The 56898-nt window shown below is 68.0% G+C and carries 55 protein-coding genes (1 of these 55 only partly in view); 25 read left to right on the top strand and 30 right to left on the bottom strand.

Annotation, left to right across the window (positions count from 1 at the left end; translation table 11 throughout):
* A protein-coding gene (locus tag QH195_RS17415) for a nuclear transport factor 2 family protein (RefSeq protein ID WP_280436169.1) crosses the window boundary here: on the bottom strand, positions 1-115 show its 5' end (the start). The gene continues 257 nt to the left of window position 1, outside the view; 115 of the gene's 372 nt are visible here — the first part of the coding sequence; the start codon lies at positions 113-115; the stop codon falls past the left edge of the window.
* Positions 116-145: 30 nt separating this feature from the next.
* Positions 146-1681 carry an FAD-binding protein gene (locus tag QH195_RS17410; RefSeq protein ID WP_280436168.1) on the bottom strand — a complete coding sequence of 512 codons (1536 nt, stop codon included), beginning with the start codon at positions 1679-1681 and terminating at the stop codon, positions 146-148.
* A gap of 232 nt (positions 1682-1913) precedes the next feature.
* Between QH195_RS17410 and QH195_RS17405 the strand changes: the two genes are divergently transcribed.
* Positions 1914-2531 (top strand): PadR family transcriptional regulator, encoded by a 618-nt coding sequence (locus QH195_RS17405; RefSeq protein WP_280436176.1) that lies wholly within the window; start codon positions 1914-1916, stop codon positions 2529-2531.
* Positions 2532-3012: 481 nt separating this feature from the next.
* Here the strand turns inward: QH195_RS17405 and QH195_RS17400 are convergent, their stop codons facing one another.
* The 3 genes from QH195_RS17400 to QH195_RS17390 form a co-directional block, all read right to left on the bottom strand.
* Positions 3013-3855 carry an IclR family transcriptional regulator gene (locus tag QH195_RS17400; RefSeq protein WP_280436167.1) on the bottom strand — a complete coding sequence of 281 codons (843 nt, stop codon included), beginning with the start codon at positions 3853-3855 and terminating at the stop codon, positions 3013-3015.
* Between the two features lie 202 nt (positions 3856-4057).
* The gene (locus QH195_RS17395; protein ID WP_280436166.1) at positions 4058-5236 is read right to left on the bottom strand and encodes an acyl-CoA dehydrogenase family protein; all 1179 of its coding nucleotides are present in this window, start codon (positions 5234-5236) and stop codon (positions 4058-4060) included.
* Positions 5237-5281: 45 nt separating this feature from the next.
* Positions 5282-6460, bottom strand: a complete 1179-nt coding sequence (locus QH195_RS17390) for a Rieske 2Fe-2S domain-containing protein (RefSeq protein ID WP_432278466.1) — start codon at positions 6458-6460, stop codon at positions 5282-5284.
* A gap of 322 nt (positions 6461-6782) precedes the next feature.
* Here QH195_RS17390 and QH195_RS17385 point away from each other — a divergent pair, with 322 nt between their 5' ends.
* Positions 6783-7703, top strand: a complete 921-nt coding sequence (locus QH195_RS17385) for a universal stress protein (RefSeq protein WP_280421775.1) — start codon at positions 6783-6785, stop codon at positions 7701-7703.
* Positions 7704-7836: 133 nt separating this feature from the next.
* Here the strand turns inward: QH195_RS17385 and QH195_RS17380 are convergent, their stop codons facing one another.
* On the bottom strand, positions 7837-9144 hold the full coding sequence (locus tag QH195_RS17380) for a ferredoxin reductase family protein (RefSeq protein WP_280421810.1): 1308 nt from the start codon (positions 9142-9144) through the stop codon (positions 7837-7839).
* Between the two features lie 152 nt (positions 9145-9296).
* Between QH195_RS17380 and QH195_RS17375 the strand changes: the two genes are divergently transcribed.
* Entirely contained in the window at positions 9297-10448 is a 1152-nt protein-coding gene (locus tag QH195_RS17375; protein WP_280436165.1) for a serine hydrolase domain-containing protein, read from the top strand.
* 857 nt (positions 10449-11305) lie between these two features.
* On the opposite strand, the gene QH195_RS17370 is transcribed toward QH195_RS17375, so the two are convergent.
* From QH195_RS17370 to QH195_RS17355, 4 genes are all read right to left on the bottom strand, one after another.
* Positions 11306-12385, bottom strand: a complete 1080-nt coding sequence (locus QH195_RS17370; protein ID WP_280436164.1) for a saccharopine dehydrogenase family protein — start codon at positions 12383-12385, stop codon at positions 11306-11308.
* Positions 12386-12502: 117 nt separating this feature from the next.
* The gene (locus QH195_RS17365) at positions 12503-12838 is read right to left on the bottom strand and encodes a rhodanese-like domain-containing protein (RefSeq protein WP_280421778.1); all 336 of its coding nucleotides are present in this window, start codon (positions 12836-12838) and stop codon (positions 12503-12505) included.
* Positions 12839-12909: 71 nt separating this feature from the next.
* The gene (locus QH195_RS17360) at positions 12910-13356 is read right to left on the bottom strand and encodes a hypothetical protein (protein ID WP_280436163.1); all 447 of its coding nucleotides are present in this window, start codon (positions 13354-13356) and stop codon (positions 12910-12912) included.
* 96 nt (positions 13357-13452) lie between these two features.
* Entirely contained in the window at positions 13453-13893 is a 441-nt protein-coding gene (locus QH195_RS17355) for a MarR family winged helix-turn-helix transcriptional regulator (RefSeq protein ID WP_280421780.1), read from the bottom strand.
* Between the two features lie 182 nt (positions 13894-14075).
* Between QH195_RS17355 and QH195_RS17350 the strand changes: the two genes are divergently transcribed.
* The gene (locus QH195_RS17350; RefSeq protein ID WP_280436162.1) at positions 14076-15146 is read left to right on the top strand and encodes an enoyl-CoA hydratase/isomerase family protein; all 1071 of its coding nucleotides are present in this window, start codon (positions 14076-14078) and stop codon (positions 15144-15146) included.
* A 55-nt stretch (positions 15147-15201) separates the two neighbouring features.
* Here the strand turns inward: QH195_RS17350 and QH195_RS17345 are convergent, their stop codons facing one another.
* Both QH195_RS17345 and QH195_RS17340 read right to left on the bottom strand, forming a co-directional pair.
* Positions 15202-16602 (bottom strand): amidohydrolase family protein, encoded by a 1401-nt coding sequence (locus QH195_RS17345; protein ID WP_280436161.1) that lies wholly within the window; start codon positions 16600-16602, stop codon positions 15202-15204.
* Complete coding sequence (locus QH195_RS17340; protein WP_280436160.1) at positions 16599-17792, bottom strand: CoA transferase; 1194 nt, start codon at positions 17790-17792, stop codon at positions 16599-16601. Before QH195_RS17340 ends, QH195_RS17345 begins: the two co-directional genes overlap by 4 nt.
* A 229-nt stretch (positions 17793-18021) precedes the next feature.
* Here QH195_RS17340 and QH195_RS17335 point away from each other — a divergent pair, with 229 nt between their 5' ends.
* From QH195_RS17335 to QH195_RS17310, 6 genes are all read left to right on the top strand, one after another.
* Positions 18022-19176, top strand: a complete 1155-nt coding sequence (locus QH195_RS17335; protein WP_280421784.1) for an acyl-CoA dehydrogenase family protein — start codon at positions 18022-18024, stop codon at positions 19174-19176.
* A 203-nt stretch (positions 19177-19379) separates the two neighbouring features.
* On the top strand, positions 19380-20090 hold the full coding sequence (locus QH195_RS17330; RefSeq protein ID WP_280421785.1) for a TenA family protein: 711 nt from the start codon (positions 19380-19382) through the stop codon (positions 20088-20090).
* A complete protein-coding gene (locus tag QH195_RS17325) occupies positions 20087-21109 on the top strand; it encodes an ABC transporter substrate-binding protein (RefSeq protein WP_280436159.1) in 1023 nt (340 codons plus the stop codon). Before QH195_RS17330 ends, QH195_RS17325 begins: the two co-directional genes overlap by 4 nt.
* A complete protein-coding gene (locus QH195_RS17320; protein ID WP_280421787.1) occupies positions 21087-21938 on the top strand; it encodes an ABC transporter permease in 852 nt (283 codons plus the stop codon). Before QH195_RS17325 ends, QH195_RS17320 begins: the two co-directional genes overlap by 23 nt.
* The gene (locus QH195_RS17315; RefSeq protein WP_280421788.1) at positions 21931-22749 is read left to right on the top strand and encodes an ABC transporter ATP-binding protein; all 819 of its coding nucleotides are present in this window, start codon (positions 21931-21933) and stop codon (positions 22747-22749) included. The genes QH195_RS17320 and QH195_RS17315 overlap by 8 nt, the downstream gene beginning before the upstream one ends.
* 99 nt (positions 22750-22848) lie before the next feature.
* Positions 22849-23601 carry a hypothetical protein gene (locus tag QH195_RS17310; protein WP_280436158.1) on the top strand — a complete coding sequence of 251 codons (753 nt, stop codon included), beginning with the start codon at positions 22849-22851 and terminating at the stop codon, positions 23599-23601.
* Between the two features lie 88 nt (positions 23602-23689).
* Here QH195_RS17310 and QH195_RS17305 read toward each other — a convergent pair whose 3' ends face one another.
* The 3 genes from QH195_RS17305 to QH195_RS17295 form a co-directional block, all read right to left on the bottom strand.
* On the bottom strand, positions 23690-24664 hold the full coding sequence (locus tag QH195_RS17305) for an alpha/beta hydrolase family esterase (RefSeq protein ID WP_280436157.1): 975 nt from the start codon (positions 24662-24664) through the stop codon (positions 23690-23692).
* Positions 24665-24957: 293 nt separating this feature from the next.
* Positions 24958-25515: a G/U mismatch-specific DNA glycosylase gene (mug, locus tag QH195_RS17300; RefSeq protein ID WP_280436156.1), complete on the bottom strand. Its 558-nt coding sequence runs from the start codon at positions 25513-25515 to the stop codon at positions 24958-24960.
* Positions 25516-25620: 105 nt separating this feature from the next.
* A complete protein-coding gene (locus QH195_RS17295; protein WP_280436155.1) occupies positions 25621-26613 on the bottom strand; it encodes a LysR family transcriptional regulator in 993 nt (330 codons plus the stop codon).
* A 200-nt stretch (positions 26614-26813) separates the two neighbouring features.
* Between QH195_RS17295 and QH195_RS17290 the strand changes: the two genes are divergently transcribed.
* The 7 genes from QH195_RS17290 (at position 26814) to QH195_RS17260 (ending at position 33821) form a co-directional block, all read left to right on the top strand.
* Entirely contained in the window at positions 26814-28079 is a 1266-nt protein-coding gene (locus tag QH195_RS17290) for a Glu/Leu/Phe/Val dehydrogenase dimerization domain-containing protein (RefSeq protein ID WP_432278276.1), read from the top strand.
* A 166-nt stretch (positions 28080-28245) separates the two neighbouring features.
* Positions 28246-29343 carry a WD40/YVTN/BNR-like repeat-containing protein gene (locus tag QH195_RS17285; RefSeq protein ID WP_280436154.1) on the top strand — a complete coding sequence of 366 codons (1098 nt, stop codon included), beginning with the start codon at positions 28246-28248 and terminating at the stop codon, positions 29341-29343.
* Between the two features lie 4 nt (positions 29344-29347).
* A complete protein-coding gene (locus QH195_RS17280) occupies positions 29348-29620 on the top strand; it encodes a MoaD/ThiS family protein (RefSeq protein WP_280436153.1) in 273 nt (90 codons plus the stop codon).
* Positions 29621-29721: 101 nt separating this feature from the next.
* Positions 29722-30852, top strand: coding sequence for an alanine dehydrogenase (gene ald / locus QH195_RS17275; RefSeq protein ID WP_280436152.1), 1131 nt, complete (start codon positions 29722-29724; stop codon positions 30850-30852).
* A 184-nt stretch (positions 30853-31036) separates the two neighbouring features.
* Positions 31037-31438: a nitroreductase family deazaflavin-dependent oxidoreductase gene (locus QH195_RS17270; RefSeq protein WP_280421796.1), complete on the top strand. Its 402-nt coding sequence runs from the start codon at positions 31037-31039 to the stop codon at positions 31436-31438.
* A 180-nt stretch (positions 31439-31618) separates the two neighbouring features.
* Positions 31619-32578, top strand: coding sequence for an NAD(P)H-dependent flavin oxidoreductase (locus QH195_RS17265; protein WP_280436151.1), 960 nt, complete (start codon positions 31619-31621; stop codon positions 32576-32578).
* A 100-nt stretch (positions 32579-32678) separates the two neighbouring features.
* Positions 32679-33821 carry a N(5)-(carboxyethyl)ornithine synthase gene (locus tag QH195_RS17260; RefSeq protein ID WP_280436150.1) on the top strand — a complete coding sequence of 381 codons (1143 nt, stop codon included), beginning with the start codon at positions 32679-32681 and terminating at the stop codon, positions 33819-33821.
* A gap of 106 nt (positions 33822-33927) precedes the next feature.
* On the opposite strand, the gene QH195_RS35085 is transcribed toward QH195_RS17260, so the two are convergent.
* On the bottom strand, positions 33928-34485 hold the full coding sequence (locus QH195_RS35085) for a hypothetical protein (RefSeq protein WP_432278275.1): 558 nt from the start codon (positions 34483-34485) through the stop codon (positions 33928-33930).
* A 429-nt stretch (positions 34486-34914) separates the two neighbouring features.
* On the opposite strand from QH195_RS35085, the gene QH195_RS17250 reads away from it, so the two are divergent.
* The gene (locus tag QH195_RS17250; RefSeq protein WP_280436149.1) at positions 34915-36468 is read left to right on the top strand and encodes an AMP-binding protein; all 1554 of its coding nucleotides are present in this window, start codon (positions 34915-34917) and stop codon (positions 36466-36468) included.
* A gap of 92 nt (positions 36469-36560) precedes the next feature.
* Here the strand turns inward: QH195_RS17250 and QH195_RS17245 are convergent, their stop codons facing one another.
* The 5 genes from QH195_RS17245 to QH195_RS17225 all read right to left on the bottom strand — a co-directional run bounded on the left by QH195_RS17245 (position 36561) and on the right by QH195_RS17225 (position 41117).
* Positions 36561-36923, bottom strand: a complete 363-nt coding sequence (locus tag QH195_RS17245) for a cupin domain-containing protein (RefSeq protein WP_280436148.1) — start codon at positions 36921-36923, stop codon at positions 36561-36563.
* 279 nt (positions 36924-37202) lie between these two features.
* On the bottom strand, positions 37203-38495 hold the full coding sequence (locus tag QH195_RS17240; RefSeq protein ID WP_280436147.1) for an FAD-dependent oxidoreductase: 1293 nt from the start codon (positions 38493-38495) through the stop codon (positions 37203-37205).
* Positions 38496-38509: 14 nt separating this feature from the next.
* The gene (locus tag QH195_RS17235; RefSeq protein ID WP_280436146.1) at positions 38510-39136 is read right to left on the bottom strand and encodes a maleylpyruvate isomerase N-terminal domain-containing protein; all 627 of its coding nucleotides are present in this window, start codon (positions 39134-39136) and stop codon (positions 38510-38512) included.
* The gene (locus QH195_RS17230) at positions 39133-39963 is read right to left on the bottom strand and encodes a fumarylacetoacetate hydrolase family protein (RefSeq protein ID WP_280436145.1); all 831 of its coding nucleotides are present in this window, start codon (positions 39961-39963) and stop codon (positions 39133-39135) included. Before QH195_RS17230 ends, QH195_RS17235 begins: the two co-directional genes overlap by 4 nt.
* Complete coding sequence (locus QH195_RS17225) at positions 39960-41117, bottom strand: cupin domain-containing protein (RefSeq protein WP_280436144.1); 1158 nt, start codon at positions 41115-41117, stop codon at positions 39960-39962. Before QH195_RS17225 ends, QH195_RS17230 begins: the two co-directional genes overlap by 4 nt.
* Positions 41118-41180: 63 nt before the next feature.
* Between QH195_RS17225 and QH195_RS17220 the strand changes: the two genes are divergently transcribed.
* Both QH195_RS17220 and QH195_RS17215 read left to right on the top strand, forming a co-directional pair.
* Complete coding sequence (locus QH195_RS17220; RefSeq protein ID WP_280436143.1) at positions 41181-41996, top strand: IclR family transcriptional regulator; 816 nt, start codon at positions 41181-41183, stop codon at positions 41994-41996.
* Between the two features lie 390 nt (positions 41997-42386).
* Positions 42387-42560, top strand: coding sequence for a hypothetical protein (locus QH195_RS17215; RefSeq protein ID WP_280436142.1), 174 nt, complete (start codon positions 42387-42389; stop codon positions 42558-42560).
* Here QH195_RS17215 and QH195_RS17210 read toward each other — a convergent pair.
* The 4 genes from QH195_RS17210 to QH195_RS17195 form a co-directional block, all read right to left on the bottom strand.
* Positions 42518-43345, bottom strand: coding sequence for a Mut7-C RNAse domain-containing protein (locus tag QH195_RS17210; RefSeq protein WP_280436141.1), 828 nt, complete (start codon positions 43343-43345; stop codon positions 42518-42520). The genes QH195_RS17215 and QH195_RS17210 overlap by 43 nt on opposite strands.
* Positions 43346-43499: 154 nt before the next feature.
* Entirely contained in the window at positions 43500-44924 is a 1425-nt protein-coding gene (eat, locus tag QH195_RS17205; protein WP_280436140.1) for an ethanolamine permease, read from the bottom strand.
* Positions 44925-45192: 268 nt separating this feature from the next.
* Complete coding sequence (locus tag QH195_RS17200; protein ID WP_280436139.1) at positions 45193-46548, bottom strand: LLM class flavin-dependent oxidoreductase; 1356 nt, start codon at positions 46546-46548, stop codon at positions 45193-45195.
* Positions 46548-47792 carry an MFS transporter gene (locus QH195_RS17195; protein WP_280436174.1) on the bottom strand — a complete coding sequence of 415 codons (1245 nt, stop codon included), beginning with the start codon at positions 47790-47792 and terminating at the stop codon, positions 46548-46550. The genes QH195_RS17200 and QH195_RS17195 overlap by 1 nt, the downstream gene beginning before the upstream one ends.
* Positions 47793-48127: 335 nt before the next feature.
* Here QH195_RS17195 and QH195_RS17190 point away from each other — a divergent pair, with 335 nt between their 5' ends.
* The gene (locus QH195_RS17190; RefSeq protein WP_280436138.1) at positions 48128-49306 is read left to right on the top strand and encodes a damage-control phosphatase ARMT1 family protein; all 1179 of its coding nucleotides are present in this window, start codon (positions 48128-48130) and stop codon (positions 49304-49306) included.
* 27 nt (positions 49307-49333) lie between these two features.
* Here the strand turns inward: QH195_RS17190 and QH195_RS17185 are convergent, their stop codons facing one another.
* Positions 49334-49888, bottom strand: coding sequence for a CGNR zinc finger domain-containing protein (locus QH195_RS17185; protein ID WP_280436137.1), 555 nt, complete (start codon positions 49886-49888; stop codon positions 49334-49336).
* A gap of 101 nt (positions 49889-49989) precedes the next feature.
* Here QH195_RS17185 and QH195_RS17180 point away from each other — a divergent pair, with 101 nt between their 5' ends.
* The 4 genes from QH195_RS17180 to QH195_RS17165 all read left to right on the top strand — a co-directional run bounded on the left by QH195_RS17180 (position 49990) and on the right by QH195_RS17165 (position 53508).
* On the top strand, positions 49990-51162 hold the full coding sequence (locus QH195_RS17180; RefSeq protein ID WP_280436136.1) for an epoxide hydrolase family protein: 1173 nt from the start codon (positions 49990-49992) through the stop codon (positions 51160-51162).
* Between the two features lie 63 nt (positions 51163-51225).
* Entirely contained in the window at positions 51226-51558 is a 333-nt protein-coding gene (locus QH195_RS17175; protein WP_280436135.1) for an ArsR/SmtB family transcription factor, read from the top strand.
* Between the two features lie 106 nt (positions 51559-51664).
* Positions 51665-51865 (top strand): hypothetical protein, encoded by a 201-nt coding sequence (locus QH195_RS17170; protein ID WP_280436134.1) that lies wholly within the window; start codon positions 51665-51667, stop codon positions 51863-51865.
* On the top strand, positions 51862-53508 hold the full coding sequence (locus QH195_RS17165) for a SulP family inorganic anion transporter (RefSeq protein ID WP_280436133.1): 1647 nt from the start codon (positions 51862-51864) through the stop codon (positions 53506-53508). The genes QH195_RS17170 and QH195_RS17165 overlap by 4 nt, the downstream gene beginning before the upstream one ends.
* Positions 53509-53649: 141 nt before the next feature.
* Here QH195_RS17165 and QH195_RS17160 read toward each other — a convergent pair whose 3' ends face one another.
* From QH195_RS17160 to QH195_RS17145, 4 genes are all read right to left on the bottom strand, one after another.
* Positions 53650-54984 carry a vWA domain-containing protein gene (locus tag QH195_RS17160; RefSeq protein ID WP_280436132.1) on the bottom strand — a complete coding sequence of 445 codons (1335 nt, stop codon included), beginning with the start codon at positions 54982-54984 and terminating at the stop codon, positions 53650-53652.
* 95 nt (positions 54985-55079) lie between these two features.
* Positions 55080-55616 (bottom strand): excalibur calcium-binding domain-containing protein, encoded by a 537-nt coding sequence (locus tag QH195_RS17155; RefSeq protein ID WP_280436131.1) that lies wholly within the window; start codon positions 55614-55616, stop codon positions 55080-55082.
* A gap of 180 nt (positions 55617-55796) precedes the next feature.
* On the bottom strand, positions 55797-56312 hold the full coding sequence (locus QH195_RS17150) for a hypothetical protein (protein WP_280436130.1): 516 nt from the start codon (positions 56310-56312) through the stop codon (positions 55797-55799).
* Positions 56309-56788, bottom strand: coding sequence for a GreA/GreB family elongation factor (locus QH195_RS17145; RefSeq protein WP_280436129.1), 480 nt, complete (start codon positions 56786-56788; stop codon positions 56309-56311). Before QH195_RS17145 ends, QH195_RS17150 begins: the two co-directional genes overlap by 4 nt.
* Positions 56789-56898 lie beyond the last annotated feature (110 nt).

Genomic DNA, 56898 nt, shown 5'->3' with positions numbered 1-56898 from the left:
GGTCTTCCAGCGTGGCGTCCGGGTGATAGAGCGCGGCGATCTCGGCCGCGGTCCCGGTGGCGACGGTATCGAGGTAGCGGCGTACGGCCGCACGGATCCGGTCGGGTTCCGGCATGGTGTACTTCCTGTTCTGGTGGGGCGGGTGTCAGCGGCCGAGCATGTCGCGGACGGCGAGGTGGCTGAACAGCATCGAGGCGCCGATCGGATTGCCGCCGCCGGGATACACGGTGCCGCTCACGGCGGCCATGGTGTTGCCCGCGGCATAGAGCCCGGGAATCGCGGCGCCGTCACGGTCGAGGACCCGGGCACCGGTATCGGTGCGCAGACCACCTTTCGTGCCCAGATCGGACAGGCCGAACGCCGCTGCGTGGAACGGCGGCCGGTCGATCGGCACCAGCGGCGATTCACCCTGGGAGAACGCACGATCGTAGGCCTCGTCGCCGCGGCCGAAATCGGTATCGGCGCCGGCCGCGACCATCGCGTTGAAGCGTTCGACGGTCGCCACCAGGTTGGCGGCGGGCACCCCGATCGCTTCGGCCAGACCCTCGAGGGTGTCGGCGGTGCGCCACAGTCCGGCGGCCACATACTTCTCGGTCGCGTCGAACGACACATTCGGAGCCTGCACCGGGGGTGTGGCACCGTCCCGGTCGTCGTAGACCATCCAGTAGGGGAGGGTGAGGTCACCCGAGCGCAGGCGGTCGAGGGCGGCGCGCCCGAGCCGGTCGTACGGCGCGGACTCGTTGACGAACCGCCGGCCGTCCTGATCGACGAAGATTCCCCCGGTGAACCACAGCGCGAAAGCCGACCGGCCGTCCGGGTGGGTGAGCCCGGGCGACCACCAGGCCTGATCCATCAGGTCGGTATCGGCGCCGGCCGCGATCCCGGCCTCGTGCGCCCACCCCTGGTTCCCGGGCGGTCCCATGGTGTCGCGTGCGCTGCCGGGCACACCGTAGCGCCGGCGCAATTCGTCGTTGCCCTCGAAGCCGCCGGCGGCCAGGATGACGCCGCGCCGAGCGCGGATCGCCAGGGTTCCGGCCGGCCGTTCGATCAGCGCGCCGACGACCGCTCCGTCCTCCACCACGAGTTCGGTCAGCGCGGCGTTGCGGTGCAGGCGCACCTGCGGATAGGTGGTCAGTGCGCGCAGGAACCGGCCGATCAGGGCTTGTCCGCCGATCAGCACATCCGGCAGCGGGGCGCCGAGCCGGTCGGTGTCCAGGGGCCCGCGCAGGTGTTCGCGCAGTTCCCCGAGCTCGGCCGCCGGTAGCGGGACCGGCACGATATGGCGTTGCCCGTCCACCCGGGCCTTCGGTGCGGTGCCGAAGTAGTCTGGCCACGGGTACATCTGGAACGCGAAGTGGTCGTCGGCTTCCAGGTACTCGATGAGATCGCGGCCGCGGCGCACATAGGTTTCCTGCAGGTCGCGCGGTGTCCGGTCACCGACGACGGCCCGGTAATAGGTGAGCGCGTCGTCGAGGGTGTCATCGGTACCGGCCCGCTCCAGCACCGGATTACACGGGAACCAGACTCCGCTGCCACCCGAATACGCGGTGGTGCCGCCGAACTTGTCGGTCGCCTCCACCACCGCGACCGACAGCCCTTCCCGGGCCGCGGTGTAGGCGCCGGCGAGACCCCCACCGGAACCTGCCACCAGCACATCGACTTCGTCGTCGAAGTTCACCACTGCTCTACCGCCTTCTCGCGCTCCCGGAACGTGCCGAGGCCGACGCTAGATCGGCCGCCTCGCGGTGCGGGGCCACCTTCCCGGTGACCGGGACGCCCCTTTCGGCGTCCGCGCCGCCCCATGGTGGCGTATCCGACCGGTATACCGGCGTTGATAGCATTCGGCGGTGACGACGAGCGAACCCGATCCGGCGCAAGTGAACCTGCCGCCGACCAGCTGGGCGGTGCTCGCCATGCTCTCCTACGAGGAGGAGATCTCCGGGTACGACCTGAAGAAATGGGCCGACTGGAGTATCCGGTACTTCTACTGGAGCCCGTCCTACAGCCAGATCTACTCGGAGCTGAAGAAGCTCGAACGGCACGGGTTCGCACAGTCCCGGGTGGACAGCGACAATGCCATGCGCGGTCGCCGGCTGTACCGCATCACGTCGACGGGGCGGGCCGCTGTCACCGCGTGGAGCAACAACGCGCCCGTCGACCCGCCGATGCTGAAACACCACGTGATGCTGCGGGTGATGTTCGGGCATCTCAGTTCCCCGGACCGGCTCAAAGAGATCCTGCGCGACCATATCGCCGATGTCGAGCGCCTCGAACACAGCGCCGCCGTCGACTCCGAAGCCGCGAAATCCGAACCCGGGTGGGCATATTCGCAGATCGTGCTGCAATGGGCGCAACGCTACTACGCGGCCGAACGTGATCTCGCCCGGCAGTTGATCGACGATATCGATGCGGCCGAGACCGCGCTGGTGACGGCCGAACACGACGAACAATCCGACTATCCGCATCCCATCCCGGGGCGTTGGCGAGAAGTCGAGCAGCGGGTCCGGCAGGAGGATCCCGAACGGCGCTGACGGCCCGAAAAGCTCGGGCCGGGTTGCCCGGCGCATCGGCCGTGTCCGGCGCCGACCCCAGGCGCCGGAACCGGCGCGCGGTGTGCCCGGATTCGAATCCGCGCGCACCCGCCGAGACCGAACGTCTGCGGAGCGATGTGGCGCTGCGAATACTTCTCGCCACCGTTATCGATCTTCCGCGGCAATCCGGGGGTCCCGCGCTCCTCGGCAGGCGCCCGTGTCGGATGAAGTCCTGCACCTCACCTCGATATCCGGTGCGGTTGGACGGCATCGCCCCGATTGTCGTGGTGCTGATCGAAGTGATCGTGGCGACAGCCGCGAGTCGCCGATCGCGTCGGCGTGGACCGGACGGGAATGGACATGCCGGTCCGGGTGCGCCGGTGGAACCCCGGATCACCACAGCTCACACCGGTCCGCCGGACGGCCCCGTCGGTGGGGGTCCAGCCGGCCGCACACCACCCGGGCGGTGGTCCGATCGGGTTCAGGTGAGGGCCGGCTCGGCGTGGACGTCCGGCCGGAGCTTCGGTGCCGGAGTCAGGGGACGGAGTTGCTGCAGCGTGGGATGCACGCGCACCTCGCCGTCCTCGACATTGCGCCAGATCCCGAGGGCGGTCATCCGCACCGGTGCTGCCAGCCGACGGTCGAAGGTCATCCGCTGGATCGGGCCGCAGATCGAGACCGCCGCCACCGCTCGGCCCATTTCGCCGATCGGCGCCGCCACGCAGCCGAATCCCGGCAGCGACTCTTCCCGTTCGAATGCCACGCCGTGGGCCCGAACCTTGGCCAGCTCGGCCCGTAACTGCGCCGCGGTGGCGATCGAGTAGCGCGTTTTCGGCCGGACGGTGCCGGCACCGAAGAAATCGGCGGATTCGGTATCGGCGAGCAGCACCTTTCCGACGGCCGTACAGTGTGCGGGCTGGCGGCCGCCGACGCGGGTGGGGACCGCGTTGCCGAGCCGGCCACCGACCTTGTCCAGGTAGACCACGTCCGTCCCGTCGAGCACGGCCAGATGGACGACGTAGCCGGTAGTGCGGTGGAGTTCGTGCAGGAAGGGGACGGCGGCGCGGTGTAGCCGGTCCTGGTGCACCGCGAGTGAGCCGAGTTCCATCAGTCGCAGCCCGAGTTCGTAGTCGCGTCCGTCGCGGCGCAGCCAGCGCAACCGCACCAGCTGTTCGAGGATGCGGTGTACCGAGGACCGGGGTAGTCCGGTCCGCCGGACGACCTGTGCATGCGTCAGTCGGCCGTGCCCTTCGAACGCGTCGAGGACGAGCGAGACGCGGTCGATCACGGCGCTCGGGGTCGCGGTGTCGGCATGGATAGTCATGGAGCCCTCCATCGGGGTCTGCGAGCTGGTGCCCAACGGAATATGCCGATTAGGCATATTCCTATTTGTAACATCTCGTTGTGCTCGCTGTCACATGAATCCCCGAAAACGGCCGAAAATGACGAACGGCCCCCCGGAGCCGGGCGAAATGCCCGACCCCGGAGGGCCGTATCCGGCGCCCGCAGGCGCCGTTCTGTAACGCTCAGATCATCGAACGCAGCGGGTCGGCCGGATCGAAACCCATCGAGCTCAGCGCCGACGCGTGGTAGACGGTGCTGGGCACGTGGATGGCGTGATTGAGTCCGGCGTGGCAGTCCCGCCAGTAACGCTGCAGCGGTTTGTCCATCCGCAGGGCATTACCGCCCGACCGGGCGAAGATCTGATCCACGGCGGTGACAGCCCGCCACGCCGCCCGCACCTGGGTGCGCCGCCCGGCCGCGCGGTCGGCGAAACCGACCTCGGCACCGGATTCGACAATGTTCCAGATCCGGTCGACATTGGCGAGCAGTTCCTGGCGTGCCGCATTGATATCGGCGGCAGCCTCGCTGATGGCGAACAACACATACGGGTCGTCCTTGATCGCCGTGCCCTGCGCACCCACCCGGTCGCGCTGGTAGTCCAGATGCGCGGCGAGCGCGCCCTCGGCGATTCCGATCACCGCCGCGGTGATACCCAGCGGGAACATTGTCGACCACGGCATCTTGTACAGCGTCTCGGTGACACCGTACTCGCGCTGCGCGGTGCCGTCGATGACGTGATCACCGTTCATCACGCGGTAGGAGGGGACGAACGCGTCCCGCACGATGATGTCCTTGGAGCCGGTTCCCTTCAGGCCCACCACGTTCCACGAGTCCTCGACGATTTCGTAGTCGGCGCGGGGCAGGATCATGTGCAGCATGGTCGGCGGCTCGGCGATACCGCCCTGGGCGTCGCCGAGCATCGCACCGAGGAAGATCCAGTCGCAGTGGTCGGTGCCCGAGCTGAACTGCCAGCGGCCGTTGAAGATATAGCCGCCGTCCACCGGGCGGGCGATACCGGTGGGCGCATACGGTGAAGCCATCCAGGTGTCGTTGTCGGAGCCCCACACCTCGGCCTGCACCCGGGGGTCGGCGAAGGCGAGTTGCCACGGGTGGACTCCGACGATGCCGCACACCCATCCGGTGGCGGGGTCGAGGGCCGCCGCCGCCATGACCGATTCGGCGAATTCCCGCGGGTGCGCCTCGAAACCGCCGTACTTCCTCGGTTGCAACAGCCGGACGGGCCCGGCCTTCTTCAGTAGTTTCGCGGTGGAATCGGGTAACCGGCCCAGGCGTTCGGCTTCCGGCCCTTGCTCCCGCAGCTGATCGGCGATTGCCGCGAGATTGTCGAGAACTTCGGTCATCGGGATTTCCTTGATCGGTGCACGCGGCGGTAGCGGCGGTATCGGTTATCGGGTGGTGGTGTCGACGACGGCGCCGCGGGCGATATTGTCGGCGACCTCGGCCTCCCAGCTGGTGACCGCGCGTTCGGTATCGATCTCGAACTCGAACCGTTTGGTCATATCCTCGGTGATGTCCTCGACATCCACATAGAACTGCTTGTACCAGCGCCGCAGCTGGTAGACCGGGCCGTCCTCCTCCGACAGCAGCGGATTGTCGATGGGGGCCTTGTTCTTCCAGATCTCGACGTCCTGTTCGAAACCCACCTCGACGCCGTGGGCGAACTGCGCCGCCATCGCGTCGGCGTCCGCGTCCGACATGCCCTCCGGCTTCTTCACCATGGCCCCGTACTGCAGGACGAAGGAGTTCGAACTGACCGGGTAGTGACAGTTGATCAGCACCGTCTCGATCGTCCTGCCGCCGGCCTCGTTCCACAACCAGTCGATCATGTAGGACGGGCCGAAATAGGAGGCATCCGACCGCAGCGTCGAGTTCGGGTCGTCGTAGTTGGTGCCGACATTGATATCGCCGCGCGGTGTGGACCGCATGTACTGCGTGGCCACATGACCTTCGAAAACGTTCTTGAAGTAGCGCGGGAAGGAATAGTGGACGTAGAAGAAGTGGGCCATATCCACCACGTTGTCCACGATCTCGCGGCAGTGTGACCCTTCCACCAGCAAGGTGTTCCAGGTCCAATCGGTCCACTCGGGCGTGCCGTAGCCCTCGATCTGCGGAATCGTCACCTCATCGGTGGGTTTGCTGCCCTGCGGATCGTTCCAGACGAAAAGCTGGCCGTTGCGCTCCAGTGTCGGCCAGGCGCGGGTCTTCGCCAGCGGGGGCACCCGGCGCGCATACGGGATCCCGGTGCATTTCCCGTTGCCGCCCCAGCGCCAGTCGTGGAACGGACAGGCGATGGAATCGCCTTTGACCGTGCCCTGCGCCAGATTTCCGCCCATATGGCGGCAGTAGGCGTCGATCACGTGCAATGTGTCGTCGGATTCGGACCGGAACACCACCAGGGTGGTGCCGAAGGCCTTCACCTCGTGCGGTCGGCCGTCGCGGAACGATTTCGCCAGGCCCAGGCAGTGCCAGCCGCGGGCGAACCGGGTCGGGGCCGCGGCCGCTTCGATCTGCCTGTATTCCTCGTCGCCGTGCTGAGTTTGCCCGTTCGGTACGTGAGCCGGCATCGGAACCTCCATGTTCCCACCAGAGTTGTGTGTCTGCGCCCGATGGTGACGCGGGCCGGGGCACAGTGCGGGCCGAGGTCCCAGTCAGTGGGCTGATTTCGTCGCGGGTTGCCGTATCCGGTGGCATCCCCCGGCCCCGGGCCGCAGCGACGGCCGGACCTGGCGCATGTTCACCGGCGTCCGCGCAGCGTGTCGGCCCCTCGTCGGGCATGCGGCGGCTCCTATCCTGGGATCGGGGATCGGCCTGCTGGTCGTCGGGAGCGTTCGACCGGGAACCGCAATCGGAGAGTGATCGCACCACACTGAACGGAAGGTAGGACGGATGCAGCCAATCCCTGCGGGAAACCACATCGTGGTAGGTGTCGACGGATCCGAGACCTCGCTGGCCGCGGCGGAATGGGCCACCGCATTCGCCGGGAAGCTCGCGCTACCGCTGCACCTGGTGCACTCGTCCCCGGCTCCGGGCCCGATGCCCGAGATCGCGATGACCCCCGACGAACTGGCCGAACGGTACCGCGCGTATCGCTCGGAACTGCTGACCGCCGCCGAAACCGCGGTGCGCCGGTCGGCGCCCGGTATCGACCTGAGCTCGATCGCCGACAGTGAGCCGCCCGCCGCGGGCCTGCTGAAAGCGGCCCGGGGCGCCGCGATGATCGTTATCGGTGCGACCGGCGCCGGGGCGGTCGAACGGTGGATCCTGGGATCGACCGCATTGCGGGTGGTCGATCGGGCGCATTGCCCGGTGGTGGTGTGGCGGGGCGACCCCGGCGATCCGGCCCCGGACGATCGGCCGATCGTGGTGGGTTCGGACGGCAGTCCGCTCTCGGCCGGGGCCACCGAACTCGCGTTCGCCTGGGCCCAGCTGTTCTCCGTACCGGTTGTGCCCGTGCGCACCTGGACCGACAGTACGGCGGCCGGGGATTCCGTCCCCACGGCGATGCAGGTGTTCGGGCCCACCGCGATGGCCGTCGATTGGGAGACCGTCGCCCGGGCGGAGGCCGGGACACTGTCGACGATCGTCGCGCCGTACCGGAAGAAATTCCCCGGCGTCACCGTGGAGGAACGGTCCCGGCGTGGTTCGGCCGTCCGGGAACTGCTGCGGGCGCTCGACGAGGGGCAGATGCTGATCGTCGGCCACAAGGGCAGGGGGCGTCTGCGCGGCGCCCTCCTCGGTTCCACCACGCAGAACCTGCTGCACCGGGCCCAGCGGCCGCTCATCGTCTATCGCGGACCCGACAACTGACGATCACCGGTGCAGCCGTTGCGACGCGGTGCTCAGCCGGTCGCGAGGGCGAACCACGCGCAGGCGGCCAGCAGGAGCACGGTGATCGCGAGAACAGCGCGGGTGGTGTAGATGTGTCGCATGACGGCCCCGTTCAGACGAAGTCGAATCGTTCGGTGTGCAGGTGTTCGGCGGGTACGTCGAGATCGGCCAAGGCATCTTCGACGGCGGTGACCAGGGGGCCCGGCCCACAGGCGAAGTACTGCCTCCGGGGGTACCCGGCCGGCAGATGCCGGGCCAGCATCGCCCGGTCGAGGTACCCGTGTTCGCCGGACCAGCCGGCGGGCGGTCGCTCCGGAATCCGGACCACGGTGAGGTCCAGCCGGTGTTCCAGTGTGCGGATCTCGTCGTCCAAGGTGGCGTCGGACAGAGACCGGAAGGCATACATCAGCAATACCGGGCGGCGGTCCTGACGGTCCGCCATGGTCCGCAGGATGCTCACCATGGGGGTGATCCCGATACCGCCCGCGATCAGCACGAAACCGGGGCCCTCGTTGCGGTCCGGAGTGAACACGCCGTGCGGGCCGGAGATGTAGGCGCGGGTGCCGACCGGGATATCGCCGACGGTGGAGGTGAAATCGCCCAGCGCCTTGATCGTCATCTCGACCTCCCGGTGTTCCTCGGCGCTGGAGGAGAAGGAGAACGGGTGCGCGGTGATCGAGAACGGCGCGCGGTTCACCACCAGCCACCCGAACTGACCCGGCTGGAACCGGAATCCCTCGTGGCCGACCGGTGCCATGCCGAGCGTATGCGCGTTGCCCCGTTCGGCGGTGACCCGTTCGATCCGCCAGGGCCGGCGCAGCCGGAGCAGGGGTTCCACGACGCGTACCCACACCAGCAGCAGCACCAGTGCCAGCGTCATCACCGCCCACAACCATTTCTTCCACACGGCGTCGAGGTAGTAGTCCACGAGGAACATATGGGCGAGCGCGAACGCGACCACCAACACGGACAGCACACCGTGGCAGATCTGCCAGATCTCGTAGCGGATGCGCAGGCGTTTGCGCCAGACGGAGGTGGCGATCAGGATCAACAGCAGGACGGTCGAGGCGACCGCGAACCGCGCTCGTGGCGGAGCCTGCGCCAGGTTCAGCAATCCGATGATGTCGGTGCCCGCGATCTGCAGCAGCACCGGATGCGCGAGGATGAACGCCAGCGCCACATAGGACACCTGCCGGTGGAATTGCACGAGCGCGTCCTCCCCGAACGGCGCCGCGACAGCCCGGAACCGGGCGACCAGCGCGAATTGCAGGCCCAGCATCGACATTCCGACGAAACCCAGGGCGACCGAGAATTCTGTCAGGAACCCGCGCCGTGCGTCGGCGACACCGATCGCGGCGAAGATCAGCGGGACGATCGCCGCCGCCAGGTACAGCCCGAACCAGGCCATACCGCGAGCCATCAGCGACAACTCATCCTCCTGGGGTCCGACTCGACGATGTCTGCGAAACCGGGATCAGCCTGGCGAATTCTAGGTGCGCCGGTGCGTATCAGCGGTCACGCCACGCATGGACAACCCAGTGGTTCGGAGTGAAACGTGTTCTAATTCTGGTCGTGAGCGTTGCTGTACACGGTTGGGTCGACCCGGCCTTCCGTGCAGTTCGCGACCACTTCGCCGCGAATCTGGCGGACGGACGCGACCTCGGCGCAGCAGTGGCGGCGTTCGTGCGTGGTCGTCCCGGCGGGCCCCTCTGGGGCGGTATCGCCGACGACCGGACCGCGCGACCGTGGGAACGCGACACCCCGTGCCCGGTGTTCTCGTGCACGAAAGCCGTCACCGCGACCGCGGTTCTCCTCGCCGCCCGGGAAGCCGGCGTCGACTGGACCGGGCGGGTGACGACATGGTGGCCGGAGTACGGCGCGGCGGGCAAGGAATACACCACCTTGGCGGACCTGCTGAGCCATCGCGGCGGGCTGCCGGCTTTCGACCGGCCCGTCACCGTCGCCGAAGCCGCCGATCCCGCGGCGATGGCCGCCCAGCTGGCAGGCCAGCCGCCGATCTGGCCGCCCGGTACCGTCCACGGCTATCACGCGTTGACCTTCGGCTGGCTGGTGGGTGAATTCGTCCGCCGCCGGACCGGCGGTACGGTCGGCCGATTCGTCCGCAATCGCCTGAACGAGGAATTGTGGCTGGACGTCCCCCAGGCGGTGGCCGCGCGCGCCGCCCGCGTCGGGTTCCCGCCGGTCGAAGAGCGGCGCTGGGACGATCCCGGTTCCGTCGACGCCGCCACCGTCGCCGAGATGGCGCGGGCGTATTCGGATCCCGGATCATTGGCATTGCGGGCCTCGACCAATCCCGCCGGTTCGCCCAACAGGCCGGAGGTGCTTGCCGGTGGCTGGCCGGGTTCGGGCCTGGTCACCACGGCTCGCGCGCTCGCGGGTTTCTACCGCGACCTGACCTCGGGGCGGCTGCTGCCCTTCGAGATCGTCCGCGCGGCGACCGCGGAACAGGTTCGCGGTCGCGATGCGGTTTTGCTTCTGGAGAGCGCGTTCGGTCTCGGCTTCATGCTGCCCTCCGAGAATTTCGCCTTGCCCGACGTGGCCCGGTGCACCGCCTTCGGGCATCCCGGCGCCGGTGGCGCGGTCGGGCTGGGCGACCTCGAGAACCAGGTGGCGTTCGCCTTCACGCCGAATCTCCGCCGGGATCGGCTGGCCGGCGACCGTCGCGCCCACGACCTCATCGCGCAGATCTACGCCGCGCTGTGAGTGGCCGGATGCGCAGCTCGAGCGACGGGCTCGTCTCGGCGTCCTCGCATCCGCTGTCGACGGTGAGGGCACGGCTGCCGCGGCGAGGTGAATTGCGGAATCGTGTACGCGGGGGTTTCTGCGCGACTTCGGAAAAGGTGAGGATACGGGAATTCCGGTTGATTACACCAGGGGTCACGATTCGGCGGTCGATATCGAGAAACCGATCGGAGGTCGATGACGATTCGATTCGCAGACAGGACGTATCGCCCTCTTCGTAATGTGCTTCCGGTCGCCGTCTAACAGTTCTGATAATTCCATCCGCACAGGGCATACCAAATGTGAGCTCATTGCAAAGAACTGCAGAATCGACCGCATATTCCCCTCGTTGGGGCGGGTATGCGTCGGGGTGTGCGAAAATCTTTTCGCGCGAGTGTTGTTCGGCGAAACGAGGTGCTGACGCCGTCTTTACGAGGTGCTAATCTGCACACGGGACTTTCCCGGGAACGGGATCCCAATCGGACGATAGCCCTGCCGGGCACGGTGTTCCGAATATTGCCGCCGAAGGTTTCGCGGGCATCGTCGTTTCGAGCGATTTCTTTGCCGGAGAACCATCCGAGTGTTTCCTCGGAGGAAGAGAGGAACGTCATGAGTGCGGTTATCGGCCTCGGCTCCGCGGTTGTCGGCCTCGGCTCCGCGGCCGCGGGCGCGGCCCTGAGCCTGGCTTGGGGTCTGCTGGGCATCATCCTCTGACGAAAGGAGGCGCCGTCCACCCGAACAGCGAAAATACTGCCGCCCGAGTAGCGAGGACGCTGTCACCGGCCGTGGCGCGCCGCACGAAAGCGGGCCAGGGCCGGTGTGGCGTGTGCGTTGCCGGGCTATCGCCTCAGCCCGGACTCCGCGGCGCCGGCGGTCAGCGCGTCGAGGCCGAACGCCTCGACGGGGCCGAGGGCGCCGGTGCCGAGCAGACCACCGGCGAGCGCTGTTCGGGCGCCCCAGGCGAGGATCGCCGCGGTGAAGTCGTAGGGGTCCACACCGGTGAGTGTTACGGAGATCGAACTACGGCCCGCGGCATCGGAGACATCCGCGACCGCCCAGGTGCGGGTGCGGGCCCGGGCGGTGGGTGCCGGGCCGCCGGTCGATCCTTTGACGACGCGGGTCAACGCCGTTTCGGCCAATCGCCGCACCGGCTCCACGCGGGAAACAGCGGCGGTGAGCAGCGAGGTCGCCTGTAGACCGCGGGCCGCCGGACCGGGAAGGCCGAGGTAGACATCCACGTCGCGGAGCCGCGGATACGAGCGGGTCAGGGCGAAATGCTCCGAACCCGGAACAGATGCTCCGGTTCGGGTGCGGCCCGCGACCTCGAAATCACGTGTGCGGGCGGCTGTTCGCTGGGTGATGACCCGGCCGCCGCGCAGGGCGAAACCGTCTTCGAACAGCATGCCCGCCATGGACGCGCGGGTACCGCCGCTGGTGCCGGGGTCGGCGATGAAGTATCCGATCTCGGCGCGAACGGCGTCCGGTGCCTCGGCCAGCGCGAGAGCGGCGGCCAGATTGCCGGGTACATAATCGAATCCGAAGGCGGTGAGCAAGGCGACACCCGCCCGGCGGGCCTCGTCGTCGTGGTCGAACACCGTCCGGATGAACGGGCCTTCTCCGGTGGAGTCGAAATAGTGCGCGCCGGCCGCGAGAGCCGCTGCCAGTGCGGGCTTTCCGTAGCGCAGGAACGGTCCCACCGTCGTGATCAGCACATCGCCTCGGGCCAGTAGCGCACGGACCGACCCGGGGTCGGTCACCTCGGCGACCGCGGTATCCGCGCCGCCGATCTCGGTGGCCAGTTCCGCGAGCGAATCGGCGTTGCGCCCGGCGAGTACGGGTGCGGCGCCGTGGGCGGTCAGAGCCTGCGCGATCAGGCGGCCGGTGTATCCGGTGGCTCCGAACAGCACGATCTTCGGCATTGCTGGTACTCCCGTTCTGTCCATCGGTCCGGTGGTGCGATATCACCGTGGCGTAGACGACACTACGTCGCTGGGCGCGGTCCGCACTGGATCAGCTCGGATGAACGGGCGGCTACCTCACCGTCCCGATTCCAGTGCTCCGCCGGCGGCGCGCCAGTCGATCAGCCCACCCGACATGTTCTTGGCTTCGAAACCGTATTCGAGCAGGAGGTTGGCGGCCCCATAGGACCGCAGGCCGCCGGTGCAGAAGGTGATCAGCAGTCGATCCTCGGGCAGTTCGCCGCACTTTTCCGTCAACTGTTCCAGTGGAAGGTGGACCGCGCCGGGAATACGGTTGCGATTCCATTCGAATCCGCGCCGTACATCGACGATGAGGGCGCCGGCTCGGACGGCCTCGATCGCTTCCGCCGCCGATAGGGAGGGTGCGCGATACAGGTAATGGCGGATGCTCATGGAACCGGTCCTTGTTTCGTGGGAGAGAAGTGTTTCGGCCGAACGGCTTTCACGGACGCCGGCCGTGAGGGTCAGGGGTGGGCGCCGGGGCGCACGATCATGAGGACGACGACGATCAGCCAGAGCATGTTGTAGAGACCGGCGAGCATGCCCAGGGTCCGCAGCCGGGTGTCGTCGCCCGGTGCGTCCATGGCCTCGCGCTGTATCGGATGAATGATCACTGTGATGATCGCGGCGGCGCACCCGGTGAGGATGATGGCCGCGGTGATCCAGATTTCACCCATCCGTCCCTGGAGGACGGCGAGAACTATGCCGATGACCGGGACGATCAGGCCCAGTCGTGCGTAGGTGCCGGTGATCCGGTGCAGGACTGCGGCGACGGCAGGGGAGCGCTCCGATACCGGGCCGGCGGTCGCGGCCAGCGGTGCGTAGCGGGGGAACAGGCTGGTGGCGACGGCGGAACCGCCGACGAAAACGATGGCTGCCAGAACGTGGACCGACAGCAGCAGATGGTGCATGGACAGCTCCCTCTCAACCTTCAGATCGACTGAAGCTTAACAGGAGTTTCAGATGGACTGAAGGTTACCTGTGTCGCACCTCTGGACGGAACGCCGTCAGTTCCCCGTCCCGCGGAAAGCGTCCACAACGGCCGTACCGATCCGGCGCTGAACCGGATCGGCCGCAGCACCGAACAACCGCTCGTCCACCTCCGTGACCACGTCCTGGGCAGTCCGCAGCAACCGCTCACCGTCCTCGGTGAGTTCGATCGCCGACGCCGAGCCGGCGCGGGCGGTGCGGTCACGGACGAGCCCGGCGCCGGCGAGCGCCTTCACCGCGGTGTGCGCGCTCTGCACGCTGATCCCCGACATCCGCGCCAGCTCGCTGAACGAGGCCCCCGGAACACCGGAGATATGGCCGAGCAGACCCAGGCGCCCGACCGTGAGGTCCAAGGCCGCCAGTCCCGCGTTGAGTTCGGTCTCCACCCGCCGCGCCAGCGTCAGCACGATGATCGAAGCGCTGGTCACCGGCGGTGTCCGGTCGTTGTCGGTACTCACCACGTCAGTTTCCCGCACACCACCCGGCGCACCGCCCGGTGGGCAGGTGCCTCGGCCCCGGATGGCGGTGCGGGCTCGTAGGCGACAAATGGTTGTGGGTGCGTCCGATAAGTTCGATGCGGCCGGACGCGCGGGCGGCCCAGGCGCGGCCGGGCCCGGAACACGCAACCAGGAGGGTAGGTATGGGGATCGAAGTACGCACCCTCGGCGCGGCGGAGTTGGCCGAGGGCGCGGCCGATGAATTCGCCCTGGACGCGACCACCTTGCTCGAGCCGCTGCTGCTGGTCGACCTCACCGGTATCGACGCGGCGACCGCGGCGGCCGCCGCCGCGCGGATACCGGAACTGGGCGGGCCGGCAGTCGGACTCTGTTCCGGCGGTATCGCTGCCGAACTCGCGCCGTTGACCGCTGCGCTGGACCTGACCTACGCGGCGGCGGCGGATCCGGCGGACCGGGCGGTTGTCGTGACCGGCGATCCCCAGCGCGCGGTCGCCGAGTTCGCCGACTGTGTGCGGCGAAATCCGCAGGCAGCGAGTTTCGCCGCGCAGGTGGTCCGCGCTTCGGCAGGTCTCCCGGTGCCGGCGGCCATCGATATGGAGTCCTTCGCCTACTCCACACTCCAGGGCGGCCCGGAATTCGGCCGCTGGCTCGAGGAACGACGCCGGCTGGGCCGTCCCCTACCGCCACCGCCCGAAACCGACCCGGTCCTGCTCGCCGCGGACGGCGATACGTTCCGGATCACGCTGAACCGGCCGGAACGGCGCAATGCCTACGGCACCGCGCTCCGTGATGCCCTGGTCGACGCGTTGCGCACCGCGTTGCTCGCCGATACCTTCGGCAGGATCGTGCTCGACGGTGCCGGTGCGTCGTTCTGCTCCGGCGGGGATCTCGACGAATTCGGCCATACCCCCGATACCGCGACCGCTCATCTGATCCGGACCCGCGGCGGAGCGGCGCGGTTGATGGCCCGGCTGGCGGAGCGCATCGAGGTCCGGTTGCACGGCCACTGCGTGGGGGCCGGGATCGAGATCTCCGCGTTCGCCGGACGTGTCGTCGCCGCCCCGGAGACCGTGATCCGGTTGCCGGAGGTGGCGATGGGGTTGATCCCGGGCGCGGGTGGCACCGTGAGCGTGCCCCGCCGGATCGGCCGATGGCGGGCGCTGCACTTGTTCGTCACCGGTGTCGCGCTCGGCCCGCAGGACGCACTCGAGTGGGGTCTGGTCGACGAAATCGCCGCTGCGCACGACCGGTAGGCACCGGCGCGCCGGAACTCGCCGCCGCCATGCACTCGGCCTCGCGTGACTGCCCTCAGGGTTTCCGGCGTTCGAACACCACCGCTCCGCCGATGAGAGTGGCGCGCACTGCCTCGGCCGTGGGCTGCGCGAGTATGCGCTCGAGCGGCCGGTCCAGCAAGACGAGGTCGGCCGGCGAGCCTGCTGTGACTGCGCGGGCCGGGCCCCCGGGGTCGTGCAGAGGTGCGAGGTAACGGCCGAGAGCCGTCGCCGCCGGGAGCGTTTCGGCCGCACCGACCACGGAACCGTCCGGCGCGTGCCGAGAAACGGCCGCGGTGATCACCTGCCAGGGATCGAGCGGTCCGTACGGGGCGTCGCTGGACAGGGCCAGCCCGACGCCACCTTCCGACAGGCTCCGGCAGCGATAGAGGTCGGGCAGGTCACGGGGCTCGATACGGCGCCGGTAGTCGTCGCCGCGGTCGGCGAGGAAACCCGGCTGGGTCACCACGGTGACTCCGAGGCGCCGCAATGCGGCGATGGATTCGGCCGGAACCATCGCGGCGTGTTCGATCCGGTCGCCCGGCACCGTACCGGTTTCGTCGAAGACCGCGAGCAGTATCAGCAGCGCCTCCCGGCTCACGCAGTGCACGGCGACCGCCCGGCCCCGCTCGTGTGCGCGCGCGACGGTGGCTGCCAGGGAGTCGATATCGGGTAGTCCGGAATCCGCGAGCACGATCTTGTACGCGCCGGTGGTGACGCCGGATCCACCGGTGTGGCCGAGTGGAACGCCCAGGAGGTTCAGTCGCTGGGGTAGCGCACCGGAGCTCGCCGCACCGATCAGTCCCGCGAGGGTGTCCCGGGGGAGATCGGGTGTGGCATCGGTGATTCCGGTGATCCCGTACCCGGCCAGCCGGGTACCCACCTCCGTCAGGTCAGGTGGGCCGGTATGCGGCAGTTGTGACCGCAGCCAGGTATCCGCGCGCCAGACGCGGCCCGTGGCGCGACCCTTCGCATCGCGTTCCACACCGGGCTCGGTGGCGGTGTCGAGTCCGGCGAGGCGGGCCGCGGCGGAGTTGAGAATCCACATCGCACCGCTGCGATGCTGGATCCGGGCCGGTCGGTCACGGCACAATGCGTCGAGCGCCGCCGAATCGAGCAGCCCGGCCACCGTTTCGACGTACCCGACCCCGCGGATCCATCCGTCCCCCGGCGCTGCGGCGAGCGAGCGGGCGAGATCGACGGCGGTGCGCACCTGCGGGGGTCCGCATCGGACCGAATACGCGTCCGCCGCCAGAGCGTGCAGATGCAGGTGGTGGTCGTGCAATCCCGGCAGCAGTGCGCCGCCGCCGGCGTCGAGAACCGCGCGGCCGGGCGCCGGGCGGCCGGTCCCGACCGCGGCGATGATCGAATCGCGTATCAGGACATCGGCCCGGGTTCCCGCGGATACCTCGGCGTCGCGAATCAGCAGCTCGGTCATCCGGGCCGCACACCCAGTTCGGTGAGCACGGCGAAGGTATCCCGGCCGCTCTCCGGCGCCGTGCCGATCGGTGTGCGCCGGCGCGGAACAGCCACTGTCGATTCGTCGACGGGCACGGTCGCCGAGCCGGGACCGAGGGTCGCGGCGACGACCCCGGACATGGCGATATCCCACAGGTGGCCGGCGCCGTCGGCGGGTGCCGACATGGCCAGCACCGCTGCTGTCAGTCCCGTCAGCGGGTCGGCGATCGCATCACCCACGAACAGCGGCGTGTTCCCATCGGGACAGGCGACGAGACCCGCGGTGGCCGCGATATCGTCACCGAACCCGATCCGGTTCGAATCCCGGCCGTGCGCGGTGATCGATACCCAGGTACCGCCGGAGGCGACGAATTCCTCTGCGTCCAGCCCGAAACCGAGAAGAGCACGCGGCCGGGACGCCTCGATCACGATATCGGCGGAAGCGACGAGTTCGCGTAACGCGCGCCGCTGGCCGCCGTCGCCGGGGTCGAGGACGACGGATTCGTGGCCGCCGTGCAGCAGCCGATAGAACTCGGGAGATCCGGCGCGGGCGCCGTCGGGCCGGGTCGGTGTCTCGACCTTGATGACGCGGGCACCGGCCAGGCCCAGCAGATGGGCGCACAGCGGGCCCGCCCACAGGGCACTGAAGTCGATCACGCGCAGTCCGGCTACTGGGCGCACGTCCAGCGGTTGCGGAACCTCGGCCGGAGCGGAATCGACCGGGCCGGCGGCGAGTCCCAGCAGTTCGGCGCGTTCGGCGAGTTCGGCGCCGGTATGGGTGCGCAACCAGTCCGTCACGGCGGGCCACGGATCGTCGCCGACGTCACCGCATACGAGGGCACCCAGCAGGACGGGGTCGTCCGGTCGCGCACAGCTGACGGCGGCCCAGCCGTCGGCGGTGGGAAGCAGGCGGCAGTGCCCGCCGGCCGATAGGGTCCCGCCGCGGCGGGACCCGGTGAAGGCGGCGCGTTCGGACAGCAGCCGCGCACCGTCCAGGCGAACCCGTCCGCCGGTGATCGCCGCGATCCGTTCCGTCTGCCGCCGGGCCATCGATGCCGCCGACCCCGGAGGGATCAGCGGCGGTCCGTCGGAATACCCGGTGAGTGCCGGAACGCCGCTGTCGAGCCAGTCGTGTACCCGGCGCGCGATTTCTCCCGAGGCGTCGGACACCGCCCGATGCTACCCACCGACAAGCCTGCGTATGAACGATGTGCCGGGCATCGATGTGCGGGACGAGTGCGAGCCGACCGGTGAGCGGACTGGTGCGAGCCGACCGGTGAGCGAATGGGCCGACCGGGCCGGCAACCCGGACCGGCTATACGTTCGTCACGATCGGTATCTCTGTGAACCGTACGGATCTCCGCGGGCCCGGGCCCGCCACACGGTGAGGACATCGGGCGTGAGCTACTACCTGAACGACGAAGAAGCGCTGCTGGTACGAACGGTGCGCGAGTTCATCGATCGTGAGGTGAAACCGTCGGTACGGGAAGTCGAGCACGCCGACCGGTACCCGGAGGCGTGGATCGACCAGATGAAGCGGATCGGCATCTACGGGCTTGCCGTACCGGAGGAATTCGGCGGTACACCGGTCTCGATGCCCTGCTACGTGCAGGTCACCGAGGAATTGGCCCGCGGCTGGATGTCGCTGGCCGGTGCGATGGGCGGCCATACGGTCGTCGCGAAACTCATCGCCCTGTTCGGCACCGAGGAGCAGCGGAAGCAGTACCTGCCCCGGCTGGCCACCGGCGAGATCCGGGCGACCATGGCGCTGACCGAGCCCGGCGGCGGCTCGGATCTGCAGGCCATGACCACCCACGCCGAACGTGACGGCGACGATCTGGTGATCGACGGGGCCAAGACCTGGATCACCAACGCGCGGCGGTCGGGGGTTATCGCCCTGCTCTGCAAAACCGACCCGGCCGCCACCCCGCGGCACCGGGGTATGTCGATCGTGCTCGTCGAACACGGCCCCGGGCTCACGGTTTCGCGGGACCTGCCCAAACTCGGATACAAGGGGGTCGAGAGCTGTGAGCTGTCGTTCGACGGCTACCGGATCGGCGCGAACGCGATCCTCGGCGGCCTGCCCGGAAAAGGATTCGCGCAGATGATGAAGGGGCTCGAAACCGGCCGGATCCAGGTGGCGTCGCGGGCGCTGGGAGTCGGTGCGGCCGCCCTGGAGGATTCGCTCGCCTACGCACAGCAGCGGGAGAGCTTCGGCGAACCCATCTGGAAGCACCAGTCGGTGGGCAACTACCTGGCCGATATGGCCACCAAACTCACCGCCGCCCGCCAGCTCACCCGGTATGCGGCCGAAATGTACGACCGCGGGGAGCGCTGCGATATGGAGGCCGGGATGGCCAAGCTGTACGCTTCCGAGGTCGCGATGGAGATCGCTCTGAACGCGGTCCGCATCCACGGCGGGTACGGATACTCCACCGAATACGACGTCGAACGTTACTTCCGGGACGCCCCGCTGATGATCGTCGGCGAGGGCACCAACGAGATCCAGCGCAATGTGATCGCGGCCCAGCTCGTCGCCCGTGGCGGTCTGTGAATCAGCGGGTTTTCCTCGGAGTCGGGAAAGTAGCGGCCGCGGTCGGCGCGGACCGGGGTACGCATTATCCGGGGCACCGGACCACTTGTCATGCGACGCGCCACTGGTATGGTCGAATTCGTTCTGACACGGGGTGCTCCGTACGACGCGGGGCTGAGATCACACCCGGGAACCTGTCCAGGTAATGCTGACGAAGGGATGTCTTGGCGTTGCTCGCGCACACCACGGAAACCGGCCGATTCACCGATCACCTCTGGGACCGGACGAAGGCGCTGCGCGGCGCCATCGACGATCTCGAATTCCTTCGGTTACTCGGTGCCGGTACCCTGCCGCCCGAGGTTTTCCGCACCTATATCGAGCAGGATTCGCTCTATCTGGCGGGTTATTCGAAGGTGCTGGCCATCCTCTCGTCCAAGGCTCCCGATGCCGGGGCCGCGCGGTTCTGGGCGAATTCGGCCGCCTCGGCGGTATCGGTCGAGTCGGCCTTGCACGACGAACTGCTCGGCGGCGGGAAGCTACCCGCCCGGGACGGCGAGCCGGAACATTCGGCGGCCTGCCTCGGCTACGTCTCCTATCTGATCGCGACCGCCGCCACCGAGTCCTACGCCGTGGGCGCGGCGGCGGCGTTACCGTGCTTCTGGATATACGCCGAGGTCGGGCGCGATCTGGCCGCCCGCGCGGCCGCCGTCCTCGCCGCCGATCCCGATCATCCGTACGCGCAATGGGTGGCGACCTACGGCGCCGAGGAGTTCCAGGAGTCGGCGGCCGCGGCCCGGACGATGGTCGACGCGGCGGCGGAGGCCGCGAGCGCCCGGGAGCGCGACGCGATGGCGGCGGCGTTCACCGTCGCGACCCGGTACGAGCTGATGTTCTGGGATACCGCCCTGCATCCGCAGCCCTGGCCCGCGCCGTGAACGCCCGCCTACGCCGGGCCCTGGCGACGGCTGCCGCCGCGCTGGTGGCGCTGTCCGCGCTCACCGCCTGTACGGCGGGGACCGGCGGCGACGAGACCATCCGCTTCGCCCTGGACTGGACGCCGAACACCAACCACACCGGCCTGTTCGTGGCGCAGCAACGCGGCTGGTTCGCCGAGGCCGGCCTGGACGTGGAGATCCTGCCGTACAACAACACCGCGGTCGATACGGTCGTCGACGCCGGTAACGCCGAATTCGGTATCAGTACTCATAATTCGTCGACCTTCTCCCGCGCCTCCGGCGGCCACACGATATCGGTACTCGCGCCCCTGCAACACTGGGCGACCGGGATCGGCGTGAAAGCCGACCGCGCCGATATCAGGTCCCCCAAGGACCTGGACGGCGAGACCTATGCCGGTTTCGGCGATCCCGGCGAGGTGGAAGCGCTGCAGCAGGTGATCCGCAACGACGGTGGTAAGGGCGAGTTCGAATCGGTCACCCTGGGCACTTCGGCGTACGAGGCCGTCTACTCCGGACAGGCGGATTTCACCGTCTCCTACCTCGCGTGGGAGGGGATCGAGGCCGAACACCACGGCACCCCCATGAAATACTTCCGCTACACCGATTTCGGTTTCCCCGACGCCTACGCCATCGTGATCGACGCCAATCAGGACTGGCTGGCCGCGAATCCCGATCGCGCGGCGAAGTTCGTGCAGGCGCTGCAACGCGGATACCAGTTCGCCGCCGACGAACCGGCCGCCGCCGCCCAGGACCTTCTCGACGCGAATCCCGGTGCGTTCCCCGACGAATCGCTGGTCTTCGAGAGCCAGCGCATGCTGGCCGAGCAGTTCATGAAGGACTCCGAGGGCCGGGTGGGCACCCAGACCCAGGAGCAGTGGGCGGCGAATTCCGGATTCCTGTACGACAAGGGCCTGCTCACCGGGCCGGACGGTGCGCGCTTGGCCGAGGAACCCGACTGGTCGACGTATTTCACCGATGACTATCTCGCCTCCCCGTAGCGAACCCGCGCCCGGCAATCCGTCACAGCCCGACCCGTCCTCGGCGGCGGGCACCGGATTCTCGGCGATCGGCCGGCTGGTGCCTGCGGTCGTTACCGTCGCGGTCCTGGTCGCTGCCTGGCAGGCCTACGTGCAGATCAGCGGCATCCGTCCGCAACTCCTCCCGTCACCGATCCGTGTGCTGGAACAGGGTTGGGCGCACCGCGACGAGATAACCGTCCACGCGGCCGCCACCCTGCAGGTCACCGCGACCGGTTTCGCCCTGTCGCTGAGCTTGGCCTGGCTGCTGGCCGTCGTGGTCGACTTCTCGCCCTGGTTGCGCCGCGCGTTCGTCCCGCTCTTCGTTGCCTCCCAGACCTTGCCGATCATCGCGATAGCGCCGCTGATGATCATCTGGTTCGGGTTCGGACTGCTGCCGAAGGTCCTCGTCGTCGCGCTGGTCACTTTCTTCCCGATGGCGATCGGCCTGATCGAGGGCTTTGCCGCTGCCGATCGTGAGGCGGGCGCGCTGTTGCGCAGTATGGGTGCCTCCCGCGGCCAGGTCTTCCGCTATGTGCGCCTGCCCTCGGCGATACCCCGGTTCTTCACGGCGCTGCGGATCGGGATCACCTATGCCGTCGTCGGTGCCGTGTTCGCCGAATACGTCGGCGCGCGCCAGGGGCTCGGTATCTATATGAGCCTGCAGAAGAATTCGTTCCGCACCGACCTGGTGCTGGCGGCCGTGTTCGTGACAGCGCTGATCAGTATCGCGTTGTATCTGCTGACGTTCGCGGTCGAGCGGGTCGTCGCGCCGTGGTCGCGCGCGGAGAACCGGAGTCGCCGTGGCTGACCCGATCGGTAACCGGCTCGTCGTCGACTCCCTCGCCAAGTCCTTTCCACAGCCGGGCCGACGGCAGGGGCGCCGGCCGGTACTGGCCGGCCTGTCGTTCACCGCCGAGCCCGGCGAGTTCGTCTCCGTCATCGGTCCGAGCGGGTGCGGGAAGAGCACCCTGTTCAATACGCTGGCCGGGCTGGAAAGCGCCGATTCGGGTCGTGTCCGTTTCGGTGACGACACCCGGACGGCGGCCGCGCATTGCGCCTATATGCCGCAGAAGGATCTGTTGTTCCCATGGCGCACCGTCCTCGACAACACCATCCTCGGGTTGCAGGTACACGGTGTCCCGAAAGCCGAAGCCCGGCGGCGCGCCCGCGAACTGTTCGGTGCGTTCGGGCTGTCCGGATTCGAGGACGCCCGCCCGTCCCAGCTGTCCGGCGGTATGCGGCAGCGTGCCGCACTGCTGCGCACCGTCGTCCAGGAACGTGAATTGCTGCTCCTCGACGAACCTTTCGGCGCACTCGACTCGCTGACCCGCACCGAGATGCAGGCCTGGTTACAGGACGTCTGGCAGCGCTACCGATGGATGGTGCTGATGATCACCCACGATATCCGCGAGGCCGTGTACCTGTCGGACCGCGTCGTCGTCCTGTCCGCCCGCCCGGCCACGGTGCGCCGCGAAGTGCGGGTCGATCTCCCACGCCCGCGCACCCTGTCCATGATCACGGCTCCCGAGTTCGCCGCCCTGGAGCAGGAACTGCTCGACGTACTGACCGAGGAGTCGCGTTCCGCGCCGGCCGAGCCGGGTCGAGTGGTCAGCGGTTGACGGCATCGGCCGGCCCGTCGTGCGCTGGTTTCAGGAGCCCGGCGACCCGGGCGACATCGACTCCGAGCACCGAATCGGGCAGACAGGGAGATGTCGGCCGTGTCCACCCGCTACCGCGAAGGGGTCGACGCACATCTCACCGCGGCGATCGGCGCCGAGACCGGCTCGGATGGGCCGACCATGCCGAATCGGATCACGGTGATTCGACGACCGGCCGGCTCGGGCACTGGTGTCGGTGCGCTGTGTCAGGATGCGGGTGTGGGTGACTTCTTCGAACGACTTGTCGACCTCGAGGTGGCTGCGGCCGACGCGAGTGAGCTGGCCGAGCACATGATCGACTGGATGGTGTCGCGGCGCTGGCTGCTCCGGGAGACCTCGCGCGACGCGATGTACAGCCTCCAAGTCGACGAAGGCTATCTGCCGGGCCCCGATTGGCCGCAGATCACCGAGGATTGGGGCGCCGACTGGATTCCCGCCCCGGTCGCCGTCGTCGTCGGCCGCCACGACCACTACGCCGGACAGGGTGGCATAGCACCGGCGTCCGCGGTATGCCCACGATGTGGGGCCACCACCGTGATCATCGACTATCCGCGAGAATGGGATGCCGATCCCGTGGTATGGCAACCCTTCTCGGACGCGATCGATGCCTGGAAACAAACGGGCACCGGCGCCGCGACCTGTGCCTCCTGCTCCGCATCGAGCTCGATCACCACCTGGCAATGGGACGACGGTTTCGCCCTCGGCGCCCTCGCCTTCGACTTCTGGGGCTGGCCACCCCTCACCGAGAACTTCATCACCGAATTCGCCACGCGTCTCGGGCACCGCATCGAACACCACACCGGCAAGTTCTGAGACGAGGCGACCGGCGGCCCGATTCGGCGGCGCGGAGGCACAGCGACCCTCGCCGGGCGCGGCCGCCGATCGGTTCCGCCGCGCCGGTTCACTCCGGTAGCGGATGGGCTCGGAAGAAGTCCCAGATCAGCTGGGTGGCGTCGATCGAGGTGGTGTTGCTGCCGACGAAGACCTCCGGAAACGGGACCGTGGTGTTTCCGGGCCAGACGTGTCCGCCGCCCTGGATGGAGTACAACTCGACGTCGGCGCCCGCGGGGCAGGGATAGCTCTCGCGGTAGACGTCGGGTGTTATCTGCTCCCGAGCCGGTGCCGTGTCGCAGCCGTTGCGCCGTGCCCACCCGGCGACGCTCTCCGGGACACTCGCGGGGCCCGGTCCGTTGACCGTGGGCCCTTTGCGTTCGGTGCCCACGGAGGAACCGGTGCCGTCGGGGGAGGGAAGCAATCGGGCGTTGGGCCCCGGGCCGCCGGTGTAGGCGACGATCGGGTCCGTGGTGCCGTGGAACGCGATGACCGGTATCGGCCGGGAGGTTTTGCACCAGGCGAAATCCTGTACTCCCGCGACCGGCGCGATGGCCGCTATCCGGTCGGACAGATGGCAGGCCAGCGACGAGGTGGTGAACGCGCCCATGGACAGCCCGCTGACGAAGATACGCCGGGTGTCGACACACAGGGTCGCGCCGATATGGTCGATGAGCCCGGCGAGCCAATCCATATCTGCGCTGTGCGGTTCGAAATTCCAGCGCGGCGGCCCGGACTGCGCGAGTTGTGGTGTGACGGTGACGAATCCCCGGGCGGCACCGTAGTCGCCGAAACCGCTGGAGGCGTGGGCGATCACCGCGGGCTCCAGATAGCCGTGCAGGTCGAGCACGACCGGGCGGGGCCCCGGCGCGGCCGGGATATCCCGGATATAGGTCCCGGCCCGGACATCGGTCGCGAAGTGCTGGAGTGTACGGCCGGGTGCGGCCGCGGCCGGTGCGGCTGTGCATCCCGGCGAGGGAGCGGCGGAAACGTCTTCTGCGCTCGCGACGCCTGCGAACAGCGTGAACGGTCCGAGCATTGCCATGATCGCGGCGGTGATTCCGAGCGAACGAATCGGCGGGTGCCACCGGGTCCGACGGGATCGTGCCGCCCGGCCCGATGGGCCGGAAACGGTGTTCCACTTCACGGAAGTGAGTTTCGCACGGGTTCGGTTCCGTAGTCCGGGTATTGGGACGACCGACGAACGCCCCGCCCCGGCATCGTGGCGAACCACGGTCGCGGCCCGGCGCCGCAAAGTCCCTCGCAAGGATCGAGCGCCCGTCTGCGACCTCAGTAGTGCAGCGGCCACCGGCCTTCTCGGTGTCTCCGCCGGACCGCCTATTCCAGCGCCGCGCGCAGCGTACGGAATTCGGCGGCCAACGCGTCCAAGGTGTAGTGCGCGTTGAGGCCACTCGGATTCGGCAACACCCAGACCTCGGTTCCACCGAGCGCGTCCGGCTGCCGGCCCACAGTGGTCCGTGGCCGGCCGAACGCCGTGCGATAAGCCCCCAGACCCAGAACCGCGAGGACCCGCGGACGGTATTCGCGCACCCGGTGGGCGAGGGACTGACCCCCGTCGCGCAATTCCTGCGTGGTCAGTTCCGCAGCCTTCGCTGTCGTGCGCGGCACGACATTGGTGATCCCCAGACCCAGCCCGAGCAGTTCGGCTTCCTCGTCGGGGCGCAAGAGCCGCGGCGTGAATCCCGAACGGAACAGCGCGGGCCAGAAACGGTTACCGGGCCGGGCGAAATGGTGACCCGTCGCCCCCGACCACAGCCCCGGATTGATACCACAGAACAGCACCCGCAGGTCCGGCGCGAGTACATCGGGAACGGTTCTGCCTTCGGCGGCGGCCAGCTCGGCCGGGGTGGGGCGGTACGCAGCGGAACGTGCCATCAGGACAGTCTGCCGCAACGATCCGTGCCGTTCGAGCAGCACCCGCGCGGCACGGTGACGGCCGGCGTTCGGCCGTGTGCGGCGCGGGAGATACTCCGATCCTGGTCAGCCGAGTCCGAGGCTCCGGCCGTTCACCTCGTGGGCCGGCGGTGCCGGCGACTCCGTGACGGCAGGGGAAGGAAGTACGGTATCGGCGCCGAGGCCCTTCTCCGCGGCGGCGGTCCGGATCGCGTCCACCACGAGCAGCAGCGCGGCCCGGCGGGCCGAATTGGTGCGGTAGGCCAGCGAGACGGTGCGGGTGACGATGTCACCGAGCGCGATGATGTCCACACCCGGCGGTCGCAGGGCCAGGCCCAGATCCGACACCAGCGTCACACCCAGCCCGGCGGCGACCATCGCCATCGCGGTCGCCTGCTCCTCCACCTCGTGGTCGATCCGCGGTGCGACCCCCGCCGATTGGAACGCCAGCCGCGCCGCCTGCCCGAAATGTGAGCGGGCCGGCGCCAGGATCCACGGATGCTCGGTCAGCTCGGCGAGTGTCACGCTGGCCCCGGGCACCGCCCCCGACGGGACGGCGGCATGGATCCGCTCGACCGCGATCACCGCGCGCTGGAGGCCGCGATCCCAGGGCATCGGGTAGTTGGAGTAGTCGAGGACGAAAGACAGATCCAATGCACCGTCGCGGACCGCCGCGGCGGTCGCTTCCGGAGCGAGCTCCCGCGTCCGTAACGAGATCCCGGGGGGGGTCCGGGCGAGAGAGGTGAGCGCGTCGGGCATCAGACCGGAAGCCACCGATGCCCACACCCCGGCCGTCAATGTTGCCGTCACCGATTCGCCGGCGTCCTCGAGGGCCTGGGTCGCGCGTTCGACCGAGGCCAGGATCTCCTCGGCGTGCTCGGCGAGCAGCACACCGAGATCGGTGAGCTGCACGCGGCGGCCACGCCGTTCGAACAACCGGGTACCGACATCCCGTTCGAGCTGTGCGAGCTGCTGCGACACCGCCGACGCCGTGTAGTGCAGGGCCGTCGCGGCGGCCGTGACCGTGCCGCGTCGATGCAGCTCGCGCAACATCCGCAGGCGAGGGATCGACAAATCCATACAACGAGCCTAAGCGTTGTGCAGCAACGCTGAACAACGCCGTGAACCAACCGTAAATAGACGCACCAGCAGGTGCGACCGCACAGTTAGGGGATCGGGCACACGTCGTGGCCGGGGGACGAAGAAGTCCGGACGGAACATTCGCGCGCCGGCGCTGCCGCATGCGGTGGCGACGGCCGAGCACGAAGAGGAGGTGGTTCATCGTGACGGCGATCGACAACCCTATGGGAAGTACCCCGCACATGACCGCGCAAACCTTTCCGGACATTTCCGCGGCTCCGGCCGTAGCGCCACCGGTTCGCCGTACCGAACCGTATATGCGGCTGCAGTGGACGGATTCGCTGACAGGCGCTGTCGGCTACCTCGTCGTACACACTCTGCGCGCCGGCCTGGCCACCGGCGGTACCCGAATGCGGGCCGGGTGCACCCTACGGGAGGTGGAGGACCTGGCTCGCGGGATGGCCGATAAGACCGCCACCTTCGATCTGCCGGTCGGCGGGGCCAAGGGCGGTATCGATTTCGACCCGAAGGACCCGCGGGCGGTGGGTGTGCTCGAGCGGTTCTGCGAGGCCATGCGCCCGTGGCTCGACGCGCACTGGGTGACGGCGGAGGATCTCGGGGTCCCGCAGCACCTGATCGACGAGGTGTTCGAGAAGCTCGGCCTGGGACAGAGCTACCACGCCGCGATCAGCCGCGCCGCCGACCCGGCCGCGACCCTGGAGCGGGTCCGCAACGGACTGAACGCGGCAGTGGAGGGCGGATTCCTGCTGGGCGATGTGATCGGCGGCTACGGGGTCGCGCACGCCTGCCTTGCCGCCGCGGTGTGGCGGGGCCGGGCGCCCGCCGAGACGACGGTCGCGATCCAGGGCATCGGCACCATGGGCGGGTCCGCAGCCTATTACCTGCACGAAGCCGGAATGAAGGTCACCACCGTGGCCGATGCCGCCGGCGCGCTGTACTGCGCGGACGGGCTGGATATCCCGGCGCTGCTGGATCTGCGCGACGGTTTCGGTGAGGTCGACCGCACCCGCCTGCCCGAGGGGGTCGAACAGCTCCCGCGCGCCGCCGTGCTCTCCGCCGAGGTGGATATCCTCGTTCCGGCGGCGATCTCCTACGCGATCACACCGGACAACTCCTTCGATATCCGGGCCCGCGTCATCGTGGAGGCCGCCAATGCGGCGACCACCCCGGAGGCGGAGGCCATGCTCGCCGCCCGCGGGGTCCCGGTGCTTCCGGATTTCGTCGCAAACGCCGGGGCCGTGGCCTGGGCATGGTGGCTGCTGCTCGGCGAGGTCGACGACAACCCGGAGAACTCCTTCGACCGGCTGCGGACCACGATGCACGGCAAGGTTGCGCAGTTGCTGGCCGCGTGGGCCGAGGAAGGTGTCACTCCGCGTGAGGCGGGCCACCGGTCGGCCGACGAGCCGGAGCCGTCCGCTGTGTCCGGTCCCGTAGTCATCCCCTGAGCGCGGCGCCGGCCCGCCGAGGCGTCGGGGTCGCGCCGGAGCCCGTGCGATCATCCTGTGTGATCGCACCCCGGCGCGCCCCGGCGTTCTGTTCTGCCGGAACCTGTCGGCCCCGCGGAGTACGCTCACACGCGCCGGCGTGACGGTGACGACAGGGAGGTACGTGATGGACGTACTGCTCGGAATCGGGACGCGCAAGGGGCTGTTCCTGGCGCGCAGCAAGGACGGCCGGTCGAACTGGGAGGTTAGTGAGCCCCAGTTCGCCGTGGCCGATGTGAAGGCTTTGGCGATCGATACCCGGCGGTCGACCCCGCGCCTGCTGGCGGGCGTGCTGGACAGTCATTTCGGACCGACGATGGTGGTGAGCGACGACCTCGGCACCACCTGGAGCGAACCCGACGACGCACCCCTTGCCTTCCCGGAGGACACCGGAGCCGCCCTGCAGGGCGTATGGCAGATCGCGCCCGCAACCGCGGCGGAACCGGATGTGGTGTACGCGGGTGCCGAACCGGCCGCGCTGTTCCGTTCCACCGACGGCGGACGGAGATTCGAGCTGGTCCGCGGCCTGTGGGACCATCCGCACCGGCCGGAGTGGATGCCCGGTGGCGGTGGGCTGGCATTGCATACGATCCTGCCGCATCCAGCCGATACCCAGCGGGTGGCGGTCGCCATCTCTACCGGAGGCGTCTACCAGACCACCGACGGCGGGACGTCGTGGAAGCCGACGAACAAGGGCGTCACAGCGGATTTCATGCCGGGTGAACTGCCGGAATGGGGCCAGTGCGTGCACAAGGTCGCCGTGGACGCCGATACGCCGAGCACCATGTACCTGCAGAATCACGGCGGGGTGTTCCGCAGTACCGACGAAGGGGTGAGCTGGCAGTCGATCGACGGCGGGTTACCCGACTCCAACTTCGGATTTCCGATCGTCGCCCACCCCCGCCGCTCCGGGGTGATCTACACCTTCCCGCTGGTCGCGGATATGGAGCGCTTCCGTTTCCCGCCGGACGCCCGATGCGCTGTCTACCGCAGCGAAGACGGCGGCGATACCTGGTCCGCGCACACCGACGGACTTCCGCAGGACCCGTTCTGGGCGGCGGTCATGCGCGATGCCATGTGCGCCGACGACGCCGACCCGGCGGGTATCTACTTCGGCACCCGCAACGGCGAGGTCTACTGCAGTGCCGACGAGGGCGATCACTGGCAACTCGTCGCCGACAAACTCCCGGACGTACTCTGCGTGCGCGCCGCGGTCGTCGGATAACGCCGTGGCCCGCGTCCGTCTGCCGTCCATGCTGCGAACCTACGTCGGCGGTGCGAAGGAACTCGATATCGAGGGGGCGACCCTCCGGAGCGTTCTGGACGCCGTGCGCGAGCGTTCGCCGGGATTGGAGCGCCGGCTTCGCGACGAGAGCGGTCAGCTGCGCCGCTACGTGAACTTCTACATCGGCGACGACGAATGCCGCACCCTCGAGGGACAGGACACACCGGTAGGTGCCGATAGCGAGATCATGATCATTCCGTCGGTCGCCGGCGGGTGAACAGCGTCGTTGTCACCGCTGCCGGGGCCCACGGCGAATTCCGTGAGTGCGTCCGCGACAGTTCTCGGAAATCCTGCTGACGTATACGCGTAGGAGGAGCAATGCATATCGGCGTGCCCAGGGAACTCAAGGATCACGAGTACCGAGTCGCCATCACACCGATCGGCGTACACGAGCTCACCAGCCAGGGGCACCGGGTCGATATCGAGAAGGACGCCGGTCTCGGCTCCTCCATCACCGACGACGAATACGTCGCCGCCGGCGGGCGGATCGTCGATCGCGCCGAAGATATCTGGGCTACGGCCGATCTGGTGCTCAAGGTGAAGGAACCGATCGCGGCCGAGTACCCGTTGCTGCGTGAAGGCCTGGTGCTTTTCACCTACCTGCACCTCGCTGCCGATCGCCCGCTCACCGACGCCCTCCTCGACCGGCGGGTCACCGCGATCGCCTACGAAACGGTCCAGCTGCCGTCGGGCGTCCTGCCGCTGCTGTACCCGATGTCGGAGGTCGCGGGCTGTCTGGCACCCCAGGTCGGCGCCCACTCGCTGCTGAAGGCACAACGCGGGCGCGGGGTGCTGATGGGCGGGGTCGGGGGTGTGGCGAACTCCCGGGTGGTCATCATCGGCGCGGGGGTCGCCGGTCAGAACGCCGCCAATATCGCCCTGGGTATGGGCGCCGATGTCACGCTGCTCGATACCGACCTCGACAAACTCCGGATGTCGTTCTGGCGCTACCACAACCGGGTCCACGGGCTCGCGTCTTCCCGCCTGGCCGTCGAACAGCAGGTCGAGCAGGCGGATCTGGTGATCGGCGCGGTGCTGATCCCGGGTGCGTCGGCGCCCAAACTCGTCGGCAACGACCTGGTCGCACGGATGAAACCGGGGTCCGTACTGGTCGATATCGCCATCGATCAGGGCGGGTGCTTCGAGGATTCGCGGCCGACCACACATTCCGAACCCACCTTCCCGGTGCACAATTCGACCTTCTACTGCGTGGCGAATATGCCCGGTGCCGTGCCGAACACCTCGACCTACGCCCTCACCAATTCGACCCTTCCCTATGTGGTCGCCCTCGCGAACAAGGGCTGGCGTGTGGCGCTGCGCGACGATCCGGCGCTGGCCAAGGGTCTCAACACCCATTCCGGCACCGTGACCAACGACCCCGTGGCCGAGGCGCATCGACTTACCCCTGTCACGCCCGGCGATGTTCTCGACTGTCGGGATCGCAGGTAGCGGTAATTCCCGGCGCGGGGAACCGGTGCGGCGAGTTCGGAGAAACCGCCCACGCTGTCTCTCGGACAAGGGCTCGCCGACCTGCCGGACCGAACGAAAATGCCGGGTATCGCCGCGCTCCGCACTGTCTCCGCAGGTGTGTAACGCAGGAACCGGTGACCCCGAGTGAAGGGAGGTGTTCCGGATGCCCGCGCCCCGATGGATCGCTCGCGTGAACAAGGCCGGTCTGAATCGGATTACGCGGTTCATCGCACCGTGGGCACCGGGCTGGGCGATTGTCGTCCATCGCGGACGCCGCTCCGGCCGGATATTCCGGACCCCGCTGTGGGCCTTCCGGCGCGACGGCGGGTACGTGATCGCGTTGACCTACGGCGCCGAATCGGACTGGGTGCGTAACGTTCTCGCCGCGGGCGGTGGCGAACTGGAATCGCGGCGACGGCGCTGTGTGATCGGCTCGCCGCGCGTCTACCGGGACGAAGCCGCCGGTGATATGCCGCCGTTCATCCGGTTCATGGTGCGCCGGGTGATCAAGGCGCCGGAATTCCTCCGGGTCGAGGTGATCGGCGAGAGGGAGATATCGAAATAGTTCGACACCGGACCGGGTCCCGCGCGGGTCACGGCAGCGCCCACGGCGGTGGCCTGCTCCTCAGCGTCGACCCTGCCGGGGTGAGTAGCCGCCGGAGATGGCCGGAACGGCAGGTACGGTCACGGGGTCGAACCGAGTCCGGTATCCCGATGCCGGCGCAGACGAGCGAGGTGGACCGTAGTGCTGTCGACGCCCTGGTCGCGGGAGATGGGGTTACGCGCACCGATAGTCAGTGCCCCGATGGGTGGTGTGGCCGGTGGCCGGCTGGCGGCCGCCGTCACCGCCGCCGGTGGCCTGGGGATGATCGGGATGGGTAGCGCGGGATCGGTCGCCCGGTTGACCGATGAGCTGGAGCTGCTCGGCGCGGTGACCGGGCCGTTCGGTATCGGGCTGGTCGACTGGGTGCGGGACCGGGAGCCGGAACTGCTCGCCGCCGCGCTCGCCGCGCGGCCGACCGTTGTCTCGATCGGTTTCACCGACGATTTCACCTGGGTCGAGCGGCTGCACCGGCACGGAGTCCTGGCGGTGACCCAGGTCTACGACGCGGAACAGGCACGTCGCGCCGCCGGCGCCGGGGTGGATGTTCTCGTCGCGCGGGGTGCCGAGGGCGGCGGTCACGGGGCGCCGCTGCTGGGCACCTTGCCGTTGCTCGATGCCGTTCTGGGTGCCGTCGATGTGCCGGTGCTGGCGGCGGGCGGGATCTCCTCCGGCCGCACGCTGGCCGCGGTGCTCGCGGCCGGTGCCGCGGGAGCCTGGCTCGGGACACGACTGTCGGCGTGCACCGAGGCACTCACCCCGGACCGCGCACGTGCGGCTCTGTTGCGCGCGGCGGCAACCGATACTGTGACCACGCGCGTCTTCGATATCGCCCAGCAGCTACCCTGGCCGGCGCGCTTCCCCTCGCGGGTACTGCGTAACGATTTCACCGGCCGGTGGGAGCACAACGAGGCCGGCTTGGACGAGAGCCCCGCGGCCCGCGACGAGCTGGCCGCCGCCCTGGCAGCCGACGATCCCGCGGTGGCCCCCGTCGACGCGGGTCAAGGAGTCTGGGTACTGACCGAGAGTGCTCCGGTGGGCGAGGTGATCGACGAACTGTGTTCGGCCGCGGAACGTGCGCTGCGCAGCTGGTCCACGCACTGAAAACGCTGCGGGACAATCGCTTCGGCAGACGTCGAGTAGGCCGAGCGGGCCGCGTCGGAGTCGGACTCGGGCGGCGGGGCGCCGCGCGTAGGCTCGTACAGTGAAACAACTGACGATCGGTGCCATTGCGACCTCCCACAAGGAGGACGAGCATCGGCTCGCGATCCATCCCGCGCATTTCGCGCGGATCGACCCGGCAACCCGCGCGGGTATCTTCCTCGAGTACGGCTACGGTGCCCGGTTCGGCTATTCCGACGAGCAGCTGGCGCCGCTGGTCGCCGGGCAGCGGACGCGCGCCGAGCTGGCGGCCGAATGCGATGTGCTGTTGCTGCCCAAACCGATGCCCGAAGACCTCGAGACGCTGCGGCCCGGCCAGGTTGTCTGGGGTTGGCCGCATTGTGTGCAGGATCCCCTCATGACTCAGCAGGCCGTCGATCGTGGCCTGACCCTGATCGCCTGGGAAGCGATGAACCACTGGACCCCCACCGGGGATTTCGGACTGCACGTCTTCCACAAGAACAACGAGCTGGCCGGCTACTGCTCGGTTCTGCAGGCACTGGCACTGCAGGGTGTCACCGGCGACTACGGCCGCAGACTGCGCGCCGCCGTCATCAGTTTCGGCGCCACCGCCCGGGGCGCGGTGCGGGCGCTGTCGGCGCTGGGAATCAGTGATGTCACGGTGCTCACGCAGCGCAGTGTCGCGGCGGTGGCGTCACCGTTCGCGTCGGTACGGATGCAGAACTTCCAGCGCGACCCGCGCAGCCCGGGCCGCACACTGGCCTTGAAGGATCCGGAGCCGGGACCGCTGGCCGAAATGCTCGCCCACTACGACGTGATCGTCAACTGCATGTTCCAGAACACCGAGGCGCCACTGCTTTTCGTACTGAACGAAGAACTCGGGCTGTTCCCCCGCGGGACCCTGTTCGTCGATGTCTCCTGTGACGCGGGTATGGGATTCGAATGGGCCCGCCCCACCTCGTTCGCCGACCCCATGTTCACTGTCGGCGACGATCTGCACTACTACGGTGTCGACCACAGCCCGTCCTACCTGTGGAACTCCGCGACCTGGGAGAACTCCGAAGCCCTGCTGGAATACCTGCCGGTGGTCATGGGCGGACCGGCGGCCTGGGACGGCAACGAGACCATCCGGCGCGCGATAGAGATCCGCGACGGTCGTGTCCGGAACCCGCGGATTCTCACCTTCCAGGGTCGTGCCGCGGCCCATCCCTACGCGATGATCTGAGCCGGGCGGCCGCCGGGCCGCACCGCTGTGGCGCGGTACCGGGTAATGGGCGATGTCGCCGGTCGCCCGGCCCAGTACGCCCGGGCCGGAGCCGGGTGACCCGGGATCAGCAGGTCACGTGCACATCGGCGGCCGAATCGAACGAGACGTGCACATGGTCGTAATGGTTCTGGGTCGGACTTCCGCGGTCTTCCATATACGACCAGCCGCTGCCGTCGTTGTACCGCTGCTGCCAGATCACATAGGTGACACCGAACCGCTCCTTGTTGGCGAGGACGAAATCGGCGATCGCATCGCCGTGCGCCGGATCGGAGGTCATGAAGTCGAGCGCCAGGCCGGCGCCGTGCTCACCGTCGTAGCGGCCGTCGGCGCCGCCGATATCGGCGACGCCGAATGTCTGGCCGATCAGGTTGCCCACCTGGGCCACATGCGGTTGTGTTCCGGCGAGCACCGTGGAACACGGGATCAGGGGAGGTGGCGGGGGCGCATGACGCTTTGCGTACCTGGCCGGTTCCCGTGGCTTGTCGACTGCCGCGACGGCCTCGGCCGATGGTGGAGCGGACGGGGCCGGGGTTTCCGCCGCGGCGCCCATACCGGCCGCAGGGGCAGCCTGCGTATCCGCTGCTACCGCGGTGGCTTGCGGAGTCGGTGCGGGACGGGCCATCACCGACAGCGCGATGACGGCCGTTGCCGCGACCGTGCTCCCGGCGAGGGGAGCGATCTTCCGGGCTCGGGCCGGCTTGCGATGTTGACCAGGCATGATGGTGACTACTCGTAACGCTCGGAGACAAGATCACCGTTAGATTACGAAATGGTCGCGGCAAAGTCACGGCAACAGGCTGGCGTACTCGAGTCATCGGCCGGAAGCCCCATGGCACGCGCAATCGCGGGTGGCGCCGGCCGTTCGTGACCGTGCCGATGACGATTTGCCCGGGTGCCGGCCGGCGATCCGGGACCGGGCCTCGTATACCTGTCCGTGGTCCGCAATGAGGATTCCGGCCCCGGTCCTGCCGTTCCGAAGAGACAATCGTCGGACCGCCGGAAGGTCCGCGGACCGGTTTCGGCGGGCGTACGCACGATCCGTAGGAGGGCCATGTTCGTCCCGTTCAGTGTCGCCGATTTCCTCGACCGCGCCGAAACCGTGTACGGCGACCGTATCGGTGTGGTCGACGAACCCGCGCAGCCCGCGCCCACCCAGGGTTCGCTGACCTACGCCCAGGTCGCGAGCCTGGCCCGCAGGCAGGCCGCCAGGCTCGACGAGCTCGGAATCGGGGCCGGTGAACGGGTCGCGATCGTCAGCCACAATTCGAGCCGGTTGCTCACCTCCTTCTTCGGTGTCAGCGGATGGGGCCGGGTGCTGGTGCCGATCAACTTCCGCCTGCGCCCGGATGAAGTGCGTTATATCGTCGAGGATTCCGGCGCCCGCGTCCTCTACGTCGACCCGGAGCTGGCGGATTCGCTGGCCGGGATCGAGTGTGAGCACACATTCGTCCTCGGTTCCGACTCCGACCTCTACGCGCCGCCCGGCTCGGTACCGCGACCGTGGGAGCCCGACGAATCCGCCACCGCCACCATCAACTACACCTCCGGCACCACCGCCCGCCCGAAGGGGGTGCAGATAACCCACCGCAATATCTGGGTCAACGCCGTCACGTTCGGTCTGCACGCCACGATCAGCGACCGCGACGTCTACCTGCACACCCTGCCGATGTTCCATGCCAACGGGTGGGGTCAGCCGTTCGCGATGACCGGTGTGGGCGCCCGGCACATCGTCCTGCGCAAAATCGACGGCGCCGAGATCCTGCGACGCGTCCGCGATCACGGCGTCACGGTGATGTGCGCGGCCCCCGCGGTCGCCGCCGCGGTCCTCGACGCCGCACAGACCTGGGAGGGCGAGATCCCCGGCCGCGACCGGGTGCGGATCATCATGGCGGGTGCGCCGCCGCCGACGAAAACCGTCGCGCGCGTCGAACAGGAACTCGGCTGGGAGTTCATCCAGATCTACGGCCTCACCGAAACCTCTCCGCTGCTCACCGTCAATCGCACACGCGCCGAATGGGACGATCTGGACCCCGAGACCAAGGCCGCGAAACTGACCCGCGCCGGCGCTCCGGCGCTCGGTGTCCGGCTGCGGATAGAAGAGTCGGAGGAGGGTGCGGGGGAGGTGCTGGCCCGATCGAACGTGGTGATGGACGGTTACTGGGGCCGGCCGGAGGAAAGTGCGGCGGTACTCGACGGCGGGTGGTTCCGCACCGGTGACGGCGGTGCGGTCGGAGCCGACGGCTATCTGACCATCGCCGATCGCAAGAAGGATGTGATCATCACCGGCGGCGAGAACGTCTCCTCGATCGAAGTCGAGGATTGCCTGTTCTCCCATCCTGCCGTCGCGGAGGTGGCGGTGATCGCGGTGCCGAGCGAGAAATGGGGCGAGACGATCAAGGCCCTGGTCGTGCTCGACCCGGATGCGGACCCGGGTACCGCGACCGAATCGGCGCTGATCGCCTGGTGCAAACAGCGGCTGGCCGGCTACAAGGCGCCGACCTCGGTCGAGTTCCGGGACGAACTGGCCCGGACCGCCACCGGGAAGCTGCAGAAATTCAAACTACGCGAGCCGTATTGGAGCGGGCGGGACCGCCAGGTCAGCTGACACCCGCCCCGGTGGTGTGCCGGCCACGAGATCGGTACACCACCGCCGGACCGGATGTCTTGTCCGGTGGGCGAGCCGGTGCTCGGCCGGAATCACCGCTTGGCGTAGTCGGCGACACCCTGCCAGTCGATCATGACGCAGGGTTCGTCTCCCACGGTCCAGGCATCGTGCCCGGGCGGGACGATCATGAAATCGCCGGGCCCGTATTCCTGTTTCTCGCCGTCGTCCATGACCACCGCCAGGTGTCCCGAGACGCAGTAGCCCATATGGGGCGCCTGGCAACTGTCGGTGCCGGCGATCGGTTTGACATGTTCCGACCACTGCCAGCCGGGTTCGAAGACGGCCCGGCCCACCGGGCCGGCCCCGAGATTGACGAGATCGAGTTGACCCTTGCCCGCCTCGAAGGGGCGGGTTTCCTCGGGCGAATCGAAATTCTTGCGTACCAAACGGGACATGACCGTTCTCCTCGGTACTAGTGCCCCCGTTCCAGCTCGGCGCTCCGTTGCGACCGAAGGCTGACGCGCGGTCGACAGCCGATTGCGCCGCCCGCGCATTGTTCGTTCTGCGATCTCGGCACGACCGCGAATCCGTCGCGCCGAGTTGCGCCGGTGCGAGCCACCTCCACCTGCGCCGCTGCCGACCCACACTCGGGTAACAAAATGTGATGGGAGTCATATTTTACGGTGGTGGGTACGGCAGCGGCAAGGTGCGTCGCACTCCGATGTGCCGGCCGGCTACCGGGAAATCGAATCCAGGGATGCTCCGGTGGGCCAACCCGCCGCCGCACCGGCCACCGGGTCGGCTGTGGTGAGCGGGATGGGCTCGAACATCGCCGGTTCGTCCTCGGGGAACAGCGCGGTGGGACCGTAGATCCAGTCGGTGAACGAGTAGTCGTCGGTCTTCCGGGCCCGCAGCAGTACGTTCCGTTGTGCGCGCTCGCGGCCGTCGAGATGCCATAGTTCGCCCCAGACCCGCGCGGTCAGCACCACCCGGCGGCAGTGTTCCGGGCGCACCGCCTGATAGGCGGCGAGGGCACCGGCCCAATCGACCGCGCCGTCGGTGCTGCGGAGGCGCTCGGCATGTTCGGCGAGTACCCAACCGTCCTCGATCGCCATGATCGCGCCCTGGGCCATGTACTGCAGCGGCGGATGGGCCGCGTCCCCGAGCAGTGCGATCCGGCCGTCCACCCACGTGTCGATGGGGTCACGGTCGTACATCCGCCACCATTTGTCCCGCCACATATGCGGTAGCCGCTGCTGGACGAAATCGCACGTCCCGGTGAACGCGGTATCGAGTTCGCCGGGAGTTCCCCAGTCGGCCAGTCCGGCACGAGCCCTGGGTGATTCGAACACCGCGACCTGGTTGAGCAGGTCGCCGCCACGCAGGCCGTAGTGAACGAAATGGCAGCGCGGGCCGACGTAGACGGCCACCTCGGAGAGGTCGACCGGCTGACCGACCTCGGTGATCGGCACGGTACCGCGATAGGCGACATACGCGGAAGACACCGGTTCGTCGTCGCTGAACAGCTTCCGGGCGACCGAATGCAGCCCGTCCGCCGCCAGCACGACATCCGCCTCGTGCACGGCTCCTGTATCGGTTGTCGCGGCGGCCCTGCCGGAATCCTGCGTGTAGGACACCACCCGCTGCTCGGTGCGCAGCTCGACACCCGATTTCCGGCACGCGTCCAGGAACAGGGCGTGCAGATCACTACGGTGGATGACGAGGTACGGGAAGCCGTACTTCCGTTCGAGGTCGCGCAGGTCGAGCGCGGTCAGCTCGCTACCGTCGACCGCGTCGCGCATGACCATCCGGTCGGGTACCACGCCGCGGGCCTTCGCCTCGTCGAGCAGACCGTAATCGTCGAGGATGCGGGTGCAGTTGGGCGCCAGCTGAATACCCGCGCCGACCTCACCGAATAATTTCGACCGCTCTAGGACCCGCACCCGCAGGCCGAGCCGGGACAGCGCGAAAGCGGTACTCAGCCCGCCGATTCCGCCGCCGACGATGACGATATCCGGGGTGCTCACAGTGCAGCCCTCCTCTACAGCCATGGGCCGAGGTCTGCGACGTCGGCGAGCGAATGGGGACGACCGGCGAGGTAGGCGGCCACCTCCGGCAACGGACCGGCGGGTACCTCCTCGAGGCCGCGTTTGCCCCGGATATCGGCGATCAGCGCGGTGAGGAAATCGTCGGGAAGATCCGCGAAGGTGGTGTCCGAGCCGAGGTCGACGGCATGGACACACACCTCGCGTGCCCGCAGCCACGGGATCTCCGTGGCCGGGACGGTCCGGCCCTGAGCAGTGACGACTTCGGTGCGCCACTGTTCGCCGGTCAGGGCGGCCATGGCGGCGCCCAGCCGGTGTGCCGATGCGTTGAGCCATTCCGTCAGTTCGGCGGCGGACCGTTGTGCGCCGGCTGCGATATCGGCATTGCGCTGCTCGGCCGAGGTGTACATGGGGGTGCGCTCACCGGTTTCGGCCCAGCGCACGAGGTTGCCGAGCGCGTCCGCGTTGGCGGCCACATGAGCCACCAGATGTTTACGTGTCCAGCCGGGCAAGATGCTCGGCTGCGGGAGTTGCTGTTCGCCGAACCGGGCAATCTGTGCCGTGAACAGCGCCGTTCCGTGCTCGACCCAGGCCAGTGCATCGGCGTGCGTGCGTGTACTCACGAGGCTTTCACGACCTTGTTGGTGCACGCTCCCAGGCCCGCGATCCGCGTCACGACCGTTTCGCCGCCGGCGAGGTAGATCTTGGGGTCGCGGGCATGGCCGACTCCGGCGGGGGTTCCGGTGGCGATCAGGTCGCCAGGATTGAGCCGGATCACCGTCGAGACGTACTGCACCAGATGCACCGGATCGAACAGGAGCGTGCCCGTATCGTCGCGCTGCATGACCTCGCCGTCGACCAGGGTTTCGACCTCGAGGGCCGGACGGACCCCGCCGACCTCGTCGGGTGTCACGACATAGGGGCCGACCGGAGTGGAGGAGTCCCAGATCTTGCCTTGCGTCCATTCGACGGTCCGGAACTGCCAGTCCCGCACCGAAATATCGTTCATGACAGTGAAGCCCGCGATGGCGGCGGCGGCCTGCTCCTCGGTGGCCCGGCGCACCGGTGCACCGATCACCACCACCAGCTCGACCTCCCAGTCCAAGGCGTCCGTTTCCGCGGGCTTCACGATCGGATCGTTCGGACCGATGAGGCTGTCGGCGAACTTCGGGAAAAGCGTCGGATAGCTGGGAAGTTCGCGGCCCATCTCCTTGATGTGGTCGGTGTAGTTGTGCCCGACGCAGATCACCTTCGACGGGTTCGGCACCACCGGGGCCAGATCGGCGCCTTCGACGGGCCAGGTCGCGCCGGTGGCGCCCGCGGCGACCGTCGCCCAATCGTGCTGGGCGAACAGCGCGCCCAGGTCGGCGTAACCGAGATCGACGAGGACGTCACCGTCGAGACGGACCGCGCGGGTGCCGCCGTCGACGCGGAGGGTGGCGAGTTTCATCGAATGGTCTCCTGACGGTTGAGCTGGAGTGCCTCGAACACGGGTGTGTCCGAGAAACGGAAGAGGTCGAGCGCCCCCGAATCGGAATCGGAGGATCCGGCTTCGGATTTGGCGGAGAAGGGTGCCCAGGACGGGACGACGAAAAGATCACCGCGGGTGACCGACCAGGACCTCTCGCCCACGGTGACCGTGCCGGAACCGTCGAATACCTGGTAGACCGCGGACCCGGTCTCGCGGACCGGGGCGGTTTCCGCGCCGCGGGCGATCCGGTGGAACTCCGCGCGGATCGTGGGAAGAACGTCGGAGCCGTTGTGCGGGTTCGAGAACCGCACCGCCGCATGCCCGGGTTCGACGGTGCCGCCGTACCCCTCCTTCTCCAGCAGCAACTGATCGTTCAGCGCGGCATCGGTGTGCTCCCACTTGTAGGCCAGCAACGGCGACCCCGGCGCCACCGCATCCACCGACACCGGCCGCAACCCCGGATGCCCCCACAGCCGCTCCGACCGCGACCGCTCCGGTGTGATCCGCTCAGCGTCGCTGATCTGCTCCCGCCCGAACTGGAAGAACTGCGATTCCACGACGTACTGGAACGGAATATCCAGGCCGTCGATCCAGGCCATCGGCTCCGAAGTCGCATTGTGGTGTGCATGCCAGTTCCAGCCGGCCTGGGGCAGGAAATCCCCGCGCCGCATCGGCACCGCATCCCCGTCCGCCACATCACCGCTGCCGCCGACCACGGTCCACACACCCGACCCCTCGACCACGAACCGGAAGGCGTGCTGGGTGTGCCGATGTTCCGGGGCGTCCTCGCCGGGCATCAGATACTGGATCGCCGCCCACAGCGTCGGGGTCGCGAACGGACGGCCACCGAGGGCCGGGTTGGCCAGTGCGATCGCCCGCCGTTCCCCGCCGCGGCCGACGGGCACGATATCGCCGGCCTTCGCCGTCAGGCGAAGCAGATTCTCCCACCGCCACAGATGCGGCACGGCACGCGAGCGGGGATGCGCGGGCATGAGGTCGCCGATCTCGGTCCACAGCGGGACGAGCAGCTCCTGCTCGAACCCGCGATACAGCTCCTCGAGGGCAGGGGTCACATCCGGCTGGTTCGGCGCGGCCACCGCCTGCAACCGGACGGGAGTGTCTGTCGTGCTCATATCGCCTACAGTGGCGTGCGTCGTATCAGCAGAACATCAAATTCTGGAGAGCAGAACGAGCGGATGGGTAAGACGGAACCGAAGAATCCACCGGCGTATGTCGTGACCAGCGCGGATCATGCGCTGCGGGCAGCAGTGATGCTGCAGCTGGAGGGTGGGTTGACGGTCAGCCAGGTCGCGCAACGTCTGGAGGTGGCGCGCTCTACGGCGCATCGGCTGCTGCAGACATTGGTGTATCGGGACTTCGCCGTGCAGGACGAGCAGCGGAAGTATCACCCGGGTCCGGTGCTCGAACTCGCCGCCCATTCGCAATCGCTGACCTCGCGGTTGCGGGCAGTCGCCCTACCGCACCTGCAACGGCTCGTCGATCTGGTGGGGGAGTCGGCGAACCTCACGATCCGCACCGGGGATACCGCGCGATTCATCGCCAGCGTGGAGTGCCGGCAGGCCCTGCGGGTGGGTTCGCGGGAGGGCATGGTGTTCCCGGCGCATCGCACCACGGCGGGCCTGGTCCTGCTCGCGGACCTCGACCCCGGTGAAGTGGAAGAACTCTACGCCGAGAGCCGATATGCGGAGCGTCCCGACGAACGCCCCGACCTTCCGGGTCTGCGTGCGCAGCTCGCCCGGGTCCGGCGCGCGGGGTTCGCACTCAACAACGGGTTGTCCGAACGGGGAGTGGTGGCGATCGGGGTGCCGGTGCGGGACTCCGGCGGTGCGCCGCTGGCCGGTTTGTCGATTTCGCTGCCGTCGGTCCGCTACGACCGGAATCACCTGCCCGCCCTTGTCTCCACGCTGCACCGAGTGGCGGGAGAAATCGAACCGCCGGACGGGCCACGCGCCGCGACATCGGAAAGTCGGAAAGCTAGGAACCCGCGGTAGTCGCGCCGGATCGCGTCCTGGAGCGGCGACACTTCCGGGCACCGTCACGCATCTCGACGAGATCGGGATGGCGATCGGATGCGAACGGTACGAATCGGGAGCATCGACGTTCCGGCCGACGGCGATCACTCGAATGGTCCGGCCGTCGGTCCGCCACAGCGCCTGCCGGTCGATCTGTTTCGGCCAACCGTGCCCGCGTCCGGCACAGGCGGCCGGGTCGCGCAAGCGGACGGCGGCGCAGCCCTTATCGAGCGGGGGTTCCACGGAGTTCCGCACCCGTTCGCTCATGCTCTCGTTCATCGCCGGTGCCCGATCGATCCGGCAAGGTCCCGGTACCGGGGTCGCAGGGCGGGCACCGTCCGAGCCGGTGACCCGGCGGCCGTCGCCACCGTGCTGTGGGCGTCCTGGAACGGCATCATCAGCCTCGGGTGGCGTCCGGACGAGCTGCGCCGGACCACTTCCGAACTGCGCGAGCTGCTGCGAACCGCCACCGATGTCATCGCGCTGGGGCTGCTCACCGGTCAGGAGCCGGAGCCGGGCCCCGCCGGCGGATCGGCAGAGTAGGGGACAGACCGGATCCGCGACATGATCCGGTCCACGAGTTGGTCGAGGCGGCGCTGGTGCGTACCAGCCCAGTAGATCCGGTCGCAGCCGGTGCACCGGCGGAAAGCGTGTTGTTCGCGGCGGGTGCGCGGCGGGAGCCGATCGATGATCTCGCCCTTGGCCACGTCTGCCAGGGGCGCGCCGCAGCGCAGGCAGCGGGTGAGTGGAGCCAGGCGGCGGGACAGATCGAGGCGGTCGATCACCTCTACGGTCTGCTCGACCGGAAGATCGGCGCGAACGAAGAGTCCGTGGGTGACGATCCGGCGGGCGAGCAGGCCGCGGTCCCGGGTGAGCAGGACGCGATGGTCGTCCGCGGAAATCTCGGCCAGATATGCGTCGTCGGCGTCGAATTCGCAGCGGACGTCGAGACCCATCAGTCGCAGGAGTCGTGCGGCGCCACCGAGATTGACATCGGCGAGCAGGCGCGGTTCGCGCAGCGGAGCGGGCCGTACCCGGGTGAGCGGGGCGATATCCAGGCTTTCGAACACCGGGTAGACCGTCAGCCGGTCGCCCGGATGCGGGCGGTGCCCGAAATCGACGGATTCGCCGTTCACCAGCAGCAGGTCGACCTCGGTGTGCGGGATACCCGCCGCCTCGACGACATCCTTGACGGTTTGATGAGACCGGACCGGTCGCCGCAGTACCGAGAAGCGGGAGCGAGGGGGCAGGAAATCGTTCAGTTCGGCGTAGACGCGAACTTCCAGGCTGCCGTGCCCCTCGCTGCTCGCCTCGGCGGGAGTGTGCATGATCGCCCCGTATCGGTGTCGAGTCCCCTCCGAATCCTGCGCAACCTCATCCTGCGCAACCTCGAAGCTTACTCCCGGCTTCCGAGCTGCCTTCGGGTCGTCGACCGCGCGTGCGGCCGACTGTGCGTCCTGCTGCCGCCGGGACGGACGGCGGTCAGCGGAGTTCGTCCTCCGCAGCGGCCAGGGCGGCGAACTCCTCGTCGGGAGAGCCGGCGACCAGCCGCGTCCGGCTGTACAGGCCGAAATAGATCATGAACAGCGCGAAGACGACCAAGCATCCGAAGGCTGCGGTGGAGTCCACGAGGAAGGTTGCGAACACCGAAAGCACGGCGATCACCAGTGCGAAGCCCGCGGTGACGAGGCCGCCGGGTGTGCGGTACGGCCTTTCCATACCCGGCTCCCGGAGGCGCAGCACGATATGGCTGATCATCATGAGCACATAACTCAGTGCCGCGCCGAACACGGCCATGTTGAGCAATGTCGCACCGTTGCCGAAGATCGACAGCACGAAGCCGATCACACCGGGCACGATCAGCGCCGCCGCCGGAACCTTGCGCGCGTTGGTGATCGAGAGCCCACGCGGCAGATACCCGGCCCGCGACAGGGCGAAGAGCTGCCGCGAGTAGGCGTAGATGATGGAGAAGAAACTGGCGACCAGACCGGCCAGACCGATGTAGTTCACAACCGTCGCCGCGGTGCCCGAGCCCAGCGCTTCGACGAGCGGATTACCTGATGCCTGCATCGCCGCCGCACCACCGGCACCCGGGACGAGAATCAGCACCACCGCGCCCGTCACGACCAGGACCGCCATAGCCGCGATAATGCCGCGCGGTACGTTGCGCGCGGGGTCCCGTGCTTCCTCGGCGGCCAGCGGAACTCCCTCGATCGCGAGGAAGAACCATATGGCGAACGGCAGCGCCGACCAGATCCCGAGGTAACCGAACGGCAGGAATTCGCTCGCACCCGCGGCCTCCGGGTCGGGTGCGATATCGGTCAGGTTCGACCAGGAGAAGCTGCCGATGCTCGCCACCGCGAAGATCACCAGACCCACGAGGGCGATCGCGGTGACGACGAACATCGCCTTCAGCGCCTCGCCGACACCGGCCAGATGGATACCGACGAAGAGCGCGTAGACGGCGAGATAGACCCACCATCCGTCGACGATGCCGAACAACCCGAGGGATTCGACGTACGCGCCGATGAACGTCGCTATCGCGGCGGGAGCGATCGAGTACTCGATCAGCACGGCTGTTCCGGTCGCGAACCCACCCCACGGACCCAGGGCCCGGCGGGCGAACGTATAGCCACCGCCCGCGGTCGGCAGGGCCGCGGACATCTCGGCCATACTCAGCACCATGGCGCCGTACATGGCAGCGATCACGACGGCGGCGACGGCCAGGCCGCCGAATCCGCCTTCTGCGAGTCCGAAGTTCCATCCGGAGTAGTCACCGCTGATCACATAGCCGACGCCGAGCCCGGCCAGCAACACCCAGCCGGCTGTCCCGGTCCGCAACGTCCTCTTGCCGAGGTATTCGCCGTCGATGCCGGGGCCGGGCTCGCCGGGTTCGGTGACAGTCATTGAATTACTCCCCTGCACGATGCTGCCGGTCCGGATTCATCTCGGTGGGATGAACACGGGGACACCTGGACAGCGTGAGAGTAATGATCCGATATTTCACAACGCTTGCGGGCGTGTTTCGGCATCGAGTATCAGGATGCCGGCTGAACCCGGAATGCGGACGAGGCCGCGTCGGCGCTACTTCGCCTGCCGGTTGGCAACCGGCCACCGAGATTCCCCGAACAACTACCGTGTCCGGTGCGCTCGCTGCTCGTTCGCGACCGCATGTCTACCTGCGATGAGCAGACCCCGGGTGGTCGGCGGCCAGCAGCGGCCCGCTACCTCCCAACTTCTCCCGCAGGGTGGTGGGTTCGGTGTGTTCCGGAACCCGCCCGCGTCGCCGCAGTTCCGGCACCACGAGGCGGGCGAAATCGGCGAAGGTTCCCGGTGTGGTCACGTAGGCGATATTGAATCCGTCGATATCGGCCTCGTCGACCCAGCGTTCCAGCTCATCGGCGACGTCACCCGGTGACCCGGCGACTACCGGCCCGCGGCCGCCGATTCCGAGTGAGGCGGCGAGATCCCGTGGTGTCCAGATCCGGGTCGGATCGGAGGTGAAGGATGTCAGCGCCGACCGGTTCGCCTCCGTTTCCACATGACGTAACGGTTCGTCCGGGTCGGCCTGGGACAGATCCACGCCCGTCCACCCGCCGAACAGGGCGAGCGCCCCTTCGACACTCACGAAATGCTCGTAGGACCGCAGGCCGGCCAATGCCTCGTCCCTCGTTTCGGCGACGATCGGGGTCAGCATGGTGAACACCTTGATCGACCGGGGATCGCGGCCGAGTTCGGCCGCGGCCTCGCGCAGCGCCCGCACCGGGCGACGCACCACCTCGGGGTTCGGGCCGGAGACGAATACCGCTTCGGCGTGTGCGGCGGCGAACCGGACCCCGCGCGGGGAGGCGCCGGCCTGGAACAGTGTCGGGGTGCGTTGCGGCGACGGTTCGCACAGGAACGGCCCGGGCACCGTGAAATAGCGGCCCTTGTGCTCGATATCGTGGACCTTCGCCGGATCGGCGTACACGCCGCGGTCCGGATCCCGCTGCACCGCATCGTGCTCCCACGACGATTCCCAGAGCTTGTAGCAGACCTCGAGATACTCCTCGGCGATCTCGTACCGTTCGTCGTGGGGGATCTGGTCGTCGAGTCCCATGTTCCGAGCGGCACTGGCCAGATACGACGTGACGATATTCCACGCGACCCGTCCCTTGGTGAGATGGTCCAGCGTGGTGAGTCGCCGGGCCAGGGCATACGGCTGCTCGTAGGTCAGCGAGATCGTGACCCCGAAGCCCAGCCGTTCGGTGACCGCGGCCATCGCCGAGACCGCCAGGCTCGGATCGTTGACCGGGAACTGGGCGGCGTCGGCGACCGCGGCATCACGCGAGCCGCCGTACACGTCGTACACACCGAGTACATCGGCCAGGAACAGCGCGTCGAAGCCGCCGTCCTCGAGCAGGCGGGCGAGACCGGTCCAGTATCCGAGATCGTTGTAGCGGTGGCCCTGGTCGGCGGGATGTTTCCACAGTCCCGGTGATTGATGGCCGACACAGGCCATATCGAAGGCATTCAGGTATATCCGTTTCATCAGGCCTCGCCGAGATCGTCGCGGTAGGTTTCGCGGGCCGCCGCGGCCGCCAGCGCAGTAAGGGCGGAGAGCACGACGAAGTAGCCGACGATCAGCCACGGGCGTCCACCCCCGGCGACCAGCAGCGCGGCCGCGATGAGCGGGGCGAAACCACCGGAGAGCACTGCCCCGATGTGATAGCCGAGTGAAGTACCGCTGTAGCGGACCCGGGTATCGAACAGTTCCGCGAACCAGGCGGCCTGCGGGCCGTACATCGCGTCGTGCAGGACGTTGACACCGAAAACGATCGCCAGGACTATGGCGATCTCCGATCCGGTGTCGACCGCCAGGAAGAACAGGGCCAGGGCGACTGGCCCGCCCACAGCGCCGAACAGGTACAGCGGCCGGCGCCCGACCCGGTCCGACAGCCATGACCACAGCGGCGTGCTGAGGAGACCGAGCGCCGAGGCGATCAGCACCCCCACCAGCCCCACCTGGCTGTCCTTACCGAATTCGTCCTGGATATAGGTCAGGGAGTAGGTGGTCAGCAGGACGAACAGCCCGATCTGGGAGAGCCGTAGACCCGTGGTGAGCAGTACGTTCCGCGGTTGCGTGCGGAGAACTTCGACAACGGGGAGCCGCGCCACCTCGTCCCGTTCCCGCAGCCGATCGAAGATCTGGGCATCGGTCAGCCGCAGCCGGATCAGCAATCCGATGATCACCAGCACAACGCTCAGCAGGAACGGGATCCGCCACGCTCCGTCCAGGAAGGCTTGTTCACCGGACACGGCGCGCACCACATAGAAGACGCCGGTCGCCAACAGCATGCCGGCCGGGGAACCGAGCTGGGTGAAACTGCCGTACCACCCGCGCTTTCCGGGTGGCGCGTGCTCGACCGACAGCAGCGCCGCACCACCCCATTCCGCGCCGACCGCCAGGCCCTGCAGCACCCGCAGTGCGGCCAGCAACGCGGGTGCCAGCAGCCCGACCTGCGCGTAGGTGGGCAGCAGGCCGATCGCGGTGGTGGTGGCGCCCATCAGCAGTAACGCGCCAACCAGTACGGTCTTGCGGCCGATACGGTCACCGAGATGGCCCGAGATGATCGCGCCCACCGGGCGGGCGCCGAACCCGGCCGCGTAGGTGGCGAACGTGGCCAGGGTGCCCGCGGTGGACGAAACGTTGGGGAAGAACAGCGGTTTGAACACCAGCGCTGCGGCGGTCGCGTAGAGGTAGAAGTCGTACCACTCGATGGTCGTGCCGATCATGCTCCCGAACGCCACGGTCCGCGGCGACGGGCGAGGAGCGGGCGGGGCTCCGGGACTACTGATCGCGATACTCACCGCCGCGAACCTAGCGGCCCGACACGGCGGTGCCGAGGCTTCTTCTCGCCCTGATCAGAATTCGACCGGGCTGTACAGGCGATCGCGAGTGGGCAGGCATGAGGACCCAGCTCCAGGAGATCCGGAGATACCCGGAAATCGGACGATCACCCGACTGTGCCCAGGTCGGCCATGCCGGCGAGTCGATACCCGTGACTATGCTTATCGGCGCTGCCGGAGGCGACTGTAATCGCTGCCCGCCGATCTGCGAACGGAGTTCCATGGAGTCGAGCACAAGCGAGCCGCGGACCATCGTGTCCACCGAACCGGATTCGTTCGCATGGCGTGTGCTCACCCGGCGGCATCCCGCCATCATCGAACAGGTCGGCGAAGCACACCCCTATCCGCCCGAAATTCGGGACCGCCTCGACGCGCTGCGCGAACACATCACGGGAACCGTGCAACCGCCGCCCGACGGCAGTGCCGGTAAATCGCGATGGGACCGGTGGGGAAGCGAAATGTACGGGCAGCGGTGGCTCGACGTCCCGTTCCTCTGGGCCGAGAGCTACTTCTACCATTTGCTGCTCGACGCGGTCGGCTACTTCGGTCCCGGTCCGTGGCGGGGTATCGACCCGTTCACTCGCAAAGGAGCCGAGCTCGCAGACCCCGCGCTAGATGCCGAACTATCGGCGGCAGACAAGCATCCCGTCTATTCACCGCGGGAGCGCACGACCGCGCTTCTGCACGCCGCGCTCTGGGGCAACCGGGCGGATCTGGGGTTTCGTCTGTCGGGTTCGCCGGCGGCGGGCGGGGACGCGCCCGGCAGAATCCTCGACGATCAGACCGCGGAAGTCGCCCACCACCTCGAAACCCTTTCCGCCGGTACCATCTGCCTGATAGCCGACAATGCCGGCCGAGAACTGATCCCCGATCTCTTCCTCATCGATCACCTGCTGCGACTGCATCCGGACATCGCTGTCGACCTGCACCTCAAGCCGCGGCCCTACTACGTCTCGGATGCCACCACTGCCGATTTGCTGGCGACCCTCCAGCGTCTCGCGGGTGTTTCCGGGGCGGCGCGCGCGACCGCCGCGCGGCTCGGTTCGGCACTCGGAACCGGCCGCGTCAGGGTGCGAACCCACGAGTTCTACTGTGCACCCCTGTCCTTTCATCACCTGCCCGCGGATCTGCGTGACGGTCTCGCGCGCGCCGACACAGTGATTCTCAAGGGCGACCTCAACTACCGGCGACTCGTCGGGGACTGCCAGTGGCCGGCCACAACGTCGTTCTCCGCGGTCACGGAATACTTCCCGTCCCGCGTAATCGCCTTGCGCACACTCAAATGCGACGTTGCCGTGGGTATCGATGCCGGGATCGTCGCGGCTCTGGAGGACACCGAACCGGATTGGCGGGTCAGCGGATCCCACGGCGTAGTGCAGATGGGCGCTTCCACCGATTAGTGCGCCGTGAGCGAGGATCGACAGCGATCACGCTTGTCTGGCATGGAAGCGCGCCTTCTTCTGGCGATTCCCGCACGTGTTCATGTCACACCATTTGCGGGTTCGACTCTGGCTCGTATCGAAGAAGGCTGCTCGGCACGTCGGTGAGGCGCACAAGGCCAACCTTCCGTCGCGTTCGCCTGCGATGATGCCGATCGCGTCGGCGGCGATCACGCTCAGGGCATCTTCTACGCCGGAAGCCGAGCCGAGTCGCCAGCGGCGCGTGCCCTGGGGCGTCAGGACGGCCGCGGCCCGGCCCTGAATGCTGCGGTCGTTGATGATCCGGACAGCAGTCGCAGGGAGATCGTCGCCGAGCGCGGCCGCCGTCGCGGCGGTGTGGATTGATTCCCGGAGTTCCCGCGCGAGTTCGAGCTGGGCGGTGGTGCAGGACTGCACGGCGAGGCCGTTCACGGCCAGCCAGTCGACGAGTCGCTGCGGCGTGGGAATGCGCTCCACGGCATCGCCGCGACGTTCCGTCAGGGTCGCCGTGAAGCTGGTCGCCAGCACGCTGCCGAGGCGGAAATCAGGGAACCGATCGGGCATGGAACCACCTTAGCCGGTTGCCCGTGGACAGAAAGACATGTTAGAACCGTCTCAGCCGGTTCGCACGCTGGTGGCCGGTTCGGTGACAACCAGGAGGCCCCATGTCCCGTTCAACCGGTGAGGTGCAAGCATTCGAAGCCCACGCAACCGACGCCGACCTCGACGATCTGCGCGCACGACTGGCCGCGGCGCGCCTGCCGGAGCCCGAGACGGTCTACCGCACCGCGCCCGGCCCGCGCCGATGGGACCAGGGCGTTCCACTCGCCGACCTCGTCGATGTCGCGAACTATTGGCGCACCGAGTACGACTGGCGGCCTTTCGAAGCGTGCCTCGACCGGATCGGTCAGTACCACACGACCATCGACGATCTGGGAATCCACTTCCTGCACCGCCGGTCCGCGCGCGAAGACGCCACTCCGCTGCTCATCACGCACGGTTGGCCCGACAGCATTGTCCGATTCGTCGACGTAGTGGACGAGCTGGCAAATCCGGAAGACCCGGGCACGCCGGCCTTTCATGTGGTGGTCCCGTCGCTACCGGGCTTCGGCTACAGCGATAAACCGGCCACCACCGGCTGGGGAACCGAAAAGATCGCGGCCGCCTGGGTGGAACTGATGGGAAGGCTCGGCTACCGAGAGTTCGTTGCCCACGGCGGCGACTGGGGAGGCAATATCACTTCGGTTCTCGCCGGGAGGTTTCCGGACCGGGTACTCGGTATCCACACGACGTTCGCGGAGGCGCCCCCCGGGCTGTCGACGGACGGGTTGACGGCTGTCGAGCGCGAATGGATCGCGGAAACCCGCGATTTCTGGCGCCACCGCGCGGCCTACGCGAAACAGCAGGCCACCCGGCCGCAGACCCTCGGCTACTCGCTCGTCGACTCACCGGTCGGACTGCTCGCCTGGATCCTCGACAAGTTCGCCGAGTGGTCCGATACCGAAGACAGCCCGTTCGAGACGATTTCCCGAGACCGCTTCCTCGACAACGTCACCCTGTATTGGCTGACGCGGACCGGGGCATCGGCGGCCCGTATCTACTACGAAAGCCACAATTCGTTCGATCCCGAACTCCGGGTCGACGTCCCGTCGGCGCTCACCATGTATCCCCGCGACGTCGAGAAATGCCCCCGTCCCTGGGCGCAGGAGCGGTACCGGCAGATCGTTCGATGGAGGACGCCCGAATCAGGCGGACATTTCCCGTCGCTGGAGGTTCCCGAGTATTTCGTCGAGGACCTGCGAGAAGGCCTCGCGGCAGTACTTGCCGCCGATCGGTGAAGCTTTCCTGTCTGCTAATGTATGCAAGTAGTGTGGTGGGCGCATCGGCGGAAGGTGGACACAATGCCAGGCTCGAGCAGACCCCTATATCAAATGAAGGCGGAATTCTTCAAGACACTGGGACATCCGGTGCGGATCCGTGTGCTGGAACTGCTGAGCCGTCGCGAGCATGCGGTATCGGAGATGCTCGACGATATCGATATCGAGCCGGCGAATCTGTCCCAGCAATTGGCGGTGCTGCGGCGGGCCGGGTTGATAACCAGTCGTCGTGAGGGGTTGTCGGTGATCTACGAGCTCACCTCACCGCAGGTGGCGCAGCTGTTGACCGCGGCGCGTGCCATCTTGACCGGGGTCGTGGCGGGGCAGGCGGAGGCCTTGGAAGAACAGCCCGCCTGACGGGCGGATCGGCGCGGCTCTCCCCGTGACCTCGGTCGGGATGCCACTGCCGCTTGTTTGCATAGTTTCCTACATAGTCATCTAGTTGTTGATGGAGGAGATGTCAGTGGAGCCCGTTCACATGTCCGGCGTCGAGTCGACAGCCGCGCTCACCGATCCTGCGCAGATCCTGGCCCGGGTGGCCGAGGTCGCCGATCTGACCGCGCTCGAGGATGTGGTGCGCACGGTGACGACCGAGCGTTTTATCGGCGCGATGGCGGGGCGCCCCCCGGCCCGACCCGCCTACACCATCGGCGCGGCGTCGTGACCCTGCGCGCGCTCCTGCCCACCCGGGCGGACTGGACGCCGGCGCTGCGCCGCCCAGGCCCGGACTTGCTCGCCGGTATCATCGTCGCGCTGGTGGCGTTGCCGTTGGCACTCGGTTTCGGCATCAGCTCGGGTCTCGGCGCCGCCGCGGGCCTGGCTACCGCGATCATTGCCGGTGTGGTGGCCGCGGTGTTCGGTGGCTCCCGGTTCCAAGTGTCGGGTCCTACCGGCGCGATGACCGTGGTGTTGCTGCCGATCGTGGCCGAACACGGTGGACCGGGCGTCCTCGCCGTCGGATTGATGGCCGGTGTGGTGCTGGTAGTGCTCGCCGCGGCCGGTGTCGGGCGTGCGGTCCGCTATATGCCGGCGCCGGTGATCGAGGGATTCACCGCGGGTATCGCCGTGGTGATCGCGTTGCAGCAGTTCCCGTCCGCGCTCGGTGTGGCTGACGCCGAGGGCGAGAAGATGTGGCAGCTGGCCGCCGACGCTGTCGGCGGATACCTCGACCACCCCGACCCTGCCCCGCCGATCACCGCACTGCTGGTCGCCGCCGCGGTCCTGATCGGCGGCCGGTACCTGCCCAAACTGCCTTTCGCGCTCGTGGCGGTCGCGGTAGCCACCGCTGTGGCCGGACTTGCGGGGCTCGACCTCACCCGCATCGGGGCCCTGCCTGTGGGGCTGCCCGCCCCTTCGCTCGGTTTCCTCGATCCCGGTCGGCTCGGGTCGCTGATCGCGCCCGCGCTGGCTGTGGCCGCGCTCGCTGCTCTGGAATCACTGCTGTCGGCCACTGCTGCGGATTCGATGTCGGTGGGCACCCGCCACAATCCCGATCGTGAGCTGTTCGGCCAGGGCCTGGCCAATATTGCCGCACCACTGTTCGGTGGTGTCCCCGCCACCGGCGCAATCGCCCGCACCGCCGTAAGCGTCCGCTCCGGCGCCCGCACCCGCCTTGCGGCCCTCACCCACGCGGTCGTGCTGGCCGCCCTCCTCTACCTGGCCGCACCGCTGGTCGGCCAGATCCCCCTGGCCGCCCTCGCCGGTGTCCTGCTGGCCACTACGGTGCGGATGGTCGAAACCGCCTCCCTGGCCGCGATCGCACGAGCGTCCCGCAGCGACACCGCGATCATGGTTGTCACCTTCGCTGCCACCGTCGCCTTCGACCTCGTCACCGCCGTCGCCGTCGGTGTCGGCATCGCGGTTGTGCTCGCTCTGCGCTCGGTCGCCCGGGAAGCGCGCCTGGACCAGGTTCCACTCGATGAGGGCGACCATTTCGTCGAAGAACACGACCTGCTGCGCGATCATATCGTGGCCTACCGCATCGAGGGTCCGCTGTTTTTCGCTGCTGCGCACCGATTCCTGCTCGAACTGGCCGACGTCTCCGGCGTGAAAGTCGTGATCCTGCGGATGTCGCGTATCACCGCCCTCGACACCACTGGCGCGATCGTGCTCGAGGACGCTATCCGCAAGCTCGAACACCACAACATCACCGTGCTCATGTCCGGGCTCCGCGCCGATCACCTCGGCCGCCTCGCGGCGATCGGTGCCCTTCCCGCCGCGGGCGAGGAGGCTGTCTTCGCCGACACTGCCGACGCGATCTCCCATGCGCGCGGCGCTCTTCCCGAACCGGTCGGAGGAATCCGATGAGCGATGCGCGCTACGCACCGCATGCGGCCCGAGGCATTGGTGGCCGCGATATCCATGAGCTGTCCGGGCTCGACGGTCTCGGTCCTGCAGGAGTGGTGCCGACCACCGCACGCCGGTGCCCCGCCGGTTGGACGCGAGCTTCTATTCCAGGGTGGTCGTGGCGTCGGCGGGTGCAGGGTGCGAGGGCACAATGCCGACGGATCGTGCGGCACGGAGCCAGTCGGGGAACTCGCCGAGTAGCCGGTCGTAGAGGTCGGCATCGGTCAGCGTGTCTATATCGTCGACCGAGAAGAAGCCCGCATTGTCGATGTGCCGCCCGGTCATTGTGTCCAGGCTCTGGAGAAGCCCGTAGTCGGCATGGCCCAGCCCGATGAATTGCCAGAACGCCGGAAGCTCGGATGCTCGACGCAGGAGTGCGGTGATCTTCGCGCGTTCGCGGAATCCTCCGTCGGTGAAAAACAACACCAGAGTTGGTTCGCTGTGGCGGCTCAGGGAGGCGATGATCTCGCGCATGACCGGGAGTTCGTTGTTGGACCCGCCGATTTCCGCATAGTCGATACCGCCATGGCGTCCACCAATGTGCAGGTATTCGGTGGACCATTCGTCGGCTCGGGCAACGGTGATATCGGGAAGTCTGGCGTAATCGGCCGCGTAGAGGTACGGCTCGATACGGCCGTCATCGTCGAGCTGAATCGCGACCGGGATCATGCGTTCGACGACCCGCTGAACAGTTCCCGTGCGGTACAGGCGACGCATGCTGCCGGTTTTGTCGATGACCAGTACCACTCGGGCACGGGCGCTGCGGACGCCCTTCTCGAGCAGTACGTTGGCTACCTCGCGTTTCCGGAGATCGAGCTTCGCGCGTTTTTCCAGCGACAGTTTCTCTTCGCCACGGGCAGTGCGAATATCGGCATCGACGTGGGGCGGTGGGGTGTTTTCGGATCTGTCGTGAGGGGATGGTGTGGCCGGTTCGCCGACCACTGTGATGCCGTGAGCTGTCACCAGTTCCGCGAGGCCGCCCGCGTAACCTTGACCGACCGCCCTGATCTTCCAGGAGCCCGAACGGCGGTAGATTTCGACTGCCACGACAGTGGTCTCGGCGCCGAGGCCGACCAACCGGTAGGTGTAGGCAGTGTTTCCGGCAGTATCGGTCACAGTGGCGGTGGGGGCGGGGAGCCGGCCGAATATCGTGTCAGGAGCTGCGAGCGCGACCACCACGCGGATCTGCGCGATATCCGCCGGGATCGTGGCGAGGGAGACCTCGAGGATGCCGGGCTGCCCGTCGTCACCCGGCAGCAGGCGTACTCCTGGTCCCGAAGGCGCGTTGAAAAATATGAAATCGGTGTCCGAACGGACCATCCCCTTATCCGTTACCAGCAAGGCGACGAGATCGGCCGGCGCAGCGATGTCGACCGAGATCGACATATTCTCCGTTCCCAGAGAATCGTTCTGACCTTTGGTGAGTTGCGTCGTCACTGCTCCACCCTTCATCCGGAAAGTGAGATGCCCGAGAATGCTTCCCGAAACCGGCCCTGACCCCAACATGATCGGGGCCGTTTCTGGGGCGAACGTCAGTTTTCGCAGCCGACACCGTCGCCGTCACGGTCGAGGTGCTGTCCATAGCCTGGCTGGCCGGAATAGATCGGGGCGGCGCCGGCCGCGCGGACGGCGGCGCAGTTCTTGTAGGACACGGGCGGTGCGGGCGGCGGGGCAGGAGCGTCGAGCGTCGGTACCGGCATCGGTTCGGGTTCGGGTTCGGGTTCCGGCGGGGGCGGGGGAGTCGGCGAAGGTTCGACCGCTGCGGGCGCTTGCGTGGTCGGCTCTTGGACCGTCGGCAGTGCGCTGCTGGTCGCCGGGCCGGGAATGAGCGTGGTGGAAGGTGTGGGTGTCGTTGTCGCCGGGCGTGTGGTCGACGGTGATGTCGTCGTCATCCGCGTCGTCGTGAGGGGAGTGGCGGGTGCCTCCGGTTCGCCATCGTTCCCGAACACGGCGCCGCAGCCGCCACATAAGCAAATCGCGCCGATGATCGCTCCGACGGCGATAAGAGTGTTGCGGTTGGTACGTCTTCGGCGTTCGACGTTCGCGGCCTGCGGATCCTGGTATGCCATGCATGTTTCCTGTCCGTATGCGGCGAAAACAAAGCCCGCCGATCCTTTGAATGATCGGCGGGGGCAGTGATTGTGTTTCAGGCTACGTTTGAATTTGCTCCACATAGGGTAAAGGCGTGCCCTGCTGCTGGGTCTGACCGAAGTAGACCCCGGGCTCGTCGCTGTCGGCGTAGAGCCTCGCTACCAGGATTCGCTGTATCGCAGTGGTGAATGTGCGCCCGGCCGCACGTCCGGCACCAAAACGGTGGTGTGCCAGCGATCTTCTTCCCACAGTCGTTCGGGGAGGTCCGTGTGCAGCCGACGCTCGAGGGGTTCGGCCAGGGCGATCACCAGGCTCGTACGTTCGACCAGGCGCCGGCGCCCCCAGGTCATCGGGCCCGAAACTTCCAGTACGCCGGGACCGGGGCCGAGGGTCGCCGGGATGTCCACCGCCAGTGGCTCCCTGGTCCAGGTGGTGGGGTAGTCGTAGTAGCGGGCGACGTAGGTGCGGGGTGTGGTCTCGGTGCCGAAGGAGAGTGCGGACAGCGCCCAGTCGATACTGGGCAGGCCGAAGAGATCCCAGAATTGCGCCGAGAGCCAGGAGTGGATGGGAAGAGCGATCGTCCGGTCGTCCCGGACGATCGCTGGGGAATTGATGTGTAGCAGGGTGATTTCGGTGGTGCGGGCGCGCATGCTCGGAGCCGTCAGGTCGATCATCGGGCGGGGCGGGATGCGGCTGTGACGGTGCGCCCGTACGGGACGGCTTCGAGCAGGGTGACCGCTATTTCGGTGCCGTTGGGCACCTTGTAGCTGCGTTGCTCGCCGCGGCGGGCGCCGGTGAGCGCGGCGCCGAGGGGAGAGTCGGGGGAGTAGACCTCGAGGTCGCTGTGTTCGGCGTCGCGGCTGCCGAGCAGGAACGTTTCGGTGTCGTCGGTGCCGTCGTAGCGGATGGTGAGCACCATGCCGGGTTCGGCGATACCGTCGTCCGGCGGGTCCTCGCCGAACACGGCGTTGCTCAGCAGGTTCCGGATATGCGCGATACGGGTCGTGCGCTGGTGCCGGGCGGCCAGCAGATCCTGCTGGTCGGCGGTTTCGGCGTCTGCCGTGTCCTGGGCGGCGAGCAGTTCGGCGAGCTCTGCCTCGAGTTGTTCGCGGGCGTGCATCGTCAGCCAGATGGGCGAGCTGCTGGTCATATCCGTCCTACGGTGTCGTGAGGGGAAGTGGGTTCGGGGGGGGGGGGGGGGGGGGGGGGGGGGGGGGGGGGGGGGCCGCCCGCCCCGCCGCGCCCGCGGCGGGGGGGGGG

This window comes from Nocardia carnea (assembly GCF_029868855.1).
GTDB classification, from domain to species: Bacteria; Actinomycetota; Actinomycetes; order Mycobacteriales; family Mycobacteriaceae; genus Nocardia; species Nocardia carnea_A.
Note: the sequence above shows the minus strand (reverse complement) of the source record. Positions and strands in the feature narration are given on the sequence as shown.

Bases quoted from the DNA above. Each gene is read 5' to 3' on its own strand.
- mug (WP_280436156.1), bottom strand. From the start codon at position 25,515: ATGGCACGTTCCGCTGCGTACCGCCCCACCCCGGCCGAGCTGGCCGCC.
- QH195_RS17405 (WP_280436176.1), top strand. From the start codon at position 1,914: ATGCTCTCCTACGAGGAGGAGATCTCCGGGTACGACCTGAAGAAATGG.
- QH195_RS17370 (WP_280436164.1), bottom strand. From the start codon at position 12,385: ATGCCGAAGATCGTGCTGTTCGGAGCCACCGGATACACCGGCCGCCTG.
- QH195_RS17250 (WP_280436149.1), top strand. From the start codon at position 34,915: ATGTTCGTCCCGTTCAGTGTCGCCGATTTCCTCGACCGCGCCGAAACC.
- QH195_RS17390 (WP_432278466.1), bottom strand. From the start codon at position 6,460: ATGCCGGCTCACGTACCGAACGGGCAAACTCAGCACGGCGACGAGGAA.
- QH195_RS17270 (WP_280421796.1), top strand. From the start codon at position 31,037: ATGCCCGCGCCCCGATGGATCGCTCGCGTGAACAAGGCCGGTCTGAAT.
- QH195_RS17350 (WP_280436162.1), top strand. From the start codon at position 14,076: ATGGGGATCGAAGTACGCACCCTCGGCGCGGCGGAGTTGGCCGAGGGC.
- QH195_RS17225 (WP_280436144.1), bottom strand. From the start codon at position 41,117: ATGAGCACGACAGACACTCCCGTCCGGTTGCAGGCGGTGGCCGCGCCG.
- QH195_RS17210 (WP_280436141.1), bottom strand. From the start codon at position 43,345: ATGCACACTCCCGCCGAGGCGAGCAGCGAGGGGCACGGCAGCCTGGAA.
- QH195_RS35085 (WP_432278275.1), bottom strand. From the start codon at position 34,485: ATGGCCCGTCCCGCACCGACTCCGCAAGCCACCGCGGTAGCAGCGGAT.
- QH195_RS17395 (WP_280436166.1), bottom strand. From the start codon at position 5,236: ATGACCGAAGTTCTCGACAATCTCGCGGCAATCGCCGATCAGCTGCGG.
- ald (WP_280436152.1), top strand. From the start codon at position 29,722: ATGCATATCGGCGTGCCCAGGGAACTCAAGGATCACGAGTACCGAGTC.
- QH195_RS17155 (WP_280436131.1), bottom strand. From the start codon at position 55,616: ATGGCATACCAGGATCCGCAGGCCGCGAACGTCGAACGCCGAAGACGT.
- QH195_RS17185 (WP_280436137.1), bottom strand. From the start codon at position 49,888: ATGCCCGATCGGTTCCCTGATTTCCGCCTCGGCAGCGTGCTGGCGACC.
- QH195_RS17180 (WP_280436136.1), top strand. From the start codon at position 49,990: ATGTCCCGTTCAACCGGTGAGGTGCAAGCATTCGAAGCCCACGCAACC.
- QH195_RS17400 (WP_280436167.1), bottom strand. From the start codon at position 3,855: ATGACTATCCATGCCGACACCGCGACCCCGAGCGCCGTGATCGACCGC.
- QH195_RS17305 (WP_280436157.1), bottom strand. From the start codon at position 24,664: ATGGCAATGCTCGGACCGTTCACGCTGTTCGCAGGCGTCGCGAGCGCA.
- QH195_RS17295 (WP_280436155.1), bottom strand. From the start codon at position 26,613: ATGGATTTGTCGATCCCTCGCCTGCGGATGTTGCGCGAGCTGCATCGA.
- QH195_RS17175 (WP_280436135.1), top strand. From the start codon at position 51,226: ATGCCAGGCTCGAGCAGACCCCTATATCAAATGAAGGCGGAATTCTTC.
- QH195_RS17380 (WP_280421810.1), bottom strand. From the start codon at position 9,144: ATGGCTCGCGGTATGGCCTGGTTCGGGCTGTACCTGGCGGCGGCGATC.
- QH195_RS17360 (WP_280436163.1), bottom strand. From the start codon at position 13,356: ATGCACCATCTGCTGCTGTCGGTCCACGTTCTGGCAGCCATCGTTTTC.
- QH195_RS17220 (WP_280436143.1), top strand. From the start codon at position 41,181: ATGGGTAAGACGGAACCGAAGAATCCACCGGCGTATGTCGTGACCAGC.
- QH195_RS17195 (WP_280436174.1), bottom strand. From the start codon at position 47,792: ATGATCGGCACGACCATCGAGTGGTACGACTTCTACCTCTACGCGACC.
- QH195_RS17345 (WP_280436161.1), bottom strand. From the start codon at position 16,602: ATGACCGAGCTGCTGATTCGCGACGCCGAGGTATCCGCGGGAACCCGG.
- QH195_RS17285 (WP_280436154.1), top strand. From the start codon at position 28,246: ATGGACGTACTGCTCGGAATCGGGACGCGCAAGGGGCTGTTCCTGGCG.
- eat (WP_280436140.1), bottom strand. From the start codon at position 44,924: ATGACTGTCACCGAACCCGGCGAGCCCGGCCCCGGCATCGACGGCGAA.
- QH195_RS17200 (WP_280436139.1), bottom strand. From the start codon at position 46,548: ATGAAACGGATATACCTGAATGCCTTCGATATGGCCTGTGTCGGCCAT.
- QH195_RS17365 (WP_280421778.1), bottom strand. From the start codon at position 12,838: ATGAGCATCCGCCATTACCTGTATCGCGCACCCTCCCTATCGGCGGCG.
- QH195_RS17230 (WP_280436145.1), bottom strand. From the start codon at position 39,963: ATGAAACTCGCCACCCTCCGCGTCGACGGCGGCACCCGCGCGGTCCGT.
- QH195_RS17385 (WP_280421775.1), top strand. From the start codon at position 6,783: ATGCAGCCAATCCCTGCGGGAAACCACATCGTGGTAGGTGTCGACGGA.
- QH195_RS17320 (WP_280421787.1), top strand. From the start codon at position 21,087: ATGACTATCTCGCCTCCCCGTAGCGAACCCGCGCCCGGCAATCCGTCA.
- QH195_RS17150 (WP_280436130.1), bottom strand. From the start codon at position 56,312: ATGATCGACCTGACGGCTCCGAGCATGCGCGCCCGCACCACCGAAATC.
- QH195_RS17190 (WP_280436138.1), top strand. From the start codon at position 48,128: ATGGAGTCGAGCACAAGCGAGCCGCGGACCATCGTGTCCACCGAACCG.
- QH195_RS17245 (WP_280436148.1), bottom strand. From the start codon at position 36,923: ATGTCCCGTTTGGTACGCAAGAATTTCGATTCGCCCGAGGAAACCCGC.
- QH195_RS17145 (WP_280436129.1), bottom strand. From the start codon at position 56,788: ATGACCAGCAGCTCGCCCATCTGGCTGACGATGCACGCCCGCGAACAA.